This window comes from Rhodococcus sp. MS16, from assembly GCF_013277795.1.
Taxonomy (GTDB): domain Bacteria; phylum Actinomycetota; class Actinomycetes; order Mycobacteriales; family Mycobacteriaceae; genus Rhodococcus_F; species Rhodococcus_F globerula.
Map to the genome: position 1 here is coordinate 9678 of NZ_VBTM01000013.1, position 57671 is coordinate 67348.

Genomic DNA, 57671 nt, shown 5'->3' on the forward strand with positions numbered 1-57671 from the left:
CCACAAACCACCTAGAGGATCGGCCCCGCCGAGACGCTCCCCGTAGCGGCGGTCAACCCGTTTAGCGAGGTTCAATCTCCATTCGTCCACATGGATTTGGTATCCGATGAACCATTCTGTCAGCTGAGCCTTCTTTAGCTCGCCAGCACCGAGAAAAGTCGCCGTGCGCATATTTGGGTCTACAACATACGTCGAGAATTCGTCCGTGAATTTTGATCGACCTAGGACTAATCCGATATATCGAATGGTGGATTCAAGACTCCTGAAGCTCAACCATGGCCAGGCTCCATTTATTGCCGCTGCGATGATTGTTTCATTTCCGTCAGCAGATCCCCGTGCACGTACGAAATCGAGAACTTCGCGAAGAAACCGAACTTTTTGGCGAGGATTAAGGTAAGCGACGCTCGACGCGACGCATGACGTCTGAACTGTCAGTGCGGTGGCCGCTTCTTCGCCTTTCACCCGATTGGCGAACGACGATACGACTGAGGCTCGGGGATCCATAGCTTTGCAAGCAAGCTCGTGATTGAGGGCTAGCGCGGACGAGAATGGAACCACCACGCCCTCAGCCGGGACGCGGTAGACGGGTCCGGTGGCTGTGATCGCTAGTAGCCGTCTAGGCACGCGATCGGGCTTCTGTCCAACTGGCGCCGTCGACGTGACGGTGTGTGAACTTGCTTCGCTCCGCACTGACATGGCAGATCCTCAAAGTAGGGTAAAGACCGGTTGGTTGCATTGAATCGTCGGGTGCTCCCAGAGCTAACGGACCAATATGGTCGCCCAACATCCCACGCCCCTGAAACGGGCCCTGCTGCGCCACCGCCCAGCGGGGCAGACACAGACGAGAACGTTGCACGAATCTTCTGGTTCGCTATTGGCCTGTCGAGAGTTCGTTGACAGAACAATCCCCAGCATGGAGTTATCTGAGATAACACCGTTTGCCCCATTGGGAGTTGCTGTAATCATCGATTGATGGACGCACGCCCTCGTGCGGGTACCCACGCGCTCGGCATGAAGATGTCGTGGAACTTGCACGCCTCCTGCATGCCTTTCGGGGACTGTCCGATGAGGTCGAAGCGCTCCTTGCGGATGCGATGAAGATCGCTCGCAGCTCAGGCCTCAGTCAGGCTCTCATCGCCGAGGCGGCGGCGTTGTCCCCTGGTCGCGTCAGTCAGGTAGTCAAGTCTGATGGAGCAGTGGGGCCGCGCTCGCAAGTGCACGACCGGGTGTGGAAGATCAGCGAATGGCCAGGTGAGACATTGCGCCCATACGCAGCCTCATTCTCCGGACACATGACCATGCCCCCCACGTCCGTCGCCGCCCTGCCTCCGGTCGATAATCGATCAAACCTGTGACGTACGGCACGCCGACGCGGCGTGCGGCTCGCCGAGAGTTATGTGTGCTGAGCTGGGTCGACCTGGGAATCTCATCTATGTGACTCACAACATCTTCGGTTATGTGATTCTGTCGGCCACTAGCTGTAGTGTCTTGAGCACTGAGAAACCGTAACGCGGAACGCCTTGAGCGAAGCTCCGGCAGTCGGTGGATCAGTGACGAGTGAAGGCTTGAGGAGCTTCCGGGCCCCTTCTCGATCGTGGAGCCGCAGTCCACCCTGAACTGAGTCGAAACCCAACCCTGGGGGACGGCCAGAGTTAAGGAGGACCGAGCCATCAAACCTAACTCGGAACGAGACTCACCGGAGTCTCAGCGTGACAGTCCTGCGATCGTAATGTTGATCCAGGCGTCTCGCATGCTCAGCGCGGTGCACGCATTTTGTGCCGCTACAAACAGCAATGCCACCTTGATGCTTTGCACCAAGATGGCGGCTGTTGCCTTACGGATGATCGCTTTCGTATTCCAGCGACGGATCACCTAAAGGTCGAAGTCGCAGGCGATTCCTGGGTGCTACCAACACCTGGGGATCGCCTGTTTTTCATTGTTCAACGAGCAGACCGGGCGACAAACGAACTGGTTACCTATCCGCTGTCTTGTGCCTGACCTGTCCGCAGACTCTAACAACAAAGTCCACTATCCGGGAATCCGAGCCGTTTGGGAACCCCTCAACAGAAACCCGTCACAACGATCAGTAGACCGCCGAAACCTAAACTGCCAGGTCCAAGGCTTAAACTAACGATGAACCTGAGTTACATCTCTCAATCTGCCACACGCCACCGACAACCTTCACAAGCTGTTGCGTTCGAGCACCGCCGGTCTAAGCAGGGTGGGGTGTATTCGACCGCACGATCGAGGTGTTGTGTCCGTCTATTTTCCTTGCCTCGCACGGATCGTCAATGGTCATTTGTGGCGTGCCTGCCGAACCACAGTATCTCCTCGGACGTACCGGCTTCAATCAGTCCGCTCGTATCCACGCTCGGCCAAACGTTCAGTGCTGGCATCATGGGCAGGCTCTGGTTTGTCTTGGGCACCTGAGGAATTGGTGTTGAGGTGCTCGCGAATTGTGCGAGGGTGAGCGCGGGACACCGTCGACAACGCTCGGGCGATGTCGCTGTAATCCTCGAGGGCCGGCGCTTGCTTGGACTGGAGCCAGCTCCGCGCGCGAGAGACGGCAAGATCGCGGTTGTCGGGATAGCCGCTCGACCAGTCGATACCGGCTTTGTCGATCCGATCGAGAACCTCGGCGGGGTCGATGATGTTGTCGCGGATCAACGCTCCGACGAACTCGTGGTCTTTTTCTCGGCCGGCAATCAGTTTCGAGACACACAGGTCGATCGGGTGCAGGCACAGTCCGGTGCGCCCGTAGTTTTGATCGTCGCCGGTTCCGCTGGCAGTGAAGGCGACGAGCCTGTTTTCCCAGCCGCGGGGGAGCACCACGGTGTCCCGGTGGATCCCCTCGACGTAAACGCCGTGGCGAAGGTGAAACGGTGAGTCCTCCCCTACCCAGACGTTGAGCGTGCTCACCTTCTCAGTGACATCGGCGCCGGTGGTGAAAGCGCTGGCCGGAGTCATGTCGACTTCCATCGAACGTATAGCTTCTTCCGGCAGCGAGTCTTCGTCGTAGCTTCCGAGTACCGATTGAGATCCGAAGATCACCACTTGCGATTCCTCTACCCACCCGCACGCAGCGATAACCGCTTTTTCGAGGTCGCTTCGTTTCACTCGCGAGTTCTCTTGAGAAGGTCGAGTACGCGCAGGCGTTCGCTCTCGCTCAACAACACCGATAGGGGCGACATGTTTCGCATCTCACGGTCGGTCTCGGTATCGGAGACGCTGATCTTGCGAACGGTGTCGATGTCGTTGTCCGCGATGATGCGTTCCCACTGGTCCAGGCACTTGCGGAGCATGTTCCCGTGAACGTGCTCACGGTTGGTCTGCAATCTGGCGCGCACCTTGTCGGTGTTGATCGAGAGGTGTTCGCGGTCAATCTTGTCCAGGACCGCTTCGTGTACGAGTTTCTTCCGGACGACTTTCGACAGGACTGCGGACATCTGCGGCTCCCTTCATGTTCGATGTACCAGTGTTGACCAGGCAGTTGTTCGATCAGTGTATCTGTTTCGCAGCCTTGGGCACGGTCATCGGAATGCCTTCGGTCAGATTCTGCTCGATCCGCCCTACTCGCCATGTAATACATACAGAGGTCTATTCGTAGAATACGATAGTGGGATGTTGATCGGATACGCACGCTGCGCTTCGTCGATGGACGGCGACGAGCAAGGCCAACGCGCTGCACTCGTCGCGCTCGGCGTCGATGCCGACTTCATTCATATCGATCACGGTCTGACCGGGACAGATCGGCCCCGACCTGCACTGACAGCTGCGCTGTCCGCTCTCGCGGCTCGGGACACCCTCGTCGTCACGACGCTCGAACGGCTGGCTAGGTCGGTCACCGACCTCAGCGAAATCGCCACGGACCTCGCACAACGGGACGTGCTGTTGATGTTCGCCGGCACAGTCCACGACCCGAAGGACCCGATCGGAGCAACCGTGTTCGACATGCTCTCCCAAACCTTCAGCACGTTCGAGACCGGCCTGATCCATCTGCGCACGATGGAAGGAAACGCTCGCCGCAAAGCCACCGGCGGCTTCGCTGGCCGCACACCGCTCCTCGACGCAAAGCAGCAAGCAAAACTCTTCGACCTGCACTCTCGGCGTGAGCATTCCATTGCGGAGCTGGCAAAAATGTTCAACCTCAGTAAACCCGGTGTCTACAAGTACGTCGCACGCGAGAAGAACCTACGCTCGGAACCCGGCTCCAGCTCCACCACTGACTGACGTCACCAGCATGTTGCGACAGGGCAAGGCATCGCGTCAGCGGTGTCGCGGCAGCACATCTCTTGCCTTGCATGTGCCTTTTCGCCTTCCCCGTCAGGTTGTGTGCCGCGGCCCGATCAGCGAATCGAGGTACGCCACCTGGGCATCGAGGCCGGCGCGGACATCATCGATGTCGCTGCGCAACGTGGCGGTGTGCTCGATCGAAAGTTCGGCGCCGACGATCTGCTGGTACAGCCGGTCCACCTCCCCTCCCCCGGCTGCCAACTCGGTGACCACCTGAAGGTTGCGCACACTCGCTTCAACGGGTGTGAGGGCATCTTCGTAGGCGCGGAGCGCAGCCACCCGGTCGATCAATGCTGATTCTGCTTGCGCCGCAACGACGTGTCGGCGTTCCCACTCTGCCCGCGCTCGGGCGAGGACGTCGCTACCGTCGTCGGTCGGGATGTCGGTCATGGCGGCGCGCACGGTTAACAACTGATGGGCCGCGGCAGCGACGGTGTGCAGTTCGATCGTCAGTCCGAGGATGGAGCGGTGTGCGTCGAGCATCGGGTGCGTCCAGATTGGGTGCGTGGTGATGCGTGCCGCAACGTCTTCCGCTATTGCCACCAATCGGATCTCGGGGCCTTCCTCGCGTAACGGCCAATGCAGCGGTGCAAGGGCTGCGCGCAGCTCGTGGCGTTGATCGTCGGTGAGTTGCCGGTGCCCGGTGGGTGTGCCGGTGATCGTGCGCCACCAGCTCGGCTGGGCCACAACCTCGTTCGGTTCGACAATGGTGTTCGGTGACAGTGCCGCGAGCACCGACTGGGTTGATTCGCTGACGAGAGTCCAGTCGAACACAGCGGTCGTGTGCGGAGCATGTTGAGGGAAGCGGAGAGTCTCGACGACCCAATCGCGGGCCACACTCAGTGCTTCGGTCAACTCGATCACCTTCTATCAGGGAACAACGACCAGCCTATCGCCGGTACCTAACACCCGCGCCAGGGCTGTGGCGGCCCGTCCGTGCGGGTGTTAGGTACCTCGGCATTACCGGGCCGGCCTGGTTTCGAACAATGCAGTCGGTGGTTCCTGGAAGTGAAGAAAACAGTTCCCGGTGGATCATTTCGGTGACGGATGCGGGTCTCGGACGGATCTGCTGCGCAGGCTGATTCATTCTCATCGGGCAGTCACCGGCGTTGCGGGAGCCGTCGCCTGGTCGCTGCCGAGCCAGAGCATCAGAAGATCATTGACACGTCGGCTGATCGTCTCGGGTTCACCGAGGCTGGTGGCGACGTGGACGGCGCCCACAAAGCCCGCGCACAGGGTTTCTCCGAGCCGCAAGTGTTCGGCTGTGTCATCGAGTTGACCGGTTCGAATTGCTTGCTCGACGATGACGGCGATGGCACTCGTCCACGCGGTGTACACCTTTGCCGTCTCGTCGACAGCTCGCTCGAGGCTCAAGATCAATCCGGCTCGCGCTACGTGATCGTGCGTGATGATCTCCGCGAGTGCGCGCTGAACAGTCGCGACCTGGCGTAGGGCAGGCTCGTCTGCGGCAGTGACGTCGGCGATGGTGTCGGCAAGGACGGTGCCCCATCCTTGCATCAGGTACTGCGCCAGAGACTCTTTGGACGGAAAGTGGTGATACATTGCGCCTTTCGAGTCCCCCGTTGTGGCCAGGATGTCAGTGATCCTCGCGCCGGCGTACCCGACCGTGTTGAAATGTTCGGCCGCGGCCGAAGCAATGCCGTCCCGTGTCGCGATCGCTCTTTGCTGCGGTTCTCGTTGACGGGTTCTGCCGCTATTCCGCGTGCTGGTAGCCGCGGCGCTGTCGATATGATCGTGCACGGTTACAGGTCCAATCTGTGGTCAATTGCCCTGACAGTGTTCCTGCACTGCCAGGGCGCTTTCGTGTGGGTGTGATGAGGCGCGGGGCCTCGCCCCTGCTGTTCTCAGCTCACGGATGCAAGTTCTTCATCGTGGAAGGTCTCGGCTGATCGCATATCGAAGAGCGGCGGGTTGGTGAAACCTGCTGCGCGAGCTGCGGTGTCGAATCGCTCGTATCGACGCCACGCCGTGGACGTGACAACAGGAGGATTGGAGCTTTGCGCGATCGCTTCCCATGTCAGGGACGGGTCTTTGAGCTTGCGGCGCGCAGTTTCTTTGACGCTACCCGGAAGGTCCGATTGCGCAATGAATTGCTCCAACTCTGCAAAGAGGTCAACCTCGGATGCAACGGAATGCAAAGCGTCGGTATCGAGTTCGGGTTCGCTCTCGAAATCGGCCGCGACGACAGTTTCGGGTTCGGCGTGCGGCGAAGGTTCCGGCGCGTAGAGAGCCGGGCTGTGGTCGATATCCACTGGGTTTTGCGCGGTTGCCGATTCGGCTGAAATGTCATTGCTGAACTGCGGCAGGTCGACTGCAAAGTCATTCTCGGGGGCCGTATCCGGTTCTTGGTTGGTCTCCGCCACGGGGGTGCCAGCCACGACCATCGCGTGTTCGTCGATCTGCGTCCGGTAGTCGGCGTATGCGACGCCGGTGGCCTTGATGAGCACTCCGCAGCCGTGGGTAAATGCCAAAACCAACAGCGGTGGCACGATTGCGATGAGTGCTGCTACGGCAGGCTCCAGCGGAACGTATCCGACTACTCCCCCACTTGCCAACGTTGCTCGCGCCTCACCCGCGCCGTTGAATGCGTGATAGGCGTTGCCCAGGATGCTGATCAGGACGACAAAGACCGCAAGAGCAATGTAGAAGCCTTTGTCCCAGCCGCTTACCTTGAGCTTGCTGATGAGAACGATCGCAATGGTCGAGCCGAGAATTGCGCCGTCCACGATGACGGGAAAGATCCATGCAAGGTGTTCGGGGATCGTTGCTTGTATTGCAAGGTCTCGTTGCACAGCGAAGGAGAGCACGAATGCGCCGGTGGTGATTCCGAGGGCGATGAGGATTGCCAGGACCAGCGCGGCGAGTAATGCGCCTAGCTGAATTCGTGCGGCCCGCAGACTAAAGTCGGTCATGATCGGGGGTTCCTTCCTAAGGGTGTTTCCCGGTCCGGAGCCTCGCCGGGTGCAAGCCGGTGAGGCTCCTCTTTTCTGATGTATCGAACTGCTCAGTTGCGCTTGGCTTCTGCTCCGGCTCGTTGCTCTCTCGTCGCGAGGTGGCGGAGGAAGAGCATTGCAATGATCGAGCCAGCGATCATGCCGTCGATGAGGACAGGAAATAGCCATGCAAGGTGCTCCGGTATACCTGCCTGCACGGCAAAGTCACGTACCGCAGCGAATGAGAATACGAGTAGAGCGAGAATCGTCAGGGCCAGCGCGAAAGGCACTGCTCGCGGCTGGGTCCGTATGGCCCGCAGACTAAAGTTGGTCATGATCGGGGGGTTCCTTCCTAAGGGTGTTTCCCGGTCCGGAGAATCACCGGGTGCAAGCGGGTGAGGCTCCACTTTGCGTAGTTTTCAGTTGCGCTTTGCGTCAGTCCATTGCTCGATCATTTCTTCGACGACATCCCGCATCTTCTTGCCGCTTCCAGCGACTGCGGCTTTGAAGCGTCTGTGCAGATCAGCGTCGATGTTGACTGTCAGTTTGGAGCGGTCGGCATCCGGCTCTTTGAAGCTGGACGACACCGATGGTGCGGTGGGTGCAGTTGCGGCCGTTGGTATTTGCCTCTTCGGGCCGAGCTGTGGGGTTACTTTTGCTTTGGGGATGCTCATGCTGTCAGCGCCTCTGCGATCTCGCCCACGACGTCGGAATACCCTTCATCGTGTCTAGGGGTGGTTCCGAATGTCGAGCTGATTCGTTGCTTCATGGTTATGACTGTGTTGAAGCGTGCCGCTCCGTTGTCGTCGAATGCAGATTTTGCTTCATCCAGGAGCGTGGTTCCTAGCCGTGCAGAGGTGATCAGCACTCCGTACGGAAGTCTCCCCTGGATCGAAGGCAGCGTTTCCCACACCCTGGCCGTGTCGAGTCCTGTTGCCGCGGTCGGCATGATGACGAAGTCCGACACTGCAATAGCTGCATCGATGACCTGACCGTCACCTGGTGGTGTGTCAATGATGACCACCTGGTTTGTGTCACCGTTTGCATACTTGGCCAGGCGTTTCATATTGACAACGTGAACAGCGAACGGAAGGGGGTCGCCAACCTCTGTTGCGCGATCAGCCCAGTCGGTCGCGGACCCCTGTTTGTCGAGGTCGAGTACCACAACATCTTTACCCTGCCGGTGATACGCCAGGCCCAGGTAGATCGCACTCGTCGTCTTCGCGGTGCCGCCCTTGGTGTTGACCAAACTGATGATCATCGAGAAGTGCCCTTCCATTCGTAGAATCCACTCACCTGGCTTTACGGTTTTACAGCTGCCATGTAGCTGTATAACCAGCTAACCGTATTGCTGGCAAACAGCTTTACAGCTGCCGTGTAGCTGTATAACCAGCTAACCGTATTGCTGGCAAACAGGTTTACATTTTCCCAGATAGCCGTATTTACGTTTACCTGGCAATCCGGCTACCCAGATAGCTGTATTGCAGCTTACCGTACAAACGGCTAACCGCATAGACGTTTTTACAGCTTTACAGTTTTACAGTCATCACTTTTTGCCGTTCCGCTTGTGTCGATACGGCACTCCTTTCTGCGGTCCACAGTGGGGCGCATAGTACGCAAAATGCCAGTTCAAGACGATTTTTCGGTGAGGCTGAGGGCAAGCCCGAGCGAACCCGGTGGGGCGATCATTACCGGGTCTTTGCGGCAACAGATCGCGACCTTGCAACAGTTCATCTGGTCGGCCGCAGCAGTGATGTTGTGATTGGGCAGGGGGAGGTGAGCCATTGCGGGAGGTGCTCGTCGGCGCAAAGCTTTCCCCGTTGAAACATTTGGCACGCAAAATCCGCGAAGTTCCAGGGTTCGGTTTGCTGGCAGTGGAGCGTGTGACGAAGGGCGTTTGCATCCGTTGCGCATCCCGTAGAGCAGTCTTAGCGTCACGGTTGTTGCGGATGAGACAGTGACGGTAGACGGCGAGCTGATGGCTCAGGTGGCGACAAAGTATCGCCGTGAGGTTAGGCAGTTTCGGTTGGGCATGTTTCGACGATGCCGCCGAGTTTCAGGCTGCAACGCGCAAGGAATGGAATCTGCCGACGCTGTATGTGCGGTCGGTGACGGATCGGTTCATGAAGGTATCGGTAATTCTCTCGCACCTGTCGTTCGAGAAGTCATATCCGAAGGAACTGGACGATCCGGAAGCCGTAGAAATTCATCTCTCGGTTGGTTGAGGACGGCCATGAAAGTGCCACCAGCTGAGGCTGTGGCGTGGGCAGCGGCCGTGTTCGGACCATGGGCATCGAGTGCGTATTGGCTGGGTGCGGTTGTAGAAAACTCAATTGGGCGCCCGCCCGCACTGCATTTCGCGTTGTACGTATCGGGAAAGGGTGAGCCGCGCCATCCGCCGGCGATCGAGTTGATGCACAAGAAGCTGGTGCTCTCGTAACACGGATTCTCGGCGAAGACGACGCCGTCTTCGCCGATGCTGGCTGGCTCGGTCAGCATGCGATCGGAAGGGTGCTGGGGCCGTTGTGGTGCGCCAGGACCATCGCGCGGGCGCGTCGGTAGTCGGCACGGCCACCAGTGGTGGGGAATCGGCCGTGGGTAGCTCGTGGGCTTGCCTGGATCGGAAGCGGTAACGATCCGATGTCTTGCCGGCGGGGACCTCGTTTCGGTCCGCTGCGGGTGCGCCAGGCGATCTCCTCGGACCACCAGGCCCATAGTGTCCGTTCGGTGGTGTGGCGGAGTGCCCGGGATGCGAGGTGCCCGGCCACTCCGAGCCGCTGAGCTGCTGTGTGGAGCTGGCCACGCCGGATTTGATCAGTACCTCGGGTGGTAGGAAGCAGATTGTGAGCCTTGAAAACCGCGAGAGCTGTACGCACAGTGCGGTGGGCGTAACCGGTGGCCTGAGCAAGTTCCTCAATCGTCGAAAGCCCAGTGAGCAGGGCGAGATGTATGCGGGCGTAGGCGGCACCTAGTCCCGGGTTGGGTGTCCAGAGGTCGTGAGCGTGGTGGGGGAGGAGGGGGGTGGCGGGGGCGTGTTCCACTTGTGTTGCAGCTGTGCAGGGGTACCGGGCGGGTGGCTGATTGAGTGTCCACGTCGCAGCTTGCGTTCCGACTCCTGGCCGTACTGGTGTCAGCCATTCCTGCGCTGTGAGTGCGTGCAGTCGCCTAGAGATGGTGGAAGCGTCGAGTCCTGTGAGCTGTGCGAGTCGTCGGCAGTCGATGTCGAGGGTGCGGGTCCGAGCGGTCCGGGCGAGGTGCGCGAGTGCGTGAAGGATTCTTTCGTCGCTGGGTCCTCCTGGTCGGGCGAACTCGGCGGCATTGGCGTGCAGGCAGTTTTCGATTGCATCCAGCTCCGCGTCGACCTGTGTGGGCATGGGGTCTGTGACCGGGGCGAACGTCGCTGCTGTTGTCAGTGCCTTGTCCCATTGCTTCGCGAGCGTGCCGCTACGTCCGGCCTCGCGGTCCTCGCGGAGTCGGGCTAGTCCTGGCGCTGTCGAGGCGGCGGCGGCGGCGTCTTTGAGGGTATGACCTGCACGTGCCATACCGAGCAGGATGCTGTAGGCGACATTGCTGCGATCAGACCCACTCATGAGGGTGGTGTTCATGAGCGATTTCGTGCGAGGGGAAAGTCCGCGGCGCGGCCGATCGAGGCGGGGTCCGTCTGCGGTGTTCACGATGCGGATCGGGGTGCGCCGAGTCGTGGCGGTGGGAGTGTGCGGGTGGCGGGCGAGGAGCCACTCGACGATTTCCGGCGTTGTGCCTGCACGCATGTCGTCAAGGGTGCGATGCAGTGCGGTGCCCTGCTGGTGGGCGATGGACTGGCCGCCGCTGCGGTGCGGTGATCCTGGTCCGCGTACGACTCCCGTCGCAGGATTGCAGAGCGGTGCGATGTCGAGTGTGGGGTAGTAGCCGACAAGGGCGCGGGCCATGTTGCGGACTGAGTCCGGATCTGCGCCAGCGGTCAATCGGAGCCAGATGTGCTGGCCGCCGGTGGGTCCGGAGGTTGTGCGTAGGTGTTGTGCTCCAAGCTCGGTGAGCTGGGAAGACAGTGTGTCCGCGTCGGCTTTGGCAGCGCCGGGTCCGTGTTTGGCGGTGTCGAAGTCGAATGCGAGGAGACGGTACCGGTGGTCGCTATCTGCGAGATAGAGCGCCCATGGGCATGTCGGTGCGGTCAGCGGCGCTGAGGTTGATTGGCGGTACTCGTGTGTGCCTGCGCCATCGAGACGCAGGGTACGGCGAGGTGACCATTCGCCAATGATGCGTCGATAGAGGGCGTCATCTTCGGGCGCACTAACGCCAGCGGAGACACGCGAGAACTCAGTTATTGAATCTGCAACAGGGCACGATGTACCCTGAGAGCTGTCCGGCAAGACAGTTCCCTTCGGGGGATGGCAGTACCGCTGAGATTCGAGCTGGTAACTCGGGTCTCACACAACTTCGAGGAATCCTCGGTTCGGCCTTACCCGCCGGCCGGGGATTCTTTTATTCTCAGCTGAGTAGCGGCACCACAATTGAATTTGTGGCGGCTGGCGAGTCTTCCTTTGGTAGAGGTGACTCGCGTTCGCTTTATGCGGAGATTGGTAGCACCTCCTGCTTATTCAGCTCACGTACGAGGTCGTTATGGCCTGTGTGCAGGCACAGCAGGTCAGAGACGTATTGGCTCACTGAGCTGGCGCCCGCATCGTGTGCGCGCTTCTCCAGGTCTGCGTAAACAACCGCAGGAACACGACCAAGTCGGCCACGGGGTCCTTTGTTTTGAGTTGCCATCCTGATCTCCTATCTCTGACTGCTTTGTACGCACTGCCCAGGTTGGTCCAGTCTGGACCAACCTTGGCGTAGGTCACGGTTGCGACACGCCAACCTCGCCAGATTCCTCACATCCCTTCGGAAGGGTCGAAACCCTCAGCCCCCGTTGGCCCTCGAAACGTGAGAGCCTGGGCGACCTGTGACCACGCCTTGACCTCAGGTAGGCGACCGGCTCGAGCTTGGGGTAGCAAGCACTAAACCAGCGATTGCCATTCTTGCACATGATTTGCCTTTGGCTTCGGTACGACTTTGCTTTTTTGCTGTGCTTGACCACACAGCTTTCGCCAGCATTAAGCTGTGTCCTTGCTTGGTCCGCGGGGATACCAGGTACCGGAGGTGGGATACAGATGTTTTCGCGATTGACGCGACGGAGTCATGTCCACGATGTGCTGTCCCAAATTCCGTTGATCGCGCCCTGGACGGTTGGCGAGTTCCTCGACTGGATGGCTGAACACACCAAACGCAAGGTCATCCTCTCGCCCTGGACGAGTCCCCATGAGGAGTTCGGGGGCCGCTGCGGACTCGTGTGGGGAACTGATGACAGCTACATCATCAGGTACGACCCCGATCACACTGTGCGGCATCAGCGACAACAGATCCTCCACGAGTGCAGTCATATCTTGTGCCAGCACGAAGGCGAACCGTTCTGCCCCACTGAAAGCGTTCTGACGGAAGGTCTCGACATCAATTCGCTCAGGTGGGTGATGCGTCGCGACACCTTCGACACGCCGACAGAAGCCGAGGCTGAGCTGCTCGGTACACAGCTTGCGGTGCGTAGTAAGGGCCCTGTGGACGCGACCAGTCTCGGAGCGCTTCATCGGATCGCGGGAACGTTCGGACCTCACTCGTGAGCGCACAGCTCGATCATGCGGCGACTGCCACGATGTCTCACTGGGCGACGGTGCCCATGATTTCGGTCTTGGCGGCTGTGATCGTGGCGCGACTGTTCCTGGTCTCTCGCCGGCAACTGGATCGGCGCGTTACGCAGATCCTGATTTGGTGGTTGTTCGTTGCCCTTCTGCGAGAGTCCTGGATGCAGACGGTGATCATCTCGAACACGTCGATGACGCTGTCCGATATTCGTCTTCTCACGCACGCCTGCGTTATCGGGGCTGCGGTGGCGGTCTATCTCGTGGTCCGGTCATGGAGCTTGCGTCCGGTCGAAACCAGAACGGTTGTCGGACTCTACGGTGCGGGATTCGCAGCGGTGGTGGTGTTGGCCGTTCTTGGTGAACCTGCTCGGGCACAAGGAATCGCAGTCGAAGAGCTGCAATCGTGGCACACGGCGGCCTACATGATCGTCTACTCAGCTCCGATGCCATTGGCGTTGTTCGCGATTATGAAGTGGTGTGCGCGCCTCTTCTGCCGGGCGAACTCGGCTCCGTCATTGCGGGTCGGCCTGGCCTTCGTCATCGCTGCGTCCTGCGTCTCGATGTACGACCATCTCACGCGTATGGCGACCGGCATCATGCTCTCGTGGGACTGGCACAATGCCTTGACGGAGTCGCGCTCGCAGTCCAATGACGTGCTGTTCCTGCCTGCAACGTGCGTCATTGCAATGGTGCTCTCCGTTCCCGCCATCTCCGAAGCGAAGATTCGGCTTCGCTCAGACCCTTCGTCCCGTGCGGTCGTACGCCTACAGGACATGTGGCAGGACTTGATCGAGGCTGCACCGAAGGTGGAACTCGAGACCGCAGGATTACTGCACACCAGTGCCGAGCGCGAGCATCGGATGCTGATCGAATGCGAAGACGCGCTGTTCCTTCTCCTTCCCTATATGAACTCTGCCGCCCTGGATGAAGATGCGACACCCGCCGAACGGGTCAAGGCCATATCTGCCGCGATGCGTCTGTTCAAGGATTCTGACGGCGAGCGTCAATCAGTCGCACCACCGCAGTGGTTGATCGACGAGAACGAGCTTCTGCGCGTTGCAGATGCCTGGGCTCGAACATAAGACAACAGACAGGACATATATGCCGAGTACGACAACGATTCCGCACCCGCCTCGTCGAGTTCCGATCTTGGGAGATGTGTTCGGAATCGACTCCGAAACCCCCAACCAAACGACGCTGGTGCGGTTCGAGGAGTTGGGACCGATTTATCGGCGCTCAATCCTGGGGACAGATCTGACATTCGTCGGGTCAGCGGAGCTGGCTGCGGACATCTTCGACGAAACGAAGTGGGAAAAGTTCGTCGGCCGGCCGTTGGAACAACTTCGCCCGCTTATCGGCGACGGCCTGTTTACCGCCTACAACTGGGAATCGAACTGGTCGAAGGCGCATGAGGTGCTGATGCCGGCCTTCACCAAGGAGTCGATGGTCAGCTATCACGACACGATGGTCCAGGTAACAGACGAGCTGTGTGAGACGCTCTCGACAAGTAACGACGAGCTCGTGCCGGTAGTCGACGCGATGAGCGGCCTTACCCTTGAGATCATCGGCCGATGCGGATTCGGATACACCTTCGATTCGTTCCAGCGTGCCGACCATCCATTTGTGGCCGCGTTGACTCGCTCGCTGACCTACGCGCAGAAGAGCGGGATTCCGGTGCCATTCATCGGAAAGCTACTGCGACGCAACGAGGAGAAGCAGAACGCTGCTGATCGTGCGTTGCTTGTGGAAACCGTCGATGGTGTAATCGCAGATCGGCAGCAAACAGGGGAGCGGCGGCGCGATCTGCTCGATCGGATGCTGTACCCGGAAGGCGACGTGACTCTGGACCCGGAGAACATCCGAAACCAGGTCCTCACGTTCCTGATCGCCGGCCACGAGACTTCGGTGAATTCGCTGAGCTTCGCCCTGCATTTCCTCGCGCAGAATCCTGACGTCGCCGAGAAAGTTCGAGCGGAGGCAGTCGAGGTCTTCGGGGGAACCACCCCGAAGTACGAGGACGTTGCGCGCCTTCGGTATACGCGCCAGGTCATCTCGGAATCGTTGCGCCTCTGGCCATCCGTACCGGGCTTCTTCCGCGTAGCCAAGGAAGACACAACGGTCGGGAATTATGCGTTCGCAGAAGGCGAATGGGCCTTCGTTCTGCTCCTCGCTATCCAGCGGGACAAGCAAGGCTGGGGCGAGGACGCAGAAGAGTTCAACCCTGACCGATTCGACCCGCAGAATGCTCGCGGCCGATCAAGCGAGCTGTTCAAGCCGTTCGGCACCGGAATCCGTTCCTGCATCGGTCGGCAGTTCGCACTGCACGAAATGGCGCTCGCTCTCGCGACGGTTCTTACGCGGTTTTCGGTGAGCGCCGAGGCCGGCTACGAACTTTCCGTCGAAGAGACGCTGACACTTCGACCCAAGGATTTGAAGCTGAGCTTCACGCCTCGCTAACGCTGGCAGCGGGAGCCAACGCGCTGACCTGTGCGATCAGTTCTTCAAAATCTGCTCGTGTCAGGTTGGCGCTCCGGGCCGCGAAGTGGTTGAGGCCGCGGTCTCGGATAAGTATCCAGAGTCGGAGTCGCTGGTCGATGTCGATGTCGCGGCCGCCGCTGACTCGTAGGTAGTCGCGGTCCACGCCAATGGTGTCGCAGATTGCGTCGGCGACAGTAGCGGGAAAAGACTCGAGTGCGCCGCTCTGTACGTCTTCGAGCAGCTCGACTGGCACCAGTTCTTTGGCCTTCTGCCCGACGACCGTTGCCAGTGCTTGCAGGGTCAATTCAGGCTCGTCGCGGTGGTGATAAAACTCGAGGAGCCGGCTGAGCTTTTGTGCTGTTGTCGGTGGGAGGTGCTTCAACGGTTCTTCTCCTGACGTGACTGCCACTGGGCAATGAATGATTTCTGCGTCGCTGAGTCGAGGTCTTCGGGTCGACCTGTAAGCCATCTCAGGTACTGAAGATCTCGGGCGTCTTCTGGGGTGGGCGGTTCCGCTGCTCGATTGAGGTAGTCACCGATGAGCATTTCCACCATCGGTTCCACCTGCATTCGGCCTGGTTGCGCCATTTTTGATTCGACTTGAGCAATTAGCCAGGCTCGCAGTATCCGGTCGACGACAAGGTCGAGGTCTTCGTTGACCTTCTGCAACTGCCCGGCTGTTGCCGCGTCGGTAAGGGAGGAATGCAGCTTCTCGTACCGCTTGGCGATCTCCGAAATCGCGATGACGACGCTCAAGGGAAGAGTCACCGAATCCTCGTCGGCGCCGACGATCGGTGACGCTGGCCGCGCTCCAGGTACATCTTCCAGAGGCACCGGATTGTCTCCGATGAACGCTCGCGCTGCGGACCCTTCGGTCCACCGCAATCCTTTGTCCAGCTTCTTGAAAGTACTGACCGTCGGTTGTTCAACATCGCCGCGCTCGATCTTGGCCGTCGTCACATCTGACGGGCCACCCTCTGCCTGTAGCTGATCGCGGGTCAGATTCAAATACGCCCGGCGCTCCGAGACAAGGCGAGCAAATCGGTCGCGAAGGTCACTCATTGTCCTCACCTTACCGGCGACATGTTGCAGGAACGCATCACGCGACCGGGACCTAGCTGGGGTTTCTTGCCCACTTGGCGACACCGCTACAGACACCTCCCACCTAAACCTTCGTATATTTTTTGCTTTGCTTTTGCTTTGGATCAGTATATAGTTTGCCATGTATTGGTGAATGCCAATTCGGGGATTGACCGTACCGACACGGTCCGCAGCAAAAGACACAGGTGAGGGGACCGCAGATGTCGAGTTCAGGGGACAGCAATGCGGTCGCGACCGCCGCTCCCGGCACTGCATCCAGATCGAGTGGGTCTCTGTGCGATTTCGAGGTCCGTTGCGCAGCTCGACCGACGCTGTACGCCTGCGTCTCGGTTTGTGTACCTGGCACCCGCAGATGCCATGTCGGGCATTCCCTCGTGCCCTATCACCCGTTCTTCGGCTTGCAGGCGCGGTAACCCCCGTCTCCGCTCCGTCACGCGAACACACCACCTCGAAGAGAAGGGCACTGGATGAAGATGCGCCGCAATCCGCGAACCACCGATGCAGCACCACCCCCGATAGGCCGCGCAGCCACCTCCGCGCTGGTCTGCGCAGTCGCGGTAGCAATGGGAGTCGGGCCGAATGTCGTTTCCGCACATGCAGAGACGACCTGGATCGATCAGCTCGTTCAGGACTGCCCAGACCTGTACGTCCTGGCAACCCAGGGGACGGGGGAGTCCTCACCGGACGCCCCACTGAAGGCAGATACCGGGATGCTCTCCAATGTCATCTCGCCGCTGCTCGATCAGGCACGTCAGCTCGGTGTCTCGGTTGACCGCGCCTATGTTCCGTACCCCGCTGCGTTCGGTGGTGTTGTCCCCGGAGGCAAGGAGTCGTACGCCGTTTCCGTCGCCGCAGCCGAAGAGAACCTCAAGGCCGCAGCGGAGAAGGTAGTCGCTGCCTGCGCCTCGACCAAGCTCGCAATCGTCGGGTACAGCCAAGGTGCCCACGCTGCCTCGGATTTCCTCGCCAAGGTCGGTAAAGGCCAGGGCGGTGTGCCCGCAACGTCGATCGCGTCGGCCGCGTTGTTCGGTTCTCCGACGCGTTCGGCTGGTTCGGGTGTCTTCCCTGGAACCTCGCAGACTGCCCCGTCGCCGGTTCCCGGCACCTCCGGTACCGCAGTGAAGGCGTTGCCCGCTGTGGCGGTGACCTCCGCTGCCGGTGGCGGGATCGGGCCCGCTGCCGACACCGCCACCACGTTCGGCTCGCTCAACGGCAGAGTCTCGATGTGGTGCCAGACCGGCGACTTGGCGTGCGATGCACCTGCGAACGCACCGATTGCCAAGGCTGTGGCCAATGTTGCCGGACAAGCCGAGGTCGGCGGTGATCCGTTCGTCGCGGTCCAGACCATCGGACTCGCTCTGGCCTCGACTGCCTTCAATGTCGCCGTCGACGTTGTCAACGAAGACATTCAGGTTCCGAAGAATTCGCTCGAGAACCTCTCGATATCGCCGAAGAAGACGATTTCGCAGCGGCTGGCTGACAGCTCCGATCCGCGGGCTACGCCTCCTACCGAGCAAGAAGCGCTGGCTGCGTTGATGAAGGTCGGCTTGGTTGCGGTCAATGCCGTGGTCAGCGTCGCCAAGAAGGTCATCACGCCCGAGACAATCGCTGCCGTCGCGGCTGTCGGGTTGGCCAATCCTGTTGCCGCGTTCGGAATTATTGCGGCGAAGACAGTGAACGCGGTTATCAATCTCGTTCCGCCGGCCACCACTCAACGAGTCGTCAAGCAGACCTTCGACTTGGTCAAGGGCGAAGTGAACGCGAACAAGGACCTCTTCGATCTCGCGTCTCTCGCGAAATACTCGAATGTCCAAGCTGCACACGGCTCCTACGGATCGTCGGCCGCGACTGCCTCGGGACTGGCTCCGACCGCGTACGTAGCGAAGATGTTCGCCGCTGTCGCTGCCGATCTCAAGGCGAGTGGAACCTCCACCACCAAGTCGACGAAGAGCTCCACCACTACGACGACGAATACCTCCGCACCGTCTTCGACAACGTCCAGCTCGGTCAGCTCTGCGCCGTCTTCGACTACCACCTCGTCGTCGACCACGGCCACCACAACGTCTGCCGCTACGTCGACACAACCGACGACGTTCTCGCAGAACGGTCTCAACACAGATTTGTCCACCGAAGGGAATGAAGACAATGGGTAAGCACCACAAGCAGGTTCGGATCATCAAGGCTGCCGGAACCACTGCGATCACGGCCGCTGTGATCGTTGCAGCGTGCGGCGGCGTCGCCAATGCAGCTCCGACTCAGGGCGGCGTCACCACCGCTCCGTCCACTCAGGGCGGCGTCACCACTGCTCCGTCCGCGCCCTCGACTCAGGGCGGCGTCACCACTGCTCCGTCCGCACCTGTCGAGACGTGGGTTCCGGTTCCGGTTCAGTACCAGGGTCCGACGCAGCAGCTCAACAATTGGGACTACCAGACCAACACGTACGTCGCTCCGGCGTACCAGCCCAACGCGAACTACAACGCGCCGGTGGACTACTCGCAGATTCACCTTCCGACGCAGCTCGAAGAGTTCACCGCGCCGATTCAGGCTCCGGAGAAGAAGATTCGTGTCGGCAAGTTCCTGATGGATCAGCCGAACTGGGTCTCGGACGATACCGCTGCCCGCACGAACGGCCAGACCGCGGTGATCGAAGCTCAGGTCACCGACTTCTGGCGTTCGACCGGTCTCGAAACCGATGAGGCGCAACGTCTCGCCGCAGCGCAGCTCGGCTTCGGTGTGGCCGGCGCGCTCTCGGGTGGTCTCGCCGCCGCCGCACCTGCTTCCCTCGTGGGCGGCACGCTCGGTGCGTGGGCTGGCGGAACTGCCGGTCTTGCGATCGGCAACTTCCTCGTCCCCATCCCCGTTGTGGGCGCGGTGCCTGCCACCATCGTCGGTTCGGTCGGCGGTGGCGCGGTCGGTGCTGCTGTTCTCGGCGCCCCGGCATTCGTGCTTGGCGCGGTCGGCGGCGGTGCTTCCGGTGTTCTTGCAGCTACGGCCTACGGAACCGGTGACCTCGGTGAGCCGATCGAAACGACCATCCCTGATATCGACGAGCCTGCAATCACCGCGCAGACGCAGGCGACCCTCGATCAGTGGGAGACCAACCCGGTCGGTGCCGCAGCTAGCGGGGCCGTCCGCGACGTCGTTGCCTCCGCTCCTGTCGTCGACGAGCAGATTCGATCTGCTGTGACGTCGGTTCCCGGTGGCACGCAGGCTCTTTCGGCCTTCGATCAGACGGTCGCAGATTTCCAGAAGGCAACCGGCGTCGCTGGTCTGCCGCTGGGAATGATCGCCAACGCAATCGGCACCGGCATCCCGGCGTAATCCACTGGCGGGGGCAGGGACTCTTCCTGCCCCCGCCGATCTACCTCGGAGGAAAAATGGCGACGGACAATCGCACCGACCAACTGTTCCCGGACGTAACCGAGCACTACGGAGCAGACTTTCACGTCAGCAGCGACGTGGACTTTCCTGTGCCCCAGGAACACTACGACGATCACGCGTCCGATGACTACGGTGATGAATCCGACGTCATTTTGCCGATCATGCAGGTCACTGTGTCTGCGCCCGTCGACGTTGTCGACGAAGACTCACATGACGGGCCGACGGAAGAGCTTCCGGTTGTTCCCGTTTATGTCGATGACCAGCCTCTCTATGTCGACACTGCTTCTGCTGACGAACCCGCGGATATGGACAGCGATATCGACGACGATCCTCTGGCCAATGCGCCTGACTGGGTCCAGGCGCATATCCCTCGGCATCCGCTAGTCCTGGAGGATCAGTCCCGCAAGCGCCGGTCACCGCGCCTTCCTCGGCGCGCTACCGACCCTGTCGGCTCCCTCTCTGTCGAACCTGTTGCGTCGCCGGAGCCAAATGTGCGCAAGGAACGCGCCCCGAAGCCCGCGAAAGCGCCGAAGGTGCGTACCTCCTCGGGGGAGCGTAATCCGTGGATCATGCGAGGTGCTGCTGCCGCAGTTGTCGCGGTCGTACTTGGACTCACTGCCACTGCGCTGAGTTCGTCGGACGAGCCGCAAGCACCTTCTGCCGCAGGAACATCGGCAACGGCCGGCCCCATTGCCGTCACCACGGCAACCGCACCGGTGTGGTGCGAAAGCTCTTCTACCGGGGGAAAGGTAGTCGGCCGGGGCGCTGGCGACCCGGCCACTGGTGTCGGTCTGATCCAGGCATTCGACTACGCCTACTACGTCCTACGCGACGGCGCGAAGGTCGCCTCGATGATGGCGAACCCCAACCCCGTCGCCACGATTCAGGCATCCATCAACGATGCTGCCGCAATCGGCACCGAGCACTGCCTGACTATCGCGCCGACCCCGAACCCTGACGTCTTCGACGTCGAGCTGCTTCTGCGCACCGAATCGGACTCCGAAGGTTCCGTCCCGCAGCGCATCACACTCGCCAATTCCGCTACCGGTTTGAAAATCGCCACTATCGAGGAGATCCGATGAGCAATGTCGTTTCAATCCGTCGCGCTCCGTCCATTGCCGAGCCTGCCAAGGTCGCAGCCCTGGTTGTCGCCGGTTCGGGGGGCGCTGCCGCCACCACCACGACCTACGGTCTTGCAACAGCCTTGCGGCTCGGCACCGGCAAGAACGTGACAGCAGTCGACTCGACCACCGACGGAGGGAATCTCCTCAACCGGGTCGGTGTCGGCGCGGTCAGTGCTGATCGCTCGATCGACGGTCTCCGCTCACGCATGGCAGTCACCTCGTCAGGCATGGTCGTCGTCGGCAGTGGTGACAGCGGACAGATGACGGACCCGGCGATGGTGGACATGCTGCTGGCAGGGCGAGATACGGCCCGTTTCTACGACGTCGGCACCGCGTTGCGATCATCCCGGCTCTCTCCGCTGATTCAGAGCGGTGCCGCGCTGGTCGTTGTTGCACCTGCTCGGTCAGAGCCTTTGAGTCGTATGCGGTCGGCTATGCAGTGGCTCGCTTCTGCATACGGTCAAGCGGTCCTCGATGACACGATCGTTCTCGTCTCGCACCAGATGCCCAGCTCCCCGGTGGATCTGACGCCGATCCGGGATGCTCTCGCCCCTCGTATCGCGGGTTTCGTCGAGGTGCCCTTCGATCCGGAGTTGGCGCGTCCGGGCATCATCGACCACCGCCGACTCTCGGCCTCGACGATCGACGCCTGGACCGATGCCCTCGACGTGCTCGGGTCCCTTGCTGCTGGATCTACCGACGAAAACTCCCGCAGTGCAGGAGAACTGGCATGAGGACACATACCGAGCCGATCCCCGTCCAGCGGCCTGGCCCTGCGGTGTGGCTCTACGGCGCACACGGTGGAGCTGGTGTTTCCACGCTGACGCACTACCTCAGCTTCGCCGGCGACTGCGAACGACAGTGGCCGTGCGGCAACGACGTCGAAAACGAGTCCCCGTACGTGGTGATCGTCGCCCGCGAAACCAGTGACGGACTCAAGGCTGCCCATCAACTGATCGTCGATCACCACGAAAATGGCCTTGCGAGTGATCTTCTCGGCCTGATCACCGTGGCGAGTTCGCCGACGCTCGACAAGAGCGTGCGCCAGTACCGCGACGTTGTGACCTCGCCAGGTTCGGTGTCGGCGCACTGGTCGATCGGGTGGCACAAATTCCTTGCCGCCGCTTCGCGCCCTGCGCTTCCGCAGTGGCATCCCCTCGACGGCATCCCCGAGCAGACCAAGGGTGCTGCCGTCCCCACAGATGTGATCGCTGCCGGTGTCGGCATCGTCACGGCCATTCAGAAATCTCTGCCGCAGCTCTACCGTCGATAATAGCTAGATATAGAGCCCCCTCTATGTATAGTTACTTCCATGTCGATTCGTCTGGCGCAGAAATCTGAAACACCCCTCCACGAAAGGACATTCCATGCTCGCAACCATTCACGACACCGCAATCCTCGCGGTCGAGTTCAACATTTCGCCCGAGGTTCCTCCCGGCGCGAACGGCCTGCTCAAACTTCTGAACTGGCTGCTGTGGGGAGTGATGCTCGCGTGCGTCGCAGCGTTGGTCTTCTCGGGCGGCAAGTTCGCGTGGGAGAAGTGGACGCAAGGTCAGAGCGATGCACCGAAGATGCTGGTCGGTTCTCTCGTCGGGGCCATCGTCGCAGGGTCCGCAAGTGCGATTCTCAACGCGGTCGCGGGCTAGGTGACGTTCATGGCCATCTCTGACGTTTCACCACCATCGAGCGTCCCGATGCTCCTCATGTTCCAGTTGCTTCTGCTGTCCATGGCGATTGGTTCAGCGGTGGCCATGATCGTTATCGGCGCCAGCTTCGTTCGTAGTGTGCGCGCCGGCAACTCGCGTAGAACCGCCGACAACACCGCCCGACTGTTTCACACTCAGCTCTCCGGTTCGTTCCTCCTGGTTGCCTCGCTCGCCCTTGCAGCGTTGACGGCAGTGGCGGCACAAGGATGAACTCCACCGTTCTCGCGTACGTCGAACTTCCCGACTACATCGCCCGCGACATCAGCACCTTGCTCAGTTGGATCGCCGGTTTCGCCGCTGTGGTGTGCACCGCGAAGATCATCTTCGTCGGCGCACGCATGGCCTGGGACCACAAGCACAACCCTGGCCTCGAATCACCAACGGCAGCCGAATTTCTGGGTGCGGTCATCGGTTGGATCATCGCCAGCGCAGCCTCGGTTGCGGTCGCAGCCGTCCTCATCAATGCCGGTCAAGCACCGGGAGGCGCTACCGAACCGACGCCTCCCACCATCGTGTCGGACATTGAGGGGAAATACCCCCACCTCGAGGAGAAGTAAAAGAAAATGCGTGTACTCGCAAGCATGACGATCGCAGCGGCACTGCTGCTGACGGCGGGCTGTGGTGATTCCTCCGACGCTCCCGCCGGCGGCACCGCCGAAGTATCGCTGACCGCTGTTCCCGCCATCAGCGGCTGGTCCTCGATCAACGGCATCTCCGTTCCGCTCGGCAAGACCGACGGCCCGATGAGCGGAACGGGGGAACCGTTCAGCGGGTTCACCCACACCCCGCAAGGCGCAGCTCTCGCCGCGATCGGCCAGTCGGTGCAGCTTTCGACGGCTTCGGATCAGTCGTGGCCGAAGATGCTCGCGGGTGTTGCTGTGAGCGGGGAAGGCCGCGACGAGTTCGCGGTCAACCGAGCACTGATTTCGTCGAACGGTGACGTCGATCCTGCTGTCGCACCGTCGATCCTGGGCTATGTCATTACCAGTTACGACGACTCTGCTGCGGCGGTCGACGTTGTCCAACGCTTCCCAGACGACTCGATCGCCTCTACTCGTAGCGCCGTCGTCTGGACGGACACCGATTGGAAGCTGAACCTGCCTACCGCCCAAAGCGCGGTCCCGGCAACGGCATTGACCGACATTCCGGCAGGCATGGTCGATCTGGAAGGAACCCTCAAATGAGCGAGCAACAGGAAATAGATGCCCCGGTACCTTCCGGAGATTCGTCGGGGAAGGATCACTCGACCAGGCTGCTGATGGGTGGCTCGATCGTGGCCGTCATCGCCGTCATAGGTATCGCGGTCAGCTTGTTCATCGCATTTCGCGGCGGCGACGAACCACTCGTTCCGGCCGGTGATCAAGGCTCGCAAGCGATCACCGAAGTCCAGAACACGCAGTTCGAGCTGGACCCCTACTTCGACTCGGCCGGCCGTGTCGTCTACGTGCCGCTCGACGAGCGTGGTGTGGCGCTGCCGCAGTCCTCACCTGCGGCAAACCGTTCCGCAGCTACTGCGCCGTCCGGGATCATGCTCCAACGTGTCCACGGAAACATGATCGTTCCGTTCTCGACGTCGGACGGCCCGACCGGATTCTCCGACTCCGGTGTCGCTACCGGTTTTGCTCGTACGCCGCAGGGCGCGGGCCTCGCTGCCGTGCACTACTTTGGATATCTCGCTACCGGCAACAACCGGATCGAGATGCTCAAAGATGCAGGTCTGGTGGAAGATACCGAAGGTCTGCTGGCAGAGCAGATCAAATACAACGCGGCGGGCGTCGGGCGGGCAAACCCTGACAGTTCCCCGTACGGCGTTTTCGAGATGATCAAGGTCAACTACAACAACGACCTTGCCCGCGTCCACCTCGGCGCAACGATCCAGATGAAAGACGGCCGCACCGAGAACCGCGACGCGTGGACAGATCTCGTGTGGCGTGACGGAACGGGCTGGGTTCTCAAAATTGGGGATGCCAGCACCACCAGCATGAAAGTTGTCCCCGACTTCGCCGACGGGTGGACATCATGGTGGTGACCAACAGGACCGGCATTGGTGCGCGTCTCCTTCTCCTGTTCATTGCCGCGTTCGCGGCGATGACCTTGATCGCACCTCCAGCTACAGCGCAGGACGACTCCCCGTCAGGGTGGGAAACAGCTGGCAATGCCGTCACCTGTGCTCCACCACTGCTCGCCCTCAACTTGGCCACAGATGCCCTCGGGATAACTGACGACGCCAACAAATGCACCGAAGCCGTAGGAGCAGTCGCAACGGCCGCACAGGACGCGGCGAAGTCGGTCGCCACAGGCGCGTTCCAGTCTGTGGGCCTGGACTTCGGCGAAGCCGGTGTCGCGATCCTCAAGTTCGCGCTCGGCTGGTGGATCGATATCCCCAACCTCGACGAAAACACATTCCTCTCCACTCTCGGCCAAATCACCCAGTACACGTACTGGATTCAGATCGCGTTCCTGACCACGTCCCTGATGTTTCTGGGTATCAGGTTGGCTATGGCCCGCTCGGGCGCGATCCGTGACACCAGTACCGAAGGATTTCAGCAACTGGCACGGGCGACAGTCCTCGCGGGCTCACTCGGCTTCATCGTCGTTCTCGGAACCAGATTGTCCGACAGCATCTCGCGTTGGTTCATCGAGGGCACTGTCGGCTCTGACCCGGATGCATTGGTGGACGCGATGATTCAGGTTGCCGTCTACGGAGCTCCTGGCGGCACTGCTCTGCTGTTCTTGGTTGGGATAATCGGCGCGTTCGGCGGTTTGGTCCTGGCGTTCCTGCTCCTGATGCGGACGGGTCTGCTGGTGATCGTCTGTGCGGCGCTGCCGATGGCGGGTGCTGCTGGTGGAACCAAGATCGGCTCGCAGGCATACGAGAAGATGGTCGCCTGGACGCTCGCGTTCCTGCTGTTCAAGCCCGTCGGATCGTTCGTCATCGGCGTCGCCGCGATGCTGTTCATGCAGTCCGCACCGTCGCGGGATGAGAACGGCGGCGCACTGACGGCCATTGTCGGTGCTCTCTTGCTGTGCTCAGCGGCGTTGGTCCTTCCTGCGCTGATGCGTCTGATCGTCCCGGCCGTCGGCGCGGTCGGCGGCGGCGGTAGCGGCATGGCAGCGGCGGCAGGCGCAGCCGCAGTAGGAATGAAAGTCGGCGGCATGATCGCAACCGGTGGAGCCTCGGCCGGCGCAGGGGCGGCGGGCGGAGGCGCAGGTGCCGCAGGAGCTGCGGGCGGTGAAGGCGCTACCAGCGGCGCCATGACCACGCCCGCACCACCATCTTTCGGACGCGGCGGCAACGACGACGGCGGTAGCGGCGGTAACGGCGGCGTGGAAGGCAGCATCGACGGCACTCCCGCCAGCCAGAGCGGAACACCGCAAGGCGGCGAGGACGGCACACCCAGTGCGTCCGGAGCATCAGGCGGCTCGAACAACTCCGAGGCTTTCGCCGGCTCCGCGACAGGTGCACCAGAACCCAGCAACGGAGGTTTCCAAGGATGAGTACCAGCGATTACCGCACCTACGGCCAGTGGCGTAAACCCCGATCCACCGGCATGGGCGGCGCAACATTCGGCACCACCATGCTCGGCATCGGCGCAGTCATTTTTCTTGTGTTCATCGGTTTGGCATTCGGTTTCGTCGTCGCACTGTTCTGCGGCGTCATCACAGTCATTGCGTTCGTGCCGTTGGTCATCGAACGGGACGGTCGAAGCGGATACGAAAGGGCAATTCTCATGTTCCAGTTCCGTCGAGCGCTCAAGCGCGGAGAGCACACCTACAGCTCAGGCACCTTTTCCCGCATCCCGGGTGGCCGGTACCGGCTCCCTGGAGTTCTCGCCGACACCGAAGTTTACGAAGGCACCGACGCCAACAACCGGTCGTTCGGGATGATCCACATGGCGCAGAACAACGCCTACACAGTGGTGCTCGACGCCTTCCCCCAAGGCGGGGAGAACTTCGATCAGTCCACCATCAATCAGGCGGTCGGCAACTGGTCGCAAATGCTCACCGCGATGGGTGAGACATCGGACATTCTCGCGATCGCGGCAGTAGTGGAGACCCTTCCCGATACCGGGATCGAGTTGTACGAGACGGTCTCTCAGAATGTTCGCGCCGATGCGCCGAAACTTGCCCGTGATTCGATGTACCAGCTGGCCACCGGCTTGACGAAGGGTGGCGTTCGCTTGGGCGCGCGTATTTCGATCACCTTCGCGGCGCAGACCGCAGAGCGCAAGAAGGACCCGTCGGAGCAGGCTGTGGAAATCGCTCGACGTCTTCCCTCGATCACTGCTGCCGCTGCTCGCGCCGGTGTTCCGGCCACCCCGATGAGCGCCGACGAAATCATGGGACTCGTTCGCCGGTCCTACGATCCCTCCTCGTTGGTCAACATCGAGAAAGCGCTGTTCTCGGGCGAAGGCACCGGGATGGAATGGGCTGACTGCGGCCCTCGCGCTGCGATCACCGAGAAGGACCGACTCGTTCACGAAGGTGCGGTGTCAGTTACCTGGGAAATGCGGGAGGCACCGAAAGGTGCTGTCACCGAGCGTGTTCTCCAGCGTTTGATCGAGCCGAACGCGGCGCTGCCCATCAAGCGGGTCGCGATCATCTACCGTCCCCATGCCGCGGCCGAGGCAACCGACATCGTGGACCGGGACTACCGGGACGCTCTCGCCGGGTTGACTTCGCGTACCGGAATCGCCTCCGCGCAAGCCAAACTCGAAGTGCAGGCGACACTTCAGAGCACTACCGAACAAGCTCGTGGCCACGGCCTGACCCGGTTCGGCATTCTCATCACGGTCACCCAGCCTGCCGATAGTGCCGACGTTCCCCGCGTCGACGCCCTGGTGCGGGACTTGTCGACTCAGTGCCGACTTCAGGTGCGCCGTTCGTCGATGTGGCAGGACGCAGCTTTCGCGGCCTCCCTCGGCATCGGCGTCATCGCGCCTGAGCACACCACCATTCCCTCCTTCCTGAGCGCTTAGGAGCATCCCCGTGGCCAAGTCCGGTTCCAAGAAAACGAACACGATCAAGACTCTCTCCAATGAGGAACTGACCGCTCTCGAAGCCCGCGAAGCAGCAGCAACCGGCCAGATAAAAAAGGCGTGGCTGGGCGTACTGGTCAAGCGGCAGTACAGCCTTCGGGCAACGATCGCGCAGAACGAGCGGGCGCGCACCGATGACTCGGACCGCGATGTTCCCGATTTGGATTCACGCGGGTTCAGCGGTCCTGGTGGTGGCCGTATGTCCACCGTCATGCCTCCGGTGGAGTACCGCGGCACCACAATCCAGGTCGCCGGCCTCTACCCCTGGATCGTCGGCGCGAACTCGCCGATCCTGGGGACTCCGTTGGGTCGGCACCTCGCCACCGGTGCGGCAGTGTGCTTCGACCCGATCGCCGCATGGAAGGCGAAGGCGATCACCGCACCGTCCTGCTTCATCTGCGCGCTCAACGGATTCGGTAAGTCGACACTGCTGCGCCGCATGGCACTCGGCGACATTGCCGCCGGCACCCGCGTGATCTTCCCCGGCGACGTCAAACCGGACGGCCGCGTACTCGCCGAACAGGTAGACGGCCAGGTCAGTGAAGTCGGCTACGGCGTCGGTTGCCTCAATCCTCTTGATCCCGGTCCGATCGGTACGGCGTTGGAGCAGCTCACAGACCCGGTCGTTCGTCAGCAGACCGAGTTCGCGTTGCACGCCCGTCAACTCAACATGACGGCGGCACTGTGCGAGATCGTTCGCCGCAGTGAACTCAAGGATTTCGAGCAGACCCTGCTCGCGTCGGCTATTCGGTTGCTCTATACCTCCACAGCTGATGGAGGTTTGGGGTTCAGCGTCGAGCGCCCTGCGATCCTGACCGATCTGATCGCGCTGATCACGTCCAATCACGACGAGCTACTCGCGGACGCCGTCGCCGATGACCCCGCGGAGTACCGAGAGCAGATCAAACCGCTGCTACGGACCCTGCGGGCACTGATCAAGGGCCGCTTCGGTGAGTTGTTCAACGGCCAGTCCACGGTCCGTCTCGACGTCAACGCCCCGGCGATCTGCCTGGACATGTCCAGCGTCCCGCCCGGTGACGTCCTGATGCGAGCAGCCGTTCTGCTGTCGGGATGGAACGAAGCGTTCGCGACCATCGAGGCAGCGCATGTTCTCGCGGATGCGGGCCTGGGACCCAACCTTGCGTTCTCCGTCTATCTCGATGAGCTGTGGCAGGTTCTCCAGCTCGGCCCCATGCTCGTAGCGCGTATCGACGCAGTTCAGCGCCTCCAGCGAGCAATGGGCGTCGGAATGAACTTCGTGACCCACTCGATCGAGGAAATGGAGAAGGCCGGTGCGTTGGGCATGGTGGAGCGCTCCCGCGCCCGCATCATCGGCCCCATCCCGTCTGTGGAAGTCGCCCGTCTCGAGCAGGTTATCCAATTCTCGGAGACCGAGAAGGCGATGCTGACGAGCTGGTCGGATGCCGCTGATCTCAATTCGCCGATCGACCAGAAGACTGCACGGCGGCGTAAGGCTGCGGCGAAAGCCGGTATCGCAGAAGAAAACATGGAGAAGAAGCCGCTTGCCGCCGGTACCGGTCAGTTCTTGCTCAAGCTGGGTGAGGGCAAACGTCCCGGTACGCCGTTCAAGGTGTGGGTGACACCGGCCGAACACGCCTCGGGTATTCACGCCACCGACAACCGACTCAACGCTGCTGACGCAGACCGCAGCTCCAACGCTGCTGACGCAGAGGGTAACTCGTCGGAGGCTGCTGCGTGATGAGCACCAGGCGCCGATACCGCATCGTCGATGATGCCACTCGTGAGGATGCGATTGCCACAGTCCTCAAATTCATGGACGCCGGCGACTCGTTCACGGCTGCGTGCCGCGCCGTGTCCGCGCAGATCGACGTGTCGTTCTCGGCCGTGCGGACCTGGGTCAACGACTCCGGTCAGCGGGCGCAGCAGCCGACGTGGGAGGAAGTCGAGCGGTTGCGCCGGGAGTTGGCTGCGGCCACCGAGCTGTACCAGCGCGCGATTGCTCGCACCGGGCAGCAGTGCATCGGCGCGGTTGAGTAATGGACTCGAAGAACGGGCTGATCGTCGGGCTGGTCGCGCTGGTGGTCGGAGTCCCGATGTCGATTGTCATCTTGTTGACGATTTTGTTTCAGGATGAGGAAGACAAGGCAGCCACCAGCTGCCTGCCCGGATCGAGCGCAGTTGCGCCCGGTGCGGGGGATTTGATCGCCCCGCCCGGCTCGTTCATCAAGCCCGTCGACCCCTCGTCCGTCACGCTCACTTCCGGGTTCGGTGAACGGTGGGGAAGCCAGCATCAGGGCATCGACCTCGCCGGCCCGATCGGCACTCCGATCTACGCTGCCGCCGACGGCACGGTTTCCCGCGCCGGGGAAGCTTCCGGATTCGGGCAGTGGGTTGTTCTCGATCACGTCATCGACGGTCAGCTCTACTCGACCGTGTACGGCCACGTCGACACCTACGTCGTCGAAGCTGGCCAGCAGGTTCGTGCTGGTCAGCAGATCGCCACTATCGGCAACAAGGGTGAGTCGACTGGTCCTCATCTGCATTGGGAAACGTGGCCGGGTGGACGTTTCGGCGGGGCAGCTGTTGATCCGCAAGCCCAGTACGATGCTTCACCCGCACCGGGTGAGAGCAAGGACTCCCCGGCGCGCTCGGCTCCTGCGCCGGCCGCTCCGGGAACTCCTCCCGCCGCCGACCTTGCCCAGGCCCTTCCCGCTTCCGCGGGGTCCGAGCAGAACATGCAGGTCAACACCAAGAAACTGATCCGTGCCTTGCACCTGCAATTCGGGGATCGGTTGGACAGCCTCGGTGGGTGGCGCGCCGACGGCGGCGGCTTCACCGATCATCCGAGCGGCCAGGCCGTCGACGTCATGATCCCGGATTACAGCTCCGGAACGGGTGTTGCCCTCGGTGACGAAGTCCTGAATTACGTCATGGCGAATGCCGCGTTCTTCAATGTCGACTACGCGATTTGGCGTCAGACGTACTATCCCGTGGGCGGGACGCCGAACGTCATGGATGACCGTGGCAGCGACAACGAGAATCACTTCAACCACGTTCACGTCACCGTCAACGGTGGCGGCTTCGACGAAGGTTCGATGCAGTGGGGATCTCTCCCCGGGGGCAGCGGTCAGGCGACGAGTATGGCCAAGGGTTGCGACATTTCCGGAACCGGATTGGGCGACTCGCTCGCTGCCGGTTCTGTTCCTGCCGAGTTCGCAGAATGGCTCGAGCGCGCAGGGGCGATGTGCCCGCAGATCAAGCCGTCGCTGCTCGCGGCCCAGCTCGAAGCCGAAAACGGCTTCCAGTACGGGGCTAACGCCCCTGTCTCGAACACCGGTGCCGGTGGGCCTGCCCAGTTCATGCCAGGAACGTGGGCTACCTATGGCAAGGACTATGACGGCGACGGCCTGATCAACATCAACAGCATCGGCGATGCGGTGATGGCACAAGGCGACTACATGTGCACCATCGCAAAGACGATCGATGCTGCGATCGCCGACGGATCGGTGAAGGCCCCGAACGGGCCGACCGAGCTCTATCTGGCGGGATACAACGCCGGCGAAGGATCGGTTCTGCGAGAAGGTGGCTTCCCCACCAGCCACAACGACTACATCGTCCAGACCAGGCCGTACGCAGACAAGATCATCGCCAACGAAGCGAAGTTTCGTGCGATCAATGACTGACAACTATATATTTAGAGAGGTCTTCACATATGCTTCATTGATGCGGTCCATGCAATCCAGAAGCCCGAAGAACGAACGAACCGACCGACCGCTCATCGATCAGAAGTAGAGACAACAGGTGGATGCAATGACTAAGGAAGCGGGCGCCATGCGCTCTTCGAGCAAGTATTTCGTCGCGGGCCTACTGTCAGCGTCGTTCGTTCTCGCAGGGTGCGGCTCCTCCGGCGACAGTTCAGACGATCATGCGTCCACCGGGTCCGACGACCATACGGCGATCGACCCTGCCAATCCCGCTGAACTCGATGCCGCTGCCACGGCGACAACCGCAATGCAGGCGATCTTGTCGTGGCAACCAGCCGTTGATACCAGCAAATCCGACGCTCTCGTGAGAGCTCGGCCTTGGCTCGGCGGTGATCTGTTGACGACGGTCGACAGCAGCGGCAGTACGGAGTCCGGGGTGCGTCCGGACTCGGAATGGTTGGCGTGGAAAGCATCTGGCGATGCTCTGACCGCTTCATGTGCGCGCGCAGACAGTACACCGGCTGCCCCGACCGGAATGCGGACCGTCGTGATCGACGTGAGCTGCCGTCAAACAGTCCTTCACGCAACCGGATCGAGCACCAACCGCGCTGCCGAGACTTGGCGCACCACCGTTACCCGCACCGATGACGGGTGGCGCCTGACCGATTTCCGCTACCAGTAAGGAGAATTGACCATGTCACAGATGCGGCGTGATCGTCCCGGTATCAGTTCGGACAAAGACATGATGATCCTCAAGGGAATCGCCGTCGCGATCCCGGCATCGTTTCTACCTGTCATCGCCTACAACCTGGGCGGCGGTGAAGCAGCAGGGTGGAACCCGATCGGGCTGATTCTCTCCGTCGCTACGGGGAAGCGGAGCTGGCCCCTGGCCGCCACCGTCATTCTCCTGGTCATGATTCTCGCTCTAGTCGCCCTCGCACTCGGTGTGCTGTGGGCGCTCAAGAAGAATGGCTACTTCGAGAAAGTTCAAGAAAAAAGAGTTGAGCAACGGATCGACCAATTCGCCGAAAGCATGACCGATCCTCGCGACATCGAAGAAACCAATCCCCTCGAGCTTGCCAAGACCACAGCAAGGCTCGCTCCGGCAATCAGCCAATCCCACCCCGGTTACGGCGGCATTGTCATGGGCCACTCGGTCAAACGTAACCTCGAGGTCCGGATGCCTTGGGAATGGGTCTGCATCGCGATTGCCGGCGCTCGCATGGGTAAGTCTGCGGCACTGGCGATTCCAGCCATGTGCTACGCACCTGGCGCAGCGATCGGCACGTCTAACAAGAAGGATATTTACACCCACACGCTCTACCTGCGTAAGCAGATGGGCAGTGTGTGGCTCTTCGACCTTCAAGGCGTGACCACCGGCAACCCGCGTGAACGAGCGACCTTCTGGTTCAACCCTCTTCGCCCGGTCCATGACCTGCCGACCGCCAGAGTTGTATGCGACTACTTCATCTCGGCCGCGACCGACGAAAGCGCCAAAGTCGATGCCTACTTCGACGGTGCAGCCCGCGACCTCTTTGGTTCGTACGTTCTCGCAGCTGCCTTGGTCGGCGGCGATATGCGCCATGTCGTCGACTGGCTACGTGCGACCCAGTCACAGATTCCTGTGGAGATTCTTGCCGCGAACGGCTACCGCGACCTCGCGAACGCAATGCGCAGCAAGCAGAACGTCAATGCCAAACAGCGTGACGGCTTCTACGACATGGCCCGTCGATTCCTCGCACCGTTGGATGAACCCCGGTATGAGGAAGCGATCCTTCCGAACACCCGACTCAAAATTGGCATAAACGGTCACGGCGAAATCACGATCGATCCTGATCGCGTCGTCCACGAACTTCCCGAGTTCAACGCTGAGCATTTTGTACGAACCACCGACACCGTCTATGCCATGAGCATGGAAGGACCAGGATCCGCATCGGCGCTGACGACGGCATTGATCGGCGCGATCGGTGACGCCGCGCAGATGTACGGCGCCAGCCAAGCCAATGGAAGGATGCCGATCCCGCTCGTTGCGGTCCTCGACGAAGCCGCCAATATTTGCAAGCTTCAGCAGCTCCCGGCCTGGTACAGCCACTTCGGTAGCCGCGGGATCATCCTCATCACGATCTTGCAGTCACCCTCGCAGGCCAAAGGTGTCTGGGGCGAGACGAAGTTCGACGCAATGAAGGATGCCTGCAACATGGTTTGGTACGGCGGCAACGTCGATGACGACAACTACATCAACTCACTCTCCAATGCGATCGGTGATCATCATGTTCAGACCGAGTCGCGCAACAAGAGTGCCGGATTCTTCTCCAGTGGCCAGTCGAGCATCACGCAGTCGTGGCAGAAGGAAAAGATCCTCGAACCCGACAACTTGAAAGCTCTTCCTCGTACGCGGGCGATCATCACTCTGGCCGGTAGCAAGCCGTTGCTCGTACGCAAGAACTACTGGTCCTCGACACCGTTTGCCGCCGACATCAACCGCTCCATCGCTGAGTGCGACGCCGGCACCGATCGTGTCGAACAAAAGGCTCTGCCTGTCGGAATCTCAGATCGACCTCTACCTGTAGCAATCTCCGATGAGCCGATGCTCGACGACGGGTATGCGCCTGCGCCGCACCTGGCGGAACCTGATGACTTCGCAGACTCCGTTGTCATTGATGTTCCCATTCGCCGCATCGAAACTGCCTCTGCTGCTACGACTTCCCAGATCGACGACATATTCGGGTCTGAATTCTTCTCCGAAGGGACAAAGTGATGGTGAGCGTGGGAACCGAAGACGACTGGGCAACCAACGACGAAACCGGATACGAGAATCCGTACAACTACGACACCTACGCCGACGACCCAACCGTCGAGAGCGACAATTCAGATGCTGAGTATGCAGACGCAGCCGAGACAGAACCCGAATGGGAACCCGAACCCGAAACAGAACCCGAACCGGAGACAGAAGCGGAACCTGAGAACGAGACAGAACCCGAAGCCGAAGAGATCGAACCAATGTACGCGGACGTTTTCGGGTGGGTCGACGGGTTCTTTGCGCAGGTCATTCGCCGAAGGATCAACCCTGAGGCTGGCGAAGGTTTGGCCTGGGATCAACGGTGGTGGCTCTACCCAGAAGTTGTCGGCCGGCTCACCGCTCTGCACTACGCCTGGGAAGAAGCGCGGGCATCAGAGAAACTCTCGGCTATGTCCTCCTGGTGGATTCACCACCTCGAACCGCATATTCGGGTCATCTTCGACGGCCAGGACGGGCCAATGGCGTTGGCGAAGGACGACGGTTCGTGGTCTGGCTTCCCTCAAATGAAAGCTGAAGCAGTGCCGCCACTTCTACGTGACGCAATCCTGAGTTCAGGCAACGAGACCGACAGCGACTGAAACCCTCGTGAGGGTTCTATGCGTCTGTCGCACTGTCTGCGCCCGGGGCAGTAGATGATGACGATATGAAACGTGCGAGAAATGGCAGCGTGGCGCGTATTCGACCAGCCACTCTGCGCCTATGGGTAGTTTTGGGCACTGTAGCGACAACTGTTGTGGGCGCTGCAGTGCTTCTGACTTTCGCACGACTTCAAGCCAGTTTATGGGTGTGGCAAGACGGGTTCTACCTGACCGGCGATCAATGGTTCAACGCCGCCAGAACCACGGTCACACTCGTGGGCATCATCGGGTTGGGTGGCGCCGCGTTTCTCGCCTATCGCAAGCAAGTATCCACCGAGGCCACGCACTTGCTCGAGCAGAGCAGCGGTCTACGTGATCGGTACACCACCGTGGCTGAACAACTCGGACACGACTCCGCCGCAATCCGACTCGCCGGTGTTTACGCCCTCGCGTCCCTAGCCGACGATTGGCACGACTTCGGCAACGACGACGAACGACAAGTCTGTATCGATCTTCTCTGCGCGTATCTCCGCACCACCCGGTCACTACCGGGTGCGCCAACGCCAGAATTGACGCCCCCACCCAGGTTAAAACCAGCCCGTCGTTCCCTCGCCGGCCACGATCGACTACGCCCCGCGCCTCGTCGACCTTCTACTGACAACGATCGTGAAGAGCAACACGTACGAGCGGCGATCGTCAACTCGATTAGAGCAAGAACCAGAAGCAAAGATCAGTGGACAGGCTGTGCATTCGACCTATCTGGCGCGAACCTGTCTGGCGCGAACTTCACCGACGCGCACCTGAGCCACGCGAACCTAATCCACGCGAACCTGACCAACGCAAACCTGACTCGCACGAACCTGTTCCGCGCAAACTTGGGTCGAGCGCAATTGACCAGTGCAGACCTGACCGACGCAGACCTGACCGATGCGAATTTGAGCAGCGCGAACCTGACGAGGGCATTCCTTGTCGAAGCAAATCTGACCGATGCGAACCTGTTCGCCGCGAATTTGAGCAACGCGAATTTGACCGCCGCAAACCTGACCTGTGGAAGTCTGTTCGGAGCGAACCTGACCGACGCGAACCTAAACGACGCGAACCTGACGGACGCGAACCTGAGCAACGCGAAAATGTTCCGCGCGAAAATGCGTGACACTAACATGACCAACGCGAAACTGAGAAACGCAGATCTGACCAGTACATTCCTGGTTGGCGCGGATATGACCGAAGCAGACCTGACCTACTCAAACTTGACGCGAGCGTTCCTGACCGACGCGAACGTGGCCGGTGCGAACCTGACCCACACAGACTTGACTGGCGTTGGGATGAAGAAGATTACTTACAATCTGTCAACTCAGTGGCCCGATGATTTCACCCCGCCGCCGTCCTTCGCGTGAAGCCCCAATGATTTGGATTCTCGATTATTCCTAGCACTTAGAAGCGCCTCAGATTTCTGACAGCGAGTCAATGGGATACTGGCTTTGTGAGATTCGGAGCAGACCAGGACGGCAAGAGCAAACTTGATGAACGACATGTCGACGGTGACCTCGACGGATTCTTAGTTACGGTCCCAAAGCCTGGTAAAGATTCGAGCCCTAGCCGCGAGGTGCGGATACTTAACCTCACGCGGGAATCTCCAGAGAATTCGGTGCTGCGCATATTCCCGACCAACACGCTAGATGACACCGAAGACTTCCTGGGTCCGAAGTACGAGCAGATTCGCACATTGACGCTAGACGTGCCCGGGGAATTTGAAGATGCCGATCTGGGAGAAATTCTCGCCGAGATGTTGCCCCGCGGATTCGTCAAAGATTACGAATATGGCCTGGGGCTACTCAAGGACTGCAACCGACTCGTGCGCCTGATCGAAGAGCACACTGAGTGCGAGGAACTCTCGTTCACCGGTGGGGACACCATCGCAGTGGACGGAAAACGCATGTTGCTGGGGCTAGAGACATTTGATGCGATCTATATGGAGATCCAGCGGATCACCAGACGTGGCACCGACGGGGCTGCGCGGGTCAAAGATGCATTCGTTCACAACGCACTGGCTTCCGCTCTGGAGCTCGAGCCGATGGTGTACAGCCTCGGCCGCCACCCGGTGACAAAAATACTAACCAAGGCGGCGGATGGTGTCACGGAGCTGACCGAAGGCGAGCAGGACGAGCTGATCGAGACCTTCGCAGCGGAGTCCACTGCACTGGCGCGGACCCGGCCCGAGGCGTTTCTGAAACTCCATCGTGACGTCGAACTAGTAAACCTCGATCGTCTCATTGAAGCCTATGAGGAGTCTTTGGCCGGTAGTACGGTTGAGTTGGATTGGCAGATTTTTTTCGACAATAACGTCTTTGCGCTTCAGCAGGTATTTGGCACTCCGATGGTCAGTTTTCAGTCGACTGCGTCTGTCGGTGGTGTCGGGTTTTCGGGCAGCGGCGGCAAGATTGCCGACTTCCTCTATAAGAACCCGATGACCAACAATGCTGCGCTGGTAGAGCTCAAGCGACCGTCGACTCCGCTACTCGCCCCAAAGAAATATCGCGGGGGTGTCTTCCGCCCGTCCAATGACCTTGCTGGCGCAGTAACTCAGGTGATGGACCAGGCATATCAACTAATGACCAGCTTCGCGCAGCTGCGATTTTCTTCGAGGTCGGATCTGGAGGCATACGCGGTGCAGTGCTTCGTTATCGCCGGGCGCACCGCATCGTTGGATCACCCTGACAAGCAAAAATCCTTCGAGATGTATCGAGCGAACTCGCGAAGCGTGAAGATTGTTACTTACGACGAGATCCTGGAACAGCTCAAGTTTTTGCGGAACTTCCTTTCTGGCGAAACCGAAGAAGACAGCGATGACCTGTCAAGTTAGTCAACTCCAAGGGCTATCGCAGCGACGAAAGCCCCAACGAATCCAATGATGACATCACGGGTCTCAGGCCGGTCGCGACTGCGCGAAAGCGTCGAGGTCAAGGCGACGGCACAACCGATTAGCGTGCATAGCGCAATTCTTGTCACGGGCATCATGCGCACACTGAAACAGAGTCTGGCAAAAAATCTCAACTGGGGGTGTGCATAACTTTTACGCGTGCCACTACCCCCTAACGGTATTACCTACCGACCGGCCGGATCGAGCACACTGTCATCCGTGAATCACACAAAAACCGTTCTCGCAGCACTCGCAATCGGTGCAGCCCTCACTGCCTGTTCGACGAGTGCTACCTCGTCTAGCGACGACGCCACATATCTTGAATCCCTCAAAGGTGAAGATATCGCGATGTCAGACGACAAGCTGGTCGACCTCGGCCGCGAAGTCTGTGACGCAATCGAAGGCGGGAAGAACCTGATCTCTCTCGCTATGGAACTCCAAAGCGAGAACGACGCGCTCAGTCCGAGACAAGCGGGCTCAGTCGTTGGCGCAGCCACGGCTACATACTGTGTCGACTTCGTGCGCGACAAACTCATCGACAACCCTAAGTAGGTTGCCGCCAACTGAATAGAACAACCTGAAACGGGACTGCACAGCCCACCCGCAGCCCTACGGTGTCTTTCGCGCTTGGGGAAACCAATACCTTCATCACTGTCGGACCTTCCTCCTACACTGACCTCTGCGATCAGAAACGGGTCGCCACATCTGCCCTGACGGAGAGGATTTCCTCCCCGTCCTGGTCCGAGAGCCTTCTCGGACCAGTGGCAACGTGGCGACCCGTTCTTCGGTCTTCCCTGACTAGACGTCGCGTTCCCATTCTTGCTCCTGCGCTCGGAGCTCTTGCTTCTCGGGGGTCGGGACCGAGAGCACTTCGGCTACGACATCGACCAAGCACGAGAGACGGCAGTAGAGCTGCCATTCGAGGAGGAACTATGACCGAGAAGCTGACCCTGAAAGAACAACTGGCACGCCAGCGGGAGCAGAACGAATGAAAGGTGCCCAAGAAGGCATCAGAGGCCTTCGTGAGCAATAAAGACATCATGGGCACCATCGGCCTGTACCTACCGAAGACAACGATCGTGAAACTCAAGCAGTTGGCGCTCGCCGAAGGTACGTCCGTGTCTGCGATCGTCGAGGAGCTGATCGCTCCGCGCCTGCTCAATGGTCCTCGTGAGCCCGAGCCGAAGAAGCCGAACCGTCGTCTGAACATCGACTAGTCGAGGATTCGAGGACTCTAGGCCTCTAGGATTCGAGCATTCGAGGACTCGAGGACTCGAGTAGGATCCATTCAAAAAAGACCCCCCCAGTACAAGTCAAGGCGGAGCTGTGAAGACTGATCAGAAGCGAGGCGTAATCGGCCTCGGGTTCACGGCGATCTTTGCCGTAGGCCTTTGCACGGTTCTCGCATCCAGGGAGGATCCGCCTCCTCCGCCGGACGAAGACGCTTACGTAGACGCGCTCTTCACCTCCAAGTGGGACGTACTCCTTCCCAAGCGCCCGTTCATCGACGAGGGCTACGAGGCCTGCGAACTGCTGCGCTCGGGCCGCACGGAAGAAGAGGCGGCACTTATCATGTCGAACCGGGACATTAACGCGTCGAATCAGTCGAGCATCCGCGCTGAGAAGCAGGGGTACATCGTGACCCCAGTGGAACCGGAGGCCGTGCGGGAAAAGTACCGGCAGCAGACCGTGGCCGCGCATGCATACCTCTGCGCTGACGCCTGACCTATAGATAAACCCCCAGGCTGGGTTTGGTCGCCATCAGCCTGAGGGTCCGCACTAACACCTTTGTGAACGGATCTGACGCTACTGCTCCCCGACCCCCTTCTCCAGCTCGGCGACCCCCTTCTCCAGCTCGGCGGCAAGTTCTTCTTCGCTCTCGAAGAATGCAGAGTTCTCGTCCGGAGTCTGCTCGACGTTCAGCATTTCCTTGACCGAACGCGGGTGGCTCGACATTGCTGCCTTCATCGCCGGCGCCAAGCTTGCGGCGATACTCGCCAGCTCTTCGTTGAGTTGGGCCACGTTCACTGGCGACAGATTCGGTGCAACGTCGTCGTCTCCGACAACAGGACCAACCGCCTGGGCGAGTCCTCGGCCTGCTGCGCTGAGTACATCGGCTACACCCCGACCCGATCGGCTAGCGGAATCGGTGTCGGCCGCCGTTTCGATTTCTTCGGGCACTGCCCCGAGCTGGGCTTCGGACAGGTCAGCGAGTTGCTCATACGTTGGCAGCCCTTGCGCCGCGACGTATCCAAGTGAAACTGCTGCTGCCGCGTTGAAGACATTTTTGTCTTCCCGTGCTTCCTGTTCGGTCCGCGTTTTTTCCTCGGCGTCGATCTCGGCCTGCGGTGTTCCGTTTTTTTCGTGTTCGATTCCTGCCCGGTGACGTTCTTCGTCCCGGATTGCTTGTAAGCGAACTGCGTTGTCTTCGACCAGCTGGCTGAGCTTGCTCGCGTTCTCCGAGTCAGGCCCTTCCAGATGTCTGGCGGTGGCTGCCGCAGCCAGGACCTGAATCCGGGTCTGGTTGATCGGGGATCCCTTGAATGCCCCAAAGACCGATCCCATCGGCCGCGCCTCGGGAACCGTTTCACCGGCCTTACGCCGTCCTTGGATTTCGACCAGGAAAGCCTCTATTCGCTGCACCTCATCCGCGGCGGCCTGTCGACGCGCACCGGCATCCGCTGCATCGACTGATCTACCCCCCTCGGTCCCCGCGGTGGGAGTCCTGTCCCAGCTATTGATCGGCTCCGGACGGTTCGTCTTAGGGGGAATAGGTCGATGCTGCGGTGTTGTCGACTGGCCAGAATTGGCGGTTTCACCCAAGGCTTTGCCTACGACCCGGTCCAGTACTCGTGCCCCCCGGCTCTGGAGTTCAGCGGAATCTCGTGGCTCTCGTCCGAACACCTTGACGTCGTCGAGAGCTTGTACGAAACCTCGGCGGCTGCGAGACGGGGGCCTTAGCCCTGCCGTGTCAGGTTGGGCTCGATCCATCTTCCCGCCCGTCGACCGATGCTCCTCCTCGTATTCACGCGTTCCCCAATCGCGGCCATAGTCGGCCGTCGGCTCGTCGCCATAGTCGGGCGGCGGTTCGGAAGGCGGCTGATAGTCATCGTCCCAGCTGCTCGGGTCGGGTGTCGTCGACTGCTCATTACTCGGGCGATCAGACCAATGGGCTTCGCTCATTCTCTTCTCCTCGTTCCCCCCTCGCCGTTGGTCGCGAGGATCGTTGGTTAGGTGCCGGTCCTACACTTCTGGTCCGCGATCGGTTTCTTGCCCGTGGACGGCGGGATCAATCGTCGCGCCGGTTTCTGGGCCGTCAGTCCGTCGGATGCGCGGCGCGGGTTCCGTGCTGCCTGTACGGCCGCGTTGTTCGGCTTCGAGCAGTGCGAGCCGTTCTTTGTCACTGCGGAGTGATTTCTCCAGGTGCTCAATCTGGGTGGTGAGTCTGCCTGTCACCTGGTTGTCTCGATCGGCTGCGCGGTCTCGACGACTCTGCTGCGCACGATTGTGGGCGACGGATCGTTCGATCGCGCCCCACCGAACCTCGGCGGGTGCTGCGGCCTCGGCCGCGTTCTTCGCCGTACGAGCGTCGTCGACTTGTTGCGGTGTGGCGTTCGGGTCACGCTGAATCTGCTCGAACTGTGTCCGAGCTGTCTTCGCTGCCTGGATCTTGCGCTCGTCGGCGGCTACTTGGGTGGCCGCGGCGTCGACGTCGCTGAGGTTCGATTCGCCGGTGGCGCGGGCAAGCTCGTACTTCGCCATGCCGAGCATCTGCCGGGTGTCGGAGATGCGGCGCTTCGCGCCCGCCACCGCGGCACGCAAATCGTCGCTACCGAGCGTTGCGTACACACTCTTCGCTTCCGGTGCGGTCGTGATCTGCTCGATCATTGTCTTCACCGCTTCAGCCCGCGTTTCGCTCAGGAAGCGGACGGGACTGTTCACCGTGTCCGGCGCATCGACGAGAATCCGGGAGATCGCGACCTCGCGGGCAGTGGTCTCGAACAGTGCTTGCTTGCGCGGATCCGTTCCGGGCTGCCCGAGCGCCGTCACCCACGGAGCACCGTCAGCGATTGCGCTCTCGGTGTAGGTGTCGACGAATGCGTGCATCTGACGGGCGTGTTGGTGCGCGTAGGCGGTGAGGATTGTGTCCTGCGCGGCTGCGGCATCGGACAGGTTCGGCACCCGGTACCGGGCCATGACGTCGTTTCGGCGGCGCGGCAGGACTGCCGGTTCTGTCGCGGCTTTGAGTGCTGTGGCCATGACCTTGCCGGGTGCGTTGTCTTCGAGGTTGAGGTTGCCGGCCTTACCTTCGGCGCGCATGACAGTGATCGCGTCGGTGAGGAGTTGGCGGGTGTCCCAACCGAAGGTTTCCGCTTGCGCCACGACCTCGACAATTTGGTCCCAGCCGCCGAACGTGTGTACCCAGGTGAACTGCTTGTCCGTAAGAATCTCGTTGAGCAAGCTGGCGGTGTACTCCTCGTAGAGTGCGCCGACGGCTGCAAGGTAGGACTCTTTGAGGGCGTCGAACGAACCGGCGCGGGCCTGCTCGTCTTCGATCATCTGGTGGACGGTGCGTTGCGATCCGTCGCGGGCCATGATCCCTTCGAGGACCCCGCGGGCGCCGGGGTGATCGTCGGGAAGGTGCTCGAAATCCCAGTCGGGAAGTTCGTCGTTCGCGGCGTAGGCGATGTTGGCGTTCTTGCCGCGGGTCATCGCGACGTAGAACCCTTGACGGTTCATTCCGGAATCGGTGAGGACGTGGCACGAGCCGACAGTCATGCCCTGGCTTCGGTGCACCGTCGCGGCGTATCCGAGTTGGACGTTGTCCGCGATGTAGTCGGCTGCCACGACGACGCGACCGCCGCTGGTGCGGTTCTCGATGCGCAGTGATCCGTCGACACCGACCTCGACGACGTTCCACAGATCACCGTTCTTGACGCGGCCTGTCGTCTGGCCGTCGATGTCCTTGGCCATGTACTTGCTGTTGTTCTTGCGGGTGACAACGATGTCGCCGACGGCGGCTTCGAGTCCGTCGGAGAGAACGACGCCGCGACCGGAAACCGTGCCGTTGTCGCGGTAGTAGGCCGCGGCCTTGACGTTGAGTTCGCGCACCAGATCGTTCGTCGGGGCGACCATCAATGCTTCCTGGTCATTCTCGATGTCGGTGACGTAGGCGGCGAAAACCACGTCGGGCAGTTCGTGCTTCATCCCCGCGACAATGCGGTTCTTCTGTTCGTACCAGTCGAGTGCCGATACCTCACCTTGGCGCATCAGCAAGCTTGCGGCAGCTTCGCCTTCGGTCTTGAAACGGTGCACCTTCGACAGGAACGGTGCGTCGGTGCGCTCGGCCAGATCGCGCAGGACGCCACCGGACTCCACGGATGCCAACTGCTGATGATCGCCCAACAAACGAACGACGGCTCCGGCGCCGGTGGCGATGCGGGTCAGGTCCGCGAGGTCGCGGGCCGATGCCATTCCGGCTTCGTCTACCAGTAGTAGATCGCCGGCGTCGATGCCGGTGGGGATGCCGTGTCGATCGCGGGTGAGCACGTCCGCGATGGTGCGGCCCTCCACCGAAATTTCTTCACCGAGCACCTCTGCCGCTCGTGCCGATGGTCCGAGTGCGACGACCTTGCCGTGGACCTGTTCCCAGGCCCGAGCGATCACTGTTGCGGCGGTGGTCTTGCCGGCCCCGGCTGCGCCGACGGCGACTGCAACGTCTTTGCGGGCGGTGAGGAAATGCTCGATCATGGCGACCTGGTCGTCGCCCAACTGGAAGTCATCGAGCTTCTTCTCTTTCCGGACGGCCTTCTCGATCTTCTTGATCTGGCGTCGGATGATCCGGGCGTCGACGGTCAAGTCGTTGTCGGTTTCGGCTTTTGCGCGCATCAATGCTTCGGCGGCCTTCACCGTCTCGGACGTGTAGCGCATAGTGGTGCGCTCGACGGTATGCAGGCGAACCAGCCCGCCTTCGATCTGCTCCGACAACTGCTCGGGTGCTTTGTAGATTTCGGTGCTGATCGGGATGCAATGGTTTGCGACCAATTCTTCGACTGCCGCGTCGACGTACCCGCTCACCGAGTCGTCATCGAGGAAACTGAACGCTCGCAGGTGCCGCTGCACTTCGGCGCGCAACGTGTAAACCGTCCACGATCCGACTTTGCGGGAGAGGTCGCTCTCGACTGCGCTGACCAGTTCTGCCAGATCGTCCGCACCGAACACCGGCCGGTTGTCGGCCCCGGTTCGAGCGAGCTCCACCATCTCGGCCGGGTCGGTATCGACGACGATCGACCGGGCGCGTTCGTCCCATTCGGCACGAAGTTCGTCCATCGAGCGGGGCGGGTTTTTTGCGTTGCGCGTGTCCAACGTAGCTTGCTGCGCCTGTGCGTACTGGACCTTCTTCGGCGGGTTCTTGCCATGTCGGCTGCTGTACTCGAGCGCCAATTCTTCCTGGCGGTCGACGATCGCCTGACGGCGGGAAAACTCTTCGATGAGCGAGAGCGGGATGCCTTCGACTTCGTAGACCGGCTGCTTGCCCAGTGGAGTGTCGGCTCGCGGCGCAAAGCTCACTCCGAGGCCCCGTGCGACAAGGTCGATGATGCGTGTGTTGTATCGCTCGGACGCGGACACGGCGGCGCGGTAGAAGACCCGGCCGTCGATCGTCGTCCACTTCTCTTCTGCGTACACGCGGTTGAGGACGGCGCAGTGAGTGTGCAGATTCGGATCGCCGGCGCGGTTGTCCCAGTGATCGAAGCGGGCTACCAGCAGCCCTTCTGCCTTGACCTGGCGCACTCCGGCTTCGCCGCGCCGGGTGTAGGTGAGGTCGCCCTCGATGTGCCCCAATGTCTCGTCGACGGCCTGGCGGTGCGCCGCTTCGATCGCTGCTTTGACGCGAGGATCGCCCAACGCCCAGAGCAGGGAAATGGACTTCATCGGCGTGAACACCAGGTCGTATCCGGCGACAGGCTGGCGCACTTTCCGATAAGTATCGGCAATGAATGTCATTACCTCCGCCTCGGAAAGCAGCTCCGACCGTGCACCTCTTTCTCGCAGCAGATGTTCCCGAGCGACCTCGAACTTGATCTCGTTCTTGGCCTCAGTTTTCGGATACTCACCGTTCGCACTCTTGTAGGCGATGCAGCGGTCCTCGACGTCTCCGATGTACTCCATCGGCTCGAAGCGAGCGAAAGCACGCCCTAACGCAGTGCGCGCAGACCAGTCCAGATGATCGGAAACGGGAGCATTATTCGCCGGCTTCGTATCCACGGCGTCAGGAGTTCGGGCCTGACCGAACGTCGATCGCATGGCCGACTCGGTGACCTCGTCTCCGACGGCGACACCAACCATCTCGGCGGCCTTCCCCCACCACTGTCCAGGCGGGGTTCCCTTCTTCACGTAGTAGCTCGTGGCGTCCGCTTTCAGCGATTCCGTCGCATCGCCCTTTGCTACGTGCTTCGTCAGATACACGTAACCATCCCCAGCCTGAAGCTTGTGGATGGTCATCATTTGGATCATTCTGCCATGCCGAACGTCCCGTTCGCACTTTAGTGCAAGAGGTGTGTACAGATTTTGCCCTTGACCGGAGGTCAAGGGCGTTTGGGAGTCCGTAGGACTCTGCTGTTTCCAAGTCCGTAGGACTTGATTTCTGTCGCCGATGGCGAGTGTTAGGCATCTGGTGGTGATGAGTGGCCGAGACGTCAGCGATTTTTCACACTTCGCTCCGAAAACGGTCGGGCCTCTTCTCTGATTTTCGATGCGCCTCTCAATGCCCACCGCACCGGCCGTGAGCCGATAGACTCCGGAGCATGGTCACCTCATCAGAAAAGTCCGCGTCCCTCGCCCGCCGACTGCACACCCTCGCCAACGTCGACCAGAACATCAAGGCGGCACGCCAACAAGCGATCGCTCACCAGAACATGATCGAAAAATTGTCGGAGCCACTGAACGCGGTTTCTGCGAAGCTGGGGAAACTTGAACAGTCTCAAGCTTCGGTAGCTGTGGCCGGCGAGCGGAAGATCGAATCTCTTACTACGGGGCTGGAGAAGAAGATCGAGAAGCTGAAGGCAGACACCACGGCAAAGATCGAGCAGACCAAGGCTGAGACGAAGGCAAAGATCGAAGCGCTCCAGAACGACCAGAGCTCCTCCGAAAATGCTCTGATGCTCGAGTACGCGGAAGCGATCGTGCGATTCTCGTTCGAGGGCTCCAATTCTGACCTTGGGACCGTGCTGGGTGTCGGATTGAAGGAAGCAAAGAATCTGATCGAGTCCTCAAAGTCCGAACTTGAGAAGGCCGGAATTTCGGTTACGCCTCATCTCGAAGCGCCTGCGGACACGACGGCCGTCGATGAGAAAAGTTCGCCGTCCACGTCCAACTCTGGCGCTGACGGTAGGTCGTCCTGATCGGCGGCACAGTGGTGTCGGAGACTGATCGGTGACCGAGGACTCCGAGGCGGGATTGTGGCCGGAGGATCCTTCCTCCGGCCACAACACCGTCGAAGACCAACCTGCTTCGGCACGAAAGCATCGGTTCGTCGACGCAACGTTGACGCCGACTGCGACACACATTGCGCTGTTCTGGTCGAAGGTAGTGAAGACCCCGACATGCTGGTTTTGGACCGGAGCCATCAGTGCTCCTGATGGTTACGGTCGCTTTAATTACCAACGCAACAACCGGCAACGTACCGTCCTCGCTCATCGGTTCTCGGTTGAAATGGTGCATGGGATTCTGGACGATGGTGTGGTCTGTGAACACAAATGCAACGAGCCTCTATGTGTGCGCGTTGGGTCGGAACATCTGGTGAAGTCGACCTATTCGGAGAACGTGCGTTTTGCAATTGCGCTCGGCCGTCTATCGGGCCACCGGCTGCTCGACGGTAGTGGCCGGCCCCGCTACGACCGCTCTGTTGCCATCCGCAATGCGCTTCGGTTTGGATACGACGAGAAGGCATTGTTTCGCGCAAAGACCGATCCAGGCAAAGGCCAGGACACGCTCTTTTGAGAGTTCTTACCGTTCGTAGCCCGAGTCGAGAGACCGAAAATTTTTGGGTTGTGTCGGAAGACTAGCGGCATTGTCGGATTCCGATTCACCCGTGAGCAAACGACCCACCGATCGCGGATGACCCGACGAAACCGCACGCAACGCGCTCAAGTCATAGGCGTGATCCATACCCACCGGCGTTGGATCGGTGGTCGGTGTCGCGACCACGGCAGCATCGAGTGCTTCGCGCAGCAAGGTCAATTCGCCGGTTTGCATGTATTCGAATCGGCCCCACACGAACTTGTCGCGGAGGTTCCCGATCCCCGGATTGTCGCGCGTGACTTCCACGTCGACGGGCCGGAACCGGTCGGTATCGAGTGTGTAGCCGGCATCTGCGCTGAGCTGTCGAAAGAAGGCGGTTTGCGCCCGTGTGTTTCCTTCACGAAACACATGGACCATATTTGTCCGTGCCCAACACGTCGTCAGTTCATCGACAAATGTGTCCCGGTCAAGTCCACGAAGGAAGTTCTTTGCGGCCAGTCGATCGAGAACCACCTTGCCGTAGTGAGCGATTTCGTTGGCAGGTAGATAGCGGTGTTGTATCTCCGGTGGGTTCGGATTTCCCCGATGGTAGGCCCGAATATCCGGCCCCATCTTCCCCATCGGCCAGTCACGGGGAGCGTTCCTGAGCTTGCCGGCCCACGGGTAAATTTGTCTGAAAAGCAGATGATGAATTTTTTGCAGGTGCGGCAGGTCGTAGTTTCCGGGGACCGGGTTCGCCATGATCTCCGAGAAGTTCTTGTACGTCACCCACCCCTCCACATCGTCCAGGGTTCCTGCGTCGGTGATGCCGAAAGGCTGCTCAGGTGAGACGTCGATGCGATTTTTCATCACTGCTCCGGTCAAGTCAGGGAATCCTGTGTGGTCCCACCGAACGGTCGATGGGATGAAGTAGTTGACCCACTCTTGCGAGAATTTCGGAGTTTCCTCCACTACTCAGCTGCCCCGTTGCGACGCTTCGCAATAGCCACCAGGTCGTCAATCGTGAGCTTGTCCTGAAGGTATTCAACGAACACTTCCTGACTGTGAGCGTCCATCGTGCGGCCTTCCAGCGCCATGATCGGTACCAGTTTGTCGTATTCTGCTCGTGCTTCTTCTTCGGTAAGTCGGTCGTTTGTCATGCGGAACCTCCGGGGATCGGGGATGAGTCAGAGTCCGTGGGTTGCGGTTCATCCTCGACTAGTTGCCCGAGGTGCGGCATAAAGTTCTCGGGCCATTTCGTCGTTCGGGAGTAGTGAGTCGTTTCATCGAACTCGGTCTCTTCATCAAATGTGCTGCCTGTGAAATCAGCTGCTTCAATGTGCGTTCCTCCAAATTTGGCCGAGCTCAGGTTCGATCCTGAAAAGGTCGCGCCATGGAGTCTCGCACCCGTGAAGTCCGCGAAGTAGAGAACTGCCTGGCTAAAGTCTGCACCCCGAAAGGCGCCCCGAGTGAACGAAATTTGCATCCCTGTCGCTCCCTTGAAAATGGATTCCCTCCCAACACTCAAGTTGAAGTCGGCGTGGCTAAGTTCAGCGGCCGTAAAATCCGTTCTGTGCAGTCGGGTCCGCGTGATCGTCGCTCGAGACAAATTTGCTCTTTGAAGAGTCGCGGCATTCAAGACGGAGCCGTGAAGATCCGCTCCAGAAAGGTTCGCTCCGAAGAGATTTGCCTCGCTGAGGTTGGCTTTTCTAAGTCGCGCACCGTTGAGATCAATCACGATCCGAGCATCTGTTTCCAACTTCGCATCTTCAATCCATCCATTCTCTTGCTGGTGCCAGTCCTTGGTGCGTTCACGCAAAACTCCGATGATCGAGTTCCGAACGGCTGCTTCCTCTGGCTCGAATCCATCGGTCCCATCCAGTCGGCGGTTCGCACGAAGATACGAGCAGAGCAGGTGTACGCACGTCTTAGCTTGGGAATGGGCGTGACCTGGTTGTGGTAGCCGAGTGCCATATCGCAGCCAGTCGTCCACAAGTGCCGCGATTGCGTAGGCTCCGGCTTCGCGTACGGCAGAGTTTTCGTCTCCGAGTTGTTTTGCTGCCACGGTGTATCGGTCTTGGAGGTTTGATTCACGGTCCCCATCTACCGTCTCGCGGTGATGTTGAGCATCTAGCCCCCGGCTCTTCTCGCCGTTATGGAACGCAATGTAACCCGCGGTGATCGCGCCTACTCCGGCCGCGACTGTGGCTGCTGGCTGTGCAGCTAAGTCCCAAAATTCGTTGGTTCCAGGCACGGAGAACGCCCTACCCAAAAGAAACCCCACTGCACCGAAACCTGCCGCGATTCCACAACCTGGTCCGTAGCGGCGCACCCGCGATGGTTTCGGCTCGATGCCATAGAGGTTGTATGACATGAGGGACTCTCCTGGCGTGAAGGTGATCGTATGTGAGAGGTGGGGCGAGACCATAGGTCTCACCCCACCTCGGCTGAGTCTTTGATCGTAGAGATTTATGCAGTATTCGTGTTCGCCGGCATGTTCTCCCGTCAGATAGTTCGTACCTGTCAGCCGTCCCTGCTGCGAGGTGAGTGGTGACCTCTCACAGCACAATCGTTGCGCTCGGCGCTGTCCTTCCGCTGCCGATACTTCAACCGATGACCTGGTCCAAAGCTGCAATCAGCGCGACCGCTGTGGTTATGACCCCGATCGGTTCGTAATAGGCTGCACCGACGGCTGCGGCGATCCCGATGACACTCAGAAGCAGAAGCCGAAGCCGCCTTCGGGGGGATGGGCCATCGGCTCTCTCTGGTGCGGGAGGGGTTGTGGGCGATAGCGTCATGAGACGTCCTCTTTCTTTATGCGGGAATTGCGGGCGTTGACGGCTCTCCGTTGGTGCGGAGGGCCGTCGCTGTTAGGTAGCGATGGCGTTGCCGTCGACACCTACTGTCACTCGACGCAGACTGCTTTGTCGAGTACCGTGCAGGGGAAGAAGTTCGCGCTTTAACCGGCCTTCTTGTCATATTGAAATATCGAAGATCGAAGCCGAGAAACAGCAGAGAATCCAGGAACAGGGAAAAGGTTCAGAGGGCCGGTCTATCGGTAACCGTTGAACGTTGCAAATGGGGGGGCAATTCGTGGCAATCGCAGCGGAACTGAAGTCACGCCGAGAGCATCTTGAGGCGATTGTCGACGGCAAAAACCTCGACCGTCTGGTCCGTGACAACCTTCAAGACGTATGGAAGGCGAGCACTCCACCCGAGATACTCATTCGATCGGGATTTGTACGTCGAATACCAGAGTTGACGGATTCGGAGATCAAGGGAATTCGGATCGTGGACAAGCCACGGCCGGTGCTGCCGCGCCGTCCGCCTTTGTCAGTGCTAGCCCAAAAGCCCAAGGGCGTAGGGCTCCGTCTGGCAGTTACGCTCCCCTTCCTTGTGCAATCCAACCGACTCCTACTCGGCGCGGATGCCAAGTTCGGCTGGCCAATCGAGAGTGCCCATCCAAGTCCGAGTGGGCTGATCGATGTGCTCGTTGTCAACGCGAACCAGGTAAGCGGGAAAGAAGAGCTAGCAGTCGACAGGCCCGCAAACCGTAAGCGGCAGATCGGTAATGCGATCACCGCGCTCGCCGAGTCGGACGTCAACCTGGTATCGCTCCCCGAAGCATTGGGCCAGGGATACCGGAAGTACAAAGATATTCGACTCCTCGTCGAAGACGGTGGACACAAGCGAGTAGGGGCGACTCCCTACCGTGTGCCGGATGCCACCGAACCAGTAGTTCGGATCCCTGCCGACTTCTACCTCAACGGATGGGTCCATGCCCTGACGAACCGTGAGATCGCGATGTGGATGATGCTGCGCGATTTGCATGAACGCGCCGGCGGTCTGCCTGGAACCGAGTTGGACATCACCGCCCACGATCGGCTTCGCGACTACGACCTGACACGAGCAGCATGGGAATCATTCAAGAGACTGTCCGACTATGGGTTAATCATCTTCAAAGCCGATCCGAATCGTCGTGATAACGGAACGGTGGTAGGCGGCAGCAGGAGACCGGACTCCGAGCGCCACAGGTTCTATCTCAATGACGATGGATTGAAAGAACCTGGCGTCGATACCGTATACAAGCAAATCTGCGAGGAACACGACAACCTCCCCCTGCGAGGTCCGAGCTAAAGACCGTCAGGTGGGATGAGGGCAAATTCCGCCCTCATCCCACCTCTGCTTTCTGCCTGACCGCAGGTATCGACACCGGGCATCAGTTAGACGGCGCGTTCTCCGTCTTCGCCGATTCCGTAGTCGAAGTCGGCCTCCGGTGCGGTTTCTTCGGGACCTTCGGTGGTCTCGGGATCGCTGCCGATGACTTCCCGCAGCGGTCGTACGTGACTGCTTCCTGCGGCCTTGAGTGAGTCGACGATCGCCTGATCAACTTTTTCATCCACTGATTCAGCGACATGCGATCCAGGCTGATCGGTGGCCGCCGGTTGAATTAGTTGAGTGGGCTCGATGATGACATTCGGCCGCTGTTCCGGCGTTGGCGCTTGCTCGAGTTCGATGGCAGCTCGCAGTTTCGTGCCGCGTTCGATGCTTGCCTCGTAGAGCTTTTCTCGCGGGACACCGCGTTCCTTGGACATCTCGTCGACGCTTTGTGATGCTCTGGCGAACGCATCGCCGCGTTTGTTCGCGGTGCCTCGATCGTGTTGGCCGGTGCCGTCCCAACTCTCCCAATTCCATTGCCGGCCGTGCCAGTGAGTACGGGCACCGGGCATCCCGGAGTTCGGATCGAAACCGTAGCGCCACTCGACTTCGCTGGCGTCAATCGTCTGCCACGACCGCTTCTGCTCATTGCTTTCGCGGGCTTCGGCGTTCTGCTCCCACTCTTTGCGCGCTTCGGCCATCTTCGCCGGCACCGTCGCGATGACCGATTCGCGCCGCATTCCCTGTTCGGTTGCCCATCCTTCGGTGGGGTTGAGGTCGAGTGACCATCCGGGGTACTGGCCGTCGGCTCGGCGGCGTTCGGTGTCGAGGCGCGCCTGTCGGAGAGCGTCGGGTGAGTTTTCGCGGGAGTTCACCTCGAGCCCCAGTTCGTGGGCTTCGAGCTTTGCGGCTTCGAGTTCGGCGTCGTGAGTGAACACCATTTCCGGTTCACTGATCGCGGTTTCGAGCTTTTGCTTGTCCCGGTCGAGTTGGTGTTCGAGGGAGTCGCCTCGGTTGCTGACGGAGACGAGTTGGTTGCGGATGGTCTGGATGACTCCGTTGGTGGCGCTGTCGAGAGAGAAGACGTCGATCATCTTCTCGCGGGCGAGGTAGCGTTCCTCCCCCGCGATGTCGACGATGTAGTTGGAGAGGGTGTGCGAGTACCCGAGCATCACGGGCACACCGTTGACGGATGCGATCGGGAGGAACTTCCGGTCTTTGGTGACCTGTTCCCGTGCGTCGGCCAGTGCTTCTTTCAGAGCATCTCGGAGGTCGGGCACTTCACTGTCGGGGACCGGTCCGCTGGGGAAGTCCCAGATTCGCCTGTCGCGGTCTTCGATGTTCAGCCATTCCTGGAGCTTGGCGCTCTGTTCCTGCAAGCCTGGCAGTCGTTCGGTCGCGTCCTCGATCCGGCGCTGTAGGGACCGGATCGTCGCTAGTCGGGCGGCGTTGTTGTTGATGATGGCGCCTCGTTGCGCTTCGAGCGTGGTGACTTTCTGCTCGGCTTCGACCTGTTGGACGAACACCGGGTCGCCGGTGGCGGCTGCTTTCGTCTGCGCCCAGGACAGTGAGAGGTCACCGCCGACGTCTTCCATCGTTGGGGGAAGGTCTTCGCGGCGCAGTTGAGCGACGAATGCTGATTTGCGGGCTACGTACTGGTACATCATCGCGTCGTAGGAACGGCGGGCGACGACGTTGACGACGCTGACCTTCTCGAAGGTGTTTCCCTGACGGATGATGCGCCCGATGCGCTGTTCCATATCCGCGGCAGTCCACGCCGGGTCGAGGTTCACGAGCTGCTTGAGCGCTCGTTGGACGTTGAGGCCGGTTCCGCCCTTCTTCGTCGATGTCAGTAGCACCCGAATCCGTCCGTCGCGGCACGCCTCCATCAGCTTGGCCTTGGCTTTGGGTGAGTTGTGGTTGTGCATGAACGCGATTTCTTCAGCCTTCATGCCGCGCTGGATCAACGCGTCCCGCATTTCGGTGTAGACATTGCGGGCTTTGCTGGTGTCTCCGACTTTCGGTGTTCCTCGGTCGCAGAAGACGAGCTGGAAGGCACCGGTCATGTCGGGGCCGTGTTTGTCGGCGGGAATGAACACGTCGACGTTCTCGGCGTGGACGTCCCAGATGGCGTCGGCTGCGACCTCGACGCGGGAGTTCTCCGGCGGCGGTGAGGGCAGGTTCGCCAGGCGCGGGTGCATGGCGACGTTGCGGCCGTCGGTAGAAATTTTGAGGGAGTTGTCGATGTGCATCTCGTCGCCCTTCACGTTGCCCAGGCGCTCGTCCAGGTCGGCGACGAAGTCGATGACGTCTTGGCCCTGGTCGAATTCGAGGATCGTCGGTACTCCCCCTTCGAGCTCCGGAAGCGGTACCTCGATCTGGTCGGAGGTGACGACGTCGCGGAACTGATCGAGCATGGCCACGAGCTGTGGCACGTTCGCGTACTCGGCCATGCGGGTGACCATCCGCAGTTTGGTGCCGGTGATGTTCATTTCCACGGCGGTGACCGGTTTGGCGAAGGTGCCGGCCCAGTTGTCGATCCGGCCCATCCCGGTGCGGGTCAAAAGATCCGGGCGCAGGAACTTCGTCATCACCCAGATTTCAGACATCGCGTTGGTAATCGGGGTACCGGTGGCGAAGCCCACCGCTTTGGCGGGCGCGTTCGGCTTACCAGCCCGGGCGTTGCGTTCTCGGGCCGCTTTGCGCAGGAACTGCGCTTTCATCTCCAGGTCGGTGGCTCGTTGCGCCCCGTCCGGAACCGACAGGTCAGCGGAGTTCGACGGCCGGGAAAGGTTCTTGTAGTCGTGGGCCTCGTCGATGAACATGAAATCGCACCCGGACTGCTCGAAACTGAGTCCGTCGTCGGAGGATTTCTGGCTCATGATGGCGTCGATACGTTTGTTCGTCGCCTTGATCGCGTTCTCGATCTGCTTGACCGAAAACTCCGATCCGTTCTCGTTCGCTGCGTCCAGAGCGACCCGCATTTCGACGATTTCGTTGTCGAGGTATTCGAGCTGAGCTTCACGTTTCATCGCGATCAGACCGAACACGGACTGCGGGACGATGACCATGTCCCAGTCTCCGACTGCTGTCTGCCCGATGAACCGTTGCCGGTCGTCGACGCCGTCCAACTCGGACGCAACGAGAATCTTCGCGTTCGGATACGCCTCGCGGGCCTCCTTGCCCCACTGCGAGAGCAGATGGTTCGGGACCACCACCCACGGCTGACGCACCTGACCAAGCCGCTTGGCTTCCATGCAGGAAATAGTCATCGTCAAGGTCTTGCCGGCGCCGACGACATGATCGAGAAGGATCGTCTCGTCGTGCAGGAACCGCTGAACAGCAGCGGTTTGGTACTTGTACGGCGTGAACTTCGGGTTCAGTCCGGGGAACGCCTTGAATGCGGTGCTGTACTTCGGTTTGACGAACGAGTTGCACAGCTCGTTGTAGGTGGCGGCAAGTTTGACGTAGCGGTCACCGTCGGACCAGAGCCATTCCGCGAACCGGTCTTGCAGGGCGTTCGCGTTCGAGCGGGCCGCTGCGGTCAGTTCCGGATGGAACCGCGGCTTCGGTGCCCGCAGTTCCTCTTCCGGCGTCTTGAGGACCTGGATCGCGCGGTTGTTGGCGATCAGGTTGAACATGTCGACACCGGCGAGACGGGCGCTGCCGTACTTGTCGGTGTAGCCGCGTGCGGCGTCGATATGCCGGTTGTTCTGCTCTGTCTTGAAGCTCCAGTTGCCCGAGACCTTGTCGAACTCGGTTTTGAGGTGGCCGGGATCGAGACCGAACTCCTTGATGAGGAACTCGCGGTAGTACTCCATCGGTACCCACGTCGCCCCTGGTCGGACACCGATTGTCGCCGGATCGACGTCGGCCGGCAGCACTCGTTCGAGCTCTTCGACGGCACTTCCGTACAGCTCTGGGTCTTCGGCGGCGAGCATCCGGGCGGTGGCGAGTTTGTCGCGGACGTGTCCGGAGAGGAATGTCTCGGCAAGTTCCCATTCCCCGGGCTGATCGAGGGACGGGAACATGTGCCCGCGGGCCTGGTCGATGACGTCGCCGACCTCGTAGTCGAGCAACTCCCCCATGCGCTCCGGCGAGATGTATCCCAGCTCGTCGAAGCTGATGGCCATCGCCTCGTCGACGTGCTCGGCCGATTCCGCCCTTTCCTTGAACGGGGTGGTGTCCTCGGTGAAGATGGTGGACTTGCCGGCCTCGGCGTCGGTGCCGTCGAAACGGGAAGTGAACGTCTCGATCGCCAGGACCATGCCCACTCGTGGGTCGCGGGCGATCGCGCCTTTGAGGTGGCTCTGGTTCTTCTGCGGGACCGGCTCGGTCGCGGCCTTTTCCTGCATTTCCTCGAGGATGTCCTCGGGAACCTGCCCGGTGTACGGGCGGGCCTGCTCCGGGGGCAGTCCTTCCTCGCGGGCTTCTGCCTTGCCGATCTTGATGCGCCACCGCTCGACTGCCTTGTCGAGTCGTTCGGCGATCTTCTTCTCGGTCAGCGGCGTCGGTTCGGTGAGAGTGAATCGGTTGATCGGCCCCCACCTGTCGACATAACTGTCGTAGAGACTGTTCAGCTGAACACGCAGCGCATTGCGTTCGGCCAGCGTCGATTCGGTCGAGCGGCTCGCCTCGGTGACGTTCATGACGGTCTCACCGAGCGCGATGAGCACCTTCCACTGCTCAGCTTTGTCCTTGCCGGTGCAATTGACCTGCGTCCAGCCCTGCCCGATCTTGAACTGCTCGAAATGGCCCTTGACCTCGTCGAATCGGGTTGTGCCCGGTTCGATGGTGGCCGAATCCAGACCTGCGTCGGTCAGCAATCCCGCGGTGGTGAAGGCTTCGGCGACCTTCACTGTCGGTGCGGGGGCGGTTAATCCGAGACCGTGTTCGACGGCGTGGTCGACGATCGGGTCGAGCTGGCGGCGCAATTGCTGCGCCAGCGGCGCACGGGCGTTCGGTTCGACGATCAGATTGCGGTTGCCGTTGGCTCCGTGACCGAGTGCCAGGGTGCCCAGGACCCGCTCGGGTCGCTCGACGAAATAGCCGTTGAGGCCGTATTCCTCGGCCCGTTTCTTCTCCTCGCCTTCCTTGCTGCGGACATCGAGGGCGATGGTTTTCGCCTCGCTCGCCCACTGCGCCGTTTCTTGCGTCGGTGCTTGTCCTTCTTCGCGGCGCCGGAAGATCAGGACGTCGGTGACGACGGCGGTCTTGGCCTGTCTGTCGAACGCGCCGGTGGGTAGTCGCACCGCGCCGACCAGGTCGGCGTCGGCGGTGATCTTCTTGCGGACATCGGGCCGGCGGGCATCGGAGGTATATGCGGAGGTGACGACCGCGACGTAGCCGCCGGGGGCGGTCAGGGCGAGGGATTTGAGGATGAATTGGTTGTGCAGTGAGTGACCGTCGGCGTTGTGGATCGGGTCCGGGACGCCGTACTTACCGAAGGGCACGTTGCCGATCGCTCCGGAGAAGGTTTCGTCGGCGGCGAAGGCGCGTTCGAATCCGTGATTGCGGATCTGTTGTGACGGATACAGGTGGTGCGCGATCTGGGCGCTGATCGGTTCGATTTCGACGCCGACCATGTTCACCCCGGCGGGTGCGGTTCCGACGAAGTGCCCCGCGCCGCAGCCGGGTTCGAGGATCAGTGCGTTCTCGGGCAGTCCGGCGCGCTGCACTGCTCGCCAGAGTTCGGCGACGATCGAGGGGTCGGTGTAGTGCGCGTTGAGGGTCGTCTCGCGGGCCTGCGCGAAACCGCGTTCGCCGAGCACCTCGAGAAGGTCGGCCCGTTCACTCGACCAGCGTTCCCGAAAGCGCGGGCGGTTGTCGAAGATCTCCGGAACTGCGCCCCACCCGGACCACTGAGCAAGAACAGCCTGCTCCTCGGCGGTTGCTCCGCGGTTCTCACGCGCCAGCTCGGTTACGAGCTGCGCGGCCGCGATGTTCGCGTGCACGCGGGCCTTCGACCCGCTGGGGACCAGGACCTCGGTGCCGAGTGCGAAGTCCTCGACCGGAACAGGTGGTGCGACGACGATGGGAGCCGCTGCGGGTTCGGCCAACTCAACGTGGACGTCTTCCTCGACGTCGGCCTCTGCCTGTACGTCTTCACCCAGTGCCAGTTCGGCTTCGGCTTCGGGTGCGGCTTCGGGGAGCTGATAGCCGTGTTCGACTGCCGTTTCCGGTGAAATCCAGATGTTCGCGCCGCTGGGCTTGCGGGCCTTGACCAGGCCACCATTGCGCCACAGGGGGCTGGTGATCGGTTCGCCGTGCAGCTCCTCCGGAACCAGCGGCACGCTCTCGTCGACGGCTTGAACAGTCGCCGGCTCCGGCGTCACCTCGACTTCAGGGGCGGGTTCTCGTTCAGGTTCGGAGTCGACCTCGACGGTCTCCTCCACGCTCTTTTCTGTCCTGGCCTCGGTGCTGCGTTGCACCTCGCTCCCGGCGTTCGCCTCGGCTGCGTGTTTGCGTGGAAGCTGTTGACGGGCTTCGTCGATGGCCTCGCGCCAGGTGTTGACTCCCCCGTAATGCTGGCCGTCAAGGGTGACCGGCGCATCCTCGTTGAACACGGATTGTTCGAGAAGGATGTGTGTTCCCGCGGGGTCGCCGACGATGACCCGACCGGCCACCTCGGCGATGACATCGTTACCGAACATCGGTTGTGCGGGAACACCTTCGGCGTGCATCGCCTCCAACAGCGGTTTGTCGACCTCCTGCCGCATGGCCCACTCCATGTCGAAGCCCTCGGCCTCGAGCAACGACATCTCGGTCGGGTGCA

52 protein-coding genes (1 of these 52 only partly in view) are annotated in these 57671 nt (G+C 60.7%); 34 read left to right on the forward strand and 18 right to left on the reverse strand.

Features of this window, described 5'->3' with window-relative positions; all coding sequences use genetic code 11:
- Positions 1-462: hypothetical protein (locus FEZ60_RS32295; protein WP_207185756.1), on the reverse strand; the 462-nt coding region annotated here is incomplete at its 3' end.
- Between the two features lie 560 nt (positions 463-1022).
- On the opposite strand from FEZ60_RS32295, the gene FEZ60_RS24910 reads away from it, so the two are divergent.
- Positions 1023-1355: a hypothetical protein gene (locus tag FEZ60_RS24910; RefSeq protein WP_172937298.1), complete on the forward strand. Its 333-nt coding sequence runs from the start codon at positions 1023-1025 to the stop codon at positions 1353-1355.
- Positions 1356-2346: 991 nt separating this feature from the next.
- Here the strand turns inward: FEZ60_RS24910 and FEZ60_RS24915 are convergent.
- Both FEZ60_RS24915 and FEZ60_RS24920 read right to left on the reverse strand, forming a co-directional pair.
- Positions 2347-3117 (reverse strand): hypothetical protein, encoded by a 771-nt coding sequence (locus FEZ60_RS24915; protein WP_172937299.1) that lies wholly within the window; start codon positions 3115-3117, stop codon positions 2347-2349.
- Positions 3114-3446, reverse strand: a complete 333-nt coding sequence (locus FEZ60_RS24920) for a hypothetical protein (protein ID WP_072782819.1) — start codon at positions 3444-3446, stop codon at positions 3114-3116. The genes FEZ60_RS24915 and FEZ60_RS24920 overlap by 4 nt, the downstream gene beginning before the upstream one ends.
- Positions 3447-3621: 175 nt before the next feature.
- On the opposite strand from FEZ60_RS24920, the gene FEZ60_RS24925 reads away from it, so the two are divergent.
- On the forward strand, positions 3622-4230 hold the full coding sequence (locus tag FEZ60_RS24925; protein WP_172937300.1) for a recombinase family protein: 609 nt from the start codon (positions 3622-3624) through the stop codon (positions 4228-4230).
- Between the two features lie 93 nt (positions 4231-4323).
- Here the strand turns inward: FEZ60_RS24925 and FEZ60_RS32275 are convergent, their stop codons facing one another.
- The 6 genes from FEZ60_RS32275 to FEZ60_RS24955 all read right to left on the reverse strand — a co-directional run bounded on the left by FEZ60_RS32275 (position 4324) and on the right by FEZ60_RS24955 (position 8508).
- Positions 4324-5157, reverse strand: a complete 834-nt coding sequence (locus FEZ60_RS32275) for a hypothetical protein (RefSeq protein WP_346343409.1) — start codon at positions 5155-5157, stop codon at positions 4324-4326.
- A 225-nt stretch (positions 5158-5382) separates the two neighbouring features.
- Complete coding sequence (locus tag FEZ60_RS24935) at positions 5383-6054, reverse strand: TetR/AcrR family transcriptional regulator (protein WP_172937301.1); 672 nt, start codon at positions 6052-6054, stop codon at positions 5383-5385.
- 104 nt (positions 6055-6158) lie between these two features.
- Positions 6159-7226: a DUF2637 domain-containing protein gene (locus FEZ60_RS24940; protein WP_172937302.1), complete on the reverse strand. Its 1068-nt coding sequence runs from the start codon at positions 7224-7226 to the stop codon at positions 6159-6161.
- A 92-nt stretch (positions 7227-7318) separates the two neighbouring features.
- On the reverse strand, positions 7319-7582 hold the full coding sequence (locus tag FEZ60_RS24945; protein WP_172937303.1) for a DUF2637 domain-containing protein: 264 nt from the start codon (positions 7580-7582) through the stop codon (positions 7319-7321).
- 84 nt (positions 7583-7666) lie between these two features.
- The gene (locus tag FEZ60_RS24950) at positions 7667-7921 is read right to left on the reverse strand and encodes a plasmid partition protein ParG (protein ID WP_172937304.1); all 255 of its coding nucleotides are present in this window, start codon (positions 7919-7921) and stop codon (positions 7667-7669) included.
- Complete coding sequence (locus FEZ60_RS24955; protein WP_172937305.1) at positions 7918-8508, reverse strand: ParA family protein; 591 nt, start codon at positions 8506-8508, stop codon at positions 7918-7920. The genes FEZ60_RS24950 and FEZ60_RS24955 overlap by 4 nt, the downstream gene beginning before the upstream one ends.
- A gap of 745 nt (positions 8509-9253) precedes the next feature.
- On the opposite strand from FEZ60_RS24955, the gene FEZ60_RS24960 reads away from it, so the two are divergent.
- Both FEZ60_RS24960 and FEZ60_RS24965 read left to right on the forward strand, forming a co-directional pair.
- The gene (locus FEZ60_RS24960) at positions 9254-9472 is read left to right on the forward strand and encodes a hypothetical protein (RefSeq protein ID WP_172937306.1); all 219 of its coding nucleotides are present in this window, start codon (positions 9254-9256) and stop codon (positions 9470-9472) included.
- 8 nt (positions 9473-9480) lie between these two features.
- Positions 9481-9687, forward strand: a complete 207-nt coding sequence (locus FEZ60_RS24965) for a hypothetical protein (protein ID WP_172937307.1) — start codon at positions 9481-9483, stop codon at positions 9685-9687.
- A gap of 52 nt (positions 9688-9739) precedes the next feature.
- Here the strand turns inward: FEZ60_RS24965 and FEZ60_RS24970 are convergent, their stop codons facing one another.
- The gene (locus FEZ60_RS24970) at positions 9740-11617 is read right to left on the reverse strand and encodes a hypothetical protein (RefSeq protein ID WP_242484817.1); all 1878 of its coding nucleotides are present in this window, start codon (positions 11615-11617) and stop codon (positions 9740-9742) included.
- Between the two features lie 783 nt (positions 11618-12400).
- On the opposite strand from FEZ60_RS24970, the gene FEZ60_RS24975 reads away from it, so the two are divergent.
- The 3 genes from FEZ60_RS24975 to FEZ60_RS24985 are packed head-to-tail and all read left to right on the forward strand — an operon-like array spanning position 12401 to position 15382.
- Positions 12401-12904 (forward strand): ImmA/IrrE family metallo-endopeptidase, encoded by a 504-nt coding sequence (locus tag FEZ60_RS24975; protein ID WP_172937308.1) that lies wholly within the window; start codon positions 12401-12403, stop codon positions 12902-12904.
- Positions 12901-14007: an MAB_1171c family putative transporter gene (locus tag FEZ60_RS24980; protein WP_172937309.1), complete on the forward strand. Its 1107-nt coding sequence runs from the start codon at positions 12901-12903 to the stop codon at positions 14005-14007. The genes FEZ60_RS24975 and FEZ60_RS24980 overlap by 4 nt, the downstream gene beginning before the upstream one ends.
- Before the next feature lie 19 nt (positions 14008-14026).
- On the forward strand, positions 14027-15382 hold the full coding sequence (locus tag FEZ60_RS24985) for a cytochrome P450 (protein WP_115304735.1): 1356 nt from the start codon (positions 14027-14029) through the stop codon (positions 15380-15382).
- Here the strand turns inward: FEZ60_RS24985 and FEZ60_RS24990 are convergent.
- Both FEZ60_RS24990 and FEZ60_RS24995 read right to left on the reverse strand, forming a co-directional pair.
- The gene (locus tag FEZ60_RS24990; protein WP_092808858.1) at positions 15369-15785 is read right to left on the reverse strand and encodes a hypothetical protein; all 417 of its coding nucleotides are present in this window, start codon (positions 15783-15785) and stop codon (positions 15369-15371) included. The two genes, FEZ60_RS24985 and FEZ60_RS24990, sit on opposite strands and share 14 nt — an antisense overlap.
- A complete protein-coding gene (locus tag FEZ60_RS24995; protein WP_172937310.1) occupies positions 15782-16465 on the reverse strand; it encodes an XRE family transcriptional regulator in 684 nt (227 codons plus the stop codon). Before FEZ60_RS24995 ends, FEZ60_RS24990 begins: the two co-directional genes overlap by 4 nt.
- A 506-nt stretch (positions 16466-16971) precedes the next feature.
- Here FEZ60_RS24995 and FEZ60_RS25000 point away from each other — a divergent pair.
- The 23 genes from FEZ60_RS25000 (at position 16972) to FEZ60_RS25110 (ending at position 39463) form a co-directional block, all read left to right on the forward strand.
- Positions 16972-18657, forward strand: a complete 1686-nt coding sequence (locus FEZ60_RS25000) for a cutinase family protein (protein ID WP_242484818.1) — start codon at positions 16972-16974, stop codon at positions 18655-18657.
- Complete coding sequence (locus tag FEZ60_RS25005; protein WP_172937311.1) at positions 18650-19825, forward strand: insoluble domain protein; 1176 nt, start codon at positions 18650-18652, stop codon at positions 19823-19825. The genes FEZ60_RS25000 and FEZ60_RS25005 overlap by 8 nt, the downstream gene beginning before the upstream one ends.
- A 56-nt stretch (positions 19826-19881) precedes the next feature.
- On the forward strand, positions 19882-20967 hold the full coding sequence (locus tag FEZ60_RS25010; protein WP_172937312.1) for a hypothetical protein: 1086 nt from the start codon (positions 19882-19884) through the stop codon (positions 20965-20967).
- A complete protein-coding gene (locus FEZ60_RS25015; RefSeq protein ID WP_172937313.1) occupies positions 20964-21743 on the forward strand; it encodes a hypothetical protein in 780 nt (259 codons plus the stop codon). Before FEZ60_RS25010 ends, FEZ60_RS25015 begins: the two co-directional genes overlap by 4 nt.
- Positions 21740-22282 (forward strand): DUF6668 family protein, encoded by a 543-nt coding sequence (locus FEZ60_RS25020; protein ID WP_172937314.1) that lies wholly within the window; start codon positions 21740-21742, stop codon positions 22280-22282. The genes FEZ60_RS25015 and FEZ60_RS25020 overlap by 4 nt, the downstream gene beginning before the upstream one ends.
- Positions 22283-22376: 94 nt before the next feature.
- Positions 22377-22655 (forward strand): hypothetical protein, encoded by a 279-nt coding sequence (locus FEZ60_RS25025; protein ID WP_172937315.1) that lies wholly within the window; start codon positions 22377-22379, stop codon positions 22653-22655.
- A 9-nt stretch (positions 22656-22664) separates the two neighbouring features.
- Positions 22665-22925: a hypothetical protein gene (locus tag FEZ60_RS25030; protein ID WP_172937316.1), complete on the forward strand. Its 261-nt coding sequence runs from the start codon at positions 22665-22667 to the stop codon at positions 22923-22925.
- Positions 22922-23272, forward strand: coding sequence for a hypothetical protein (locus FEZ60_RS25035; protein WP_172937317.1), 351 nt, complete (start codon positions 22922-22924; stop codon positions 23270-23272). Before FEZ60_RS25030 ends, FEZ60_RS25035 begins: the two co-directional genes overlap by 4 nt.
- A gap of 6 nt (positions 23273-23278) precedes the next feature.
- Positions 23279-23899 (forward strand): hypothetical protein, encoded by a 621-nt coding sequence (locus FEZ60_RS25040; RefSeq protein ID WP_172937318.1) that lies wholly within the window; start codon positions 23279-23281, stop codon positions 23897-23899.
- Entirely contained in the window at positions 23896-24744 is an 849-nt protein-coding gene (locus FEZ60_RS25045) for a hypothetical protein (protein WP_172937319.1), read from the forward strand. The genes FEZ60_RS25040 and FEZ60_RS25045 overlap by 4 nt, the downstream gene beginning before the upstream one ends.
- Positions 24735-26213, forward strand: a complete 1479-nt coding sequence (locus FEZ60_RS25050; protein WP_172937320.1) for a hypothetical protein — start codon at positions 24735-24737, stop codon at positions 26211-26213. Before FEZ60_RS25045 ends, FEZ60_RS25050 begins: the two co-directional genes overlap by 10 nt.
- Positions 26210-27694: an SCO6880 family protein gene (locus FEZ60_RS25055; RefSeq protein ID WP_172937321.1), complete on the forward strand. Its 1485-nt coding sequence runs from the start codon at positions 26210-26212 to the stop codon at positions 27692-27694. Before FEZ60_RS25050 ends, FEZ60_RS25055 begins: the two co-directional genes overlap by 4 nt.
- Positions 27695-27704: 10 nt before the next feature.
- Positions 27705-29474 carry an ATP-binding protein gene (locus FEZ60_RS25060; protein WP_172937322.1) on the forward strand — a complete coding sequence of 590 codons (1770 nt, stop codon included), beginning with the start codon at positions 27705-27707 and terminating at the stop codon, positions 29472-29474.
- Positions 29474-29773, forward strand: coding sequence for a hypothetical protein (locus FEZ60_RS25065; protein ID WP_172937323.1), 300 nt, complete (start codon positions 29474-29476; stop codon positions 29771-29773). Before FEZ60_RS25060 ends, FEZ60_RS25065 begins: the two co-directional genes overlap by 1 nt.
- Entirely contained in the window at positions 29773-31419 is a 1647-nt protein-coding gene (locus FEZ60_RS25070; protein WP_172937324.1) for a M23 family metallopeptidase, read from the forward strand. Before FEZ60_RS25065 ends, FEZ60_RS25070 begins: the two co-directional genes overlap by 1 nt.
- A 127-nt stretch (positions 31420-31546) precedes the next feature.
- Positions 31547-32122, forward strand: a complete 576-nt coding sequence (locus FEZ60_RS25075) for a hypothetical protein (protein WP_242484819.1) — start codon at positions 31547-31549, stop codon at positions 32120-32122.
- A 12-nt stretch (positions 32123-32134) separates the two neighbouring features.
- Complete coding sequence (locus tag FEZ60_RS25080; protein ID WP_242484820.1) at positions 32135-34198, forward strand: TraM recognition domain-containing protein; 2064 nt, start codon at positions 32135-32137, stop codon at positions 34196-34198.
- A complete protein-coding gene (locus FEZ60_RS25085) occupies positions 34198-34818 on the forward strand; it encodes a DUF4913 domain-containing protein (protein WP_172937325.1) in 621 nt (206 codons plus the stop codon). Before FEZ60_RS25080 ends, FEZ60_RS25085 begins: the two co-directional genes overlap by 1 nt.
- Positions 34819-35093: 275 nt before the next feature.
- Positions 35094-36215 (forward strand): pentapeptide repeat-containing protein, encoded by a 1122-nt coding sequence (locus tag FEZ60_RS25090; RefSeq protein ID WP_172937326.1) that lies wholly within the window; start codon positions 35094-35096, stop codon positions 36213-36215.
- Between the two features lie 86 nt (positions 36216-36301).
- Positions 36302-37681, forward strand: a complete 1380-nt coding sequence (locus tag FEZ60_RS33180; protein WP_172937327.1) for a Shedu anti-phage system protein SduA domain-containing protein — start codon at positions 36302-36304, stop codon at positions 37679-37681.
- A gap of 276 nt (positions 37682-37957) precedes the next feature.
- Positions 37958-38290: a DUF732 domain-containing protein gene (locus tag FEZ60_RS32975; RefSeq protein ID WP_172937328.1), complete on the forward strand. Its 333-nt coding sequence runs from the start codon at positions 37958-37960 to the stop codon at positions 38288-38290.
- A gap of 470 nt (positions 38291-38760) precedes the next feature.
- Positions 38761-38955 carry a hypothetical protein gene (locus FEZ60_RS25105; protein WP_172937329.1) on the forward strand — a complete coding sequence of 65 codons (195 nt, stop codon included), beginning with the start codon at positions 38761-38763 and terminating at the stop codon, positions 38953-38955.
- Positions 38956-39064: 109 nt separating this feature from the next.
- Entirely contained in the window at positions 39065-39463 is a 399-nt protein-coding gene (locus FEZ60_RS25110) for a hypothetical protein (RefSeq protein ID WP_172937330.1), read from the forward strand.
- Between the two features lie 81 nt (positions 39464-39544).
- Here the strand turns inward: FEZ60_RS25110 and FEZ60_RS25115 are convergent, their stop codons facing one another.
- Positions 39545-40303, reverse strand: coding sequence for a hypothetical protein (locus tag FEZ60_RS25115; protein ID WP_172937331.1), 759 nt, complete (start codon positions 40301-40303; stop codon positions 39545-39547).
- Between the two features lie 678 nt (positions 40304-40981).
- A complete protein-coding gene (mobF, locus tag FEZ60_RS25120; protein ID WP_242484823.1) occupies positions 40982-45241 on the reverse strand; it encodes a MobF family relaxase in 4260 nt (1419 codons plus the stop codon).
- 302 nt (positions 45242-45543) lie between these two features.
- On the opposite strand from mobF, the gene FEZ60_RS25125 reads away from it, so the two are divergent.
- Positions 45544-46140 (forward strand): hypothetical protein, encoded by a 597-nt coding sequence (locus FEZ60_RS25125; RefSeq protein WP_172937333.1) that lies wholly within the window; start codon positions 45544-45546, stop codon positions 46138-46140.
- 31 nt (positions 46141-46171) lie between these two features.
- A complete protein-coding gene (locus FEZ60_RS25130; RefSeq protein ID WP_172937334.1) occupies positions 46172-46738 on the forward strand; it encodes an HNH endonuclease in 567 nt (188 codons plus the stop codon).
- A 6-nt stretch (positions 46739-46744) separates the two neighbouring features.
- On the opposite strand, the gene FEZ60_RS25135 is transcribed toward FEZ60_RS25130, so the two are convergent.
- From FEZ60_RS25135 to FEZ60_RS25145, 3 genes are all read right to left on the reverse strand, one after another.
- A complete protein-coding gene (locus tag FEZ60_RS25135) occupies positions 46745-47608 on the reverse strand; it encodes a Fic family protein (RefSeq protein WP_172937335.1) in 864 nt (287 codons plus the stop codon).
- A gap of 101 nt (positions 47609-47709) precedes the next feature.
- Entirely contained in the window at positions 47710-47898 is a 189-nt protein-coding gene (locus FEZ60_RS25140) for a hypothetical protein (RefSeq protein ID WP_172937336.1), read from the reverse strand.
- The gene (locus FEZ60_RS25145) at positions 47895-49112 is read right to left on the reverse strand and encodes a pentapeptide repeat-containing protein (protein WP_172937337.1); all 1218 of its coding nucleotides are present in this window, start codon (positions 49110-49112) and stop codon (positions 47895-47897) included. Before FEZ60_RS25145 ends, FEZ60_RS25140 begins: the two co-directional genes overlap by 4 nt.
- Before the next feature lie 176 nt (positions 49113-49288).
- Here FEZ60_RS25145 and FEZ60_RS32980 point away from each other — a divergent pair, with 176 nt between their 5' ends.
- Together FEZ60_RS32980 and FEZ60_RS25150 are read left to right on the forward strand one after the other, a co-directional pair.
- Positions 49289-49414: a hypothetical protein gene (locus tag FEZ60_RS32980; RefSeq protein ID WP_275942469.1), complete on the forward strand. Its 126-nt coding sequence runs from the start codon at positions 49289-49291 to the stop codon at positions 49412-49414.
- Positions 49415-49831: 417 nt separating this feature from the next.
- Positions 49832-50875 (forward strand): hypothetical protein, encoded by a 1044-nt coding sequence (locus tag FEZ60_RS25150; protein ID WP_172937338.1) that lies wholly within the window; start codon positions 49832-49834, stop codon positions 50873-50875.
- An 86-nt stretch (positions 50876-50961) separates the two neighbouring features.
- Here FEZ60_RS25150 and FEZ60_RS25155 read toward each other — a convergent pair whose 3' ends face one another.
- Positions 50962-57671, reverse strand: partial view of a helicase-related protein gene (locus tag FEZ60_RS25155; RefSeq protein ID WP_346343410.1) — the 3' portion only. The gene runs 2152 nt beyond the window's last position; the window shows 6710 of its 8862 coding nt (coding positions 2153-8862); the start codon falls outside the window, past its right edge; its stop codon occupies positions 50962-50964.

What these genes read in the sequence shown, in the direction of transcription:
- FEZ60_RS25010 (WP_172937312.1), top strand. Translation starts at nt 19,882, where the DNA reads ATGGCGACGGACAATCGCACCGACCAACTGTTCCCGGACGTAACCGAG.
- FEZ60_RS24920 (WP_072782819.1), bottom strand. Translation starts at nt 3,446, where the DNA reads ATGTCCGCAGTCCTGTCGAAAGTCGTCCGGAAGAAACTCGTACACGAA.
- FEZ60_RS25015 (WP_172937313.1), top strand. Translation starts at nt 20,964, where the DNA reads ATGAGCAATGTCGTTTCAATCCGTCGCGCTCCGTCCATTGCCGAGCCT.
- FEZ60_RS24950 (WP_172937304.1), bottom strand. Translation starts at nt 7,921, where the DNA reads ATGAGCATCCCCAAAGCAAAAGTAACCCCACAGCTCGGCCCGAAGAGG.
- FEZ60_RS24940 (WP_172937302.1), bottom strand. Translation starts at nt 7,226, where the DNA reads ATGACCGACTTTAGTCTGCGGGCCGCACGAATTCAGCTAGGCGCATTA.
- FEZ60_RS25125 (WP_172937333.1), top strand. Translation starts at nt 45,544, where the DNA reads ATGGTCACCTCATCAGAAAAGTCCGCGTCCCTCGCCCGCCGACTGCAC.
- FEZ60_RS25135 (WP_172937335.1), bottom strand. Translation starts at nt 47,608, where the DNA reads ATGAAAAATCGCATCGACGTCTCACCTGAGCAGCCTTTCGGCATCACC.
- FEZ60_RS25030 (WP_172937316.1), top strand. Translation starts at nt 22,665, where the DNA reads ATGGCCATCTCTGACGTTTCACCACCATCGAGCGTCCCGATGCTCCTC.
- FEZ60_RS25115 (WP_172937331.1), bottom strand. Translation starts at nt 40,303, where the DNA reads ATGGGATCGGTCTTTGGGGCATTCAAGGGATCCCCGATCAACCAGACC.
- FEZ60_RS25035 (WP_172937317.1), top strand. Translation starts at nt 22,922, where the DNA reads ATGAACTCCACCGTTCTCGCGTACGTCGAACTTCCCGACTACATCGCC.
- FEZ60_RS24995 (WP_172937310.1), bottom strand. Translation starts at nt 16,465, where the DNA reads ATGAGTGACCTTCGCGACCGATTTGCTCGCCTTGTCTCGGAGCGCCGG.
- FEZ60_RS25145 (WP_172937337.1), bottom strand. Translation starts at nt 49,112, where the DNA reads ATGTCATACAACCTCTATGGCATCGAGCCGAAACCATCGCGGGTGCGC.
- FEZ60_RS25065 (WP_172937323.1), top strand. Translation starts at nt 29,474, where the DNA reads ATGAGCACCAGGCGCCGATACCGCATCGTCGATGATGCCACTCGTGAG.
- FEZ60_RS25085 (WP_172937325.1), top strand. Translation starts at nt 34,198, where the DNA reads ATGGTGAGCGTGGGAACCGAAGACGACTGGGCAACCAACGACGAAACC.
- FEZ60_RS25020 (WP_172937314.1), top strand. Translation starts at nt 21,740, where the DNA reads ATGAGGACACATACCGAGCCGATCCCCGTCCAGCGGCCTGGCCCTGCG.
- FEZ60_RS25070 (WP_172937324.1), top strand. Translation starts at nt 29,773, where the DNA reads ATGGACTCGAAGAACGGGCTGATCGTCGGGCTGGTCGCGCTGGTGGTC.
- FEZ60_RS24955 (WP_172937305.1), bottom strand. Translation starts at nt 8,508, where the DNA reads ATGATCATCAGTTTGGTCAACACCAAGGGCGGCACCGCGAAGACGACG.
- FEZ60_RS25075 (WP_242484819.1), top strand. Translation starts at nt 31,547, where the DNA reads ATGACTAAGGAAGCGGGCGCCATGCGCTCTTCGAGCAAGTATTTCGTC.
- FEZ60_RS24925 (WP_172937300.1), top strand. Translation starts at nt 3,622, where the DNA reads ATGTTGATCGGATACGCACGCTGCGCTTCGTCGATGGACGGCGACGAG.
- FEZ60_RS24975 (WP_172937308.1), top strand. Translation starts at nt 12,401, where the DNA reads ATGTTTTCGCGATTGACGCGACGGAGTCATGTCCACGATGTGCTGTCC.
- FEZ60_RS25025 (WP_172937315.1), top strand. Translation starts at nt 22,377, where the DNA reads ATGCTCGCAACCATTCACGACACCGCAATCCTCGCGGTCGAGTTCAAC.
- FEZ60_RS25140 (WP_172937336.1), bottom strand. Translation starts at nt 47,898, where the DNA reads ATGACAAACGACCGACTTACCGAAGAAGAAGCACGAGCAGAATACGAC.
- FEZ60_RS25050 (WP_172937320.1), top strand. Translation starts at nt 24,735, where the DNA reads ATGGTGGTGACCAACAGGACCGGCATTGGTGCGCGTCTCCTTCTCCTG.
- FEZ60_RS25000 (WP_242484818.1), top strand. Translation starts at nt 16,972, where the DNA reads ATGAAGATGCGCCGCAATCCGCGAACCACCGATGCAGCACCACCCCCG.
- FEZ60_RS24965 (WP_172937307.1), top strand. Translation starts at nt 9,481, where the DNA reads ATGAAAGTGCCACCAGCTGAGGCTGTGGCGTGGGCAGCGGCCGTGTTC.
- FEZ60_RS25080 (WP_242484820.1), top strand. Translation starts at nt 32,135, where the DNA reads ATGTCACAGATGCGGCGTGATCGTCCCGGTATCAGTTCGGACAAAGAC.
- mobF (WP_242484823.1), bottom strand. Translation starts at nt 45,241, where the DNA reads ATGACCATCCACAAGCTTCAGGCTGGGGATGGTTACGTGTATCTGACG.
- FEZ60_RS25005 (WP_172937311.1), top strand. Translation starts at nt 18,650, where the DNA reads ATGGGTAAGCACCACAAGCAGGTTCGGATCATCAAGGCTGCCGGAACC.
- FEZ60_RS24945 (WP_172937303.1), bottom strand. Translation starts at nt 7,582, where the DNA reads ATGACCAACTTTAGTCTGCGGGCCATACGGACCCAGCCGCGAGCAGTG.
- FEZ60_RS24985 (WP_115304735.1), top strand. Translation starts at nt 14,027, where the DNA reads ATGCCGAGTACGACAACGATTCCGCACCCGCCTCGTCGAGTTCCGATC.
- FEZ60_RS25045 (WP_172937319.1), top strand. Translation starts at nt 23,896, where the DNA reads ATGAGCGAGCAACAGGAAATAGATGCCCCGGTACCTTCCGGAGATTCG.
- FEZ60_RS25055 (WP_172937321.1), top strand. Translation starts at nt 26,210, where the DNA reads ATGAGTACCAGCGATTACCGCACCTACGGCCAGTGGCGTAAACCCCGA.
- FEZ60_RS25040 (WP_172937318.1), top strand. Translation starts at nt 23,279, where the DNA reads ATGCGTGTACTCGCAAGCATGACGATCGCAGCGGCACTGCTGCTGACG.